We start from the raw sequence: 55961 nt of genomic DNA on the forward strand, positions 1-55961 counted from the left end.
AGAAAAACGGAGAGAAAGGAGCTGCAGGACGACAATTGAACTTATAGTTATCCACAGCCAGCGGACATCAAAGCTGGCTCAAGCCCCTGGTCAAAATTCAATCGGCACAGGTGGTCAATATTAGATCAGCGGCAACATGCAAGCCGCCCGCGTCCTGAAATTGCCGGTTTCTTCAGATTTCAGAACCAATTTTCAAAGCTACAGCAAGCACTATGGTGTGGGTTGGCTGCAAAAACCCATCGTGGCCTATTTGCGAAAATTTCACAACAGAACCCAATGCACGATGGTTCCAACCCATGCCATGCGTGAACAACTCGAACAACTTGGCTTTCATCATTTGCACACCGTGGGCCGGGGGGTGAACACCCGTTTGTTCAACCCAGACAAGCGCTGTGCCCATTTGCGTCAAACTTGGCAAGCCGATGATGAGACCGTGGTCTTGTTGTCCGTCGGCAGGCTGGCCGCCGAAAAGAATTTGGACCTCACGGTCAAGACCTACAAAGCTCTTTTGCAAAACAATCGAAAAGTCAAATTGGTTTTTTGCGGTGATGGACCCTACCGATCCAAAATTCAAACCGAATGCCCAGATGCTGTTTTCATGGGCATGTGCACGCAGCCTGAGCTCGCTGTTGCGTATGCCAGCGCCGATCTCTTTTTGTTCACCAGTCTGTCTGAAACCTTTGGCAACGTCACACTGGAATCTTTGGCCAGTGGCACGCCCGTTTTGGCATTTGACTGCGCTGCCGCCCAAGAGGCCATCGAGGATGGGCGAAATGGTTGGTTGGTCCAGGGCGAAGACGCTCAGCTGTTTGTATTGAGAGCCTTGGCCATCAGCCAACGCATTGAGCTCTTGAAAGACGCACGGTCTCACGCCCACACCAGCACCCTCAAGTGGGAATGGTCTTCGATTGCCACCCAAGTAGAACAACTCCTGCGCCAAGTTCTGCACCAGCATTCACGCACTTGATGCGGCGCGACGACAAGAGATCAACCATGGCACGGCAACGCGCCCCAAGGGATGGCTCAACCATCACCATGATGACCAACCATTGGCGGGTCCCCTAGCCCGTCCGATGGAATGAAACCATGAAGGCACTTCCGATCACGCCCAGTGCAAACAGTCCCTGCAAGTAGGCACTTGGCTACAGGATCAAACCAGCATGGGTTTGCTGTGTAACAAAATCACCATTGCCATGATCTTGAACCAACCCATCACCGACATGACATACCACTGGGATAACGCATCGGCCAAGGGCCTCACTGCACTGGACAGCAAGACATGAGGCACAGTCAAAGCGAATTTCAGCAGGCGCGCCTACCAGCTTGGCTATTTTTCTCTTTCAAAAAAAGCCGCCCTATTTCCAAGAAGCGTTGTCAGCAAATCCACCCAATATTGAGCAAGGGTTAGCCCAATAAAGCTTTCAGGCATCCACAGCGTGGTCTGTCGGATGCATGTCCTTGCTGTCAGCAAAATCAAGCCATTGCGCCAAGTCGTTGCGGCGACCAATACCTTGGTACGCAATACCCAGTTCGCTCAATGCCTCAGGGTTGTACAGATTTCGGCCATCCAAAATATACGGTTTTCGCATCAAGGATTTCATCGCCTCGAAATCAGGGTTGTGGAAATTTTTCCATTCGGTCAACACCATCAATGCGTCCGCACCTTCGAGCGCCAGCATGTCTGTGGATGCCAATGAAAAATTCTTCAGCAGCGAAACATCTGGACTCATATCCTGGGTCAGAGCCAACATGGCATGCTCACCAGCCACTGGATCAAAAGCACAAACTTGGGCACCAAGCTCCAAAAGTTGACGAATCACCAAGCGGCTGGGTGCCTCTCGCATGTCATCTGTGTTGGGCTTGAATGCCAATCCCCAAATTGCGATTTTTCGACCCGTCAAATTCGAGCCGACCCGCTGAACCAAACGTTCAACCAACACCGTCTTTTGTCGCTCGTTGACCCACTCGGTTGCAGAAACCACGGCCATTTTGTGACCATGGGCCTTCGCAGCACTCACCAAAGCCTGCGCGTCCTTTGGGAAACAACTGCCCCCATAACCGCAACCGGCATACAAAAAACTGTAGCCAATTCGACTGTCGGCACCGATGCCACGGCGAACATGGTCCACATCGGCGTCCAGCACATCGGCCAAATTGGCGATTTCGTTCATGAATGAAATCCTCGCAGCCAACATCGCATTGGCCGCGTACTTGGTCAACTCCGCACTGCGCACATCCATCCATACGGTGCGGGCGTGATGCCGATTGAAGCTGGCGTACAAATCACCCATCATGCGTTGGCTTCGCGCTTTGTGGGGGCCGTCGTCCAAACCCACCACGATACGATCTGGCCGCATGAAGTCGTCGATGGCTGCACCCTCTTTGAGAAACTCGGGATTGGAGATGACATCGAACAGGTCCATAGACATACCGCGGTGAGTCAATTCATGAGAAATGGCTGCACGAACCTTGTCGGCCGTTCCCACCGGCACGGTGGACTTGTTGACCACCAACTTGAAACCCTTGAGGTAACGGCCGATGGTGCTGGCCACAGACAACACATGGCCAAGGTCGGCAGAGCCATCCTCAGACGGTGGCGTTCCAACCGCAATGAACACAATGTCGCCATGCTCGATGGCCTCACAAGCATCGTGGGTGAAGCGAATACGACCATCTGCCCGGTTGCGGTTAAGAAGCTCTTTCAGACCTGGTTCGTAGATCGGCACTTCTCCGTCTTGCAAGGACTTGATCTTGTCTTCGTCTTTGTCCATGCACACGACTTTGAAGCCCAAATCGGCCAAACAAGCGCCTGTGACCAAGCCCACATAACCTGATCCTATGACTGTGATTTTCATTGCAACACTCCATGTAGTTATAGAGATTGAATCGCCCCGGGTTTCGTGGAGGCCAGTTGGTTTAAGTTGAGACTTCGGTCTCGTTCTTCCCGGCTAGCTGCCGATAGTAGTTCACCTCAGCTTCAGCCGGTGGAATATACCCAATCGAGCTCAGCAGTCGGTGGTGGTTGAACCAAGCGACCCATTCCAGGGTTGCCAGTTCCAGTGCCTCCTTGGTTTTCCAGGGTGCACGGCGGTGGATCAATTCGGCCTTGTACAGCCCATTGATCGTCTCTGCCAAGGCGTTGTCGTAGCTGTCGCCACGGCTGCCCACCGAGGGTTCTATCCCAGCTTGAGCTAGGCGTTCGGTGTAGAGAATGGTAACGTATTGGGACCCCCTGTCGGAATGATGAATCAAAGCATCCGAGCGCTCAGGCTGCCGGTCAAACAAGGCTTGCTCCAGTGCATCGAGCACAAAGTCCGTGCGCATGGAGCTGCTCACCCGCCAGCCCACGATGCGCCGGGCAAATACATCGATCACGAAGGCCACGTATTGCCAGCCCTGCCAAGTGCTGACATAGGTGAAGTCCGACACCCACAGCTGGTTGGGCCGATCGGCCTTGAATTGACGGTTGACCCGGTCCAGCGGGCACGGCGCTGCTTTATCTGACACCGTGGTGCGGACGACCTTGCCTCTGCGAACGCCGTGCAATCCCATACGTTTCATCAGCAGCTCGACCGTACAGCGCGCCACCTTGGTGCCTTCACGATTCATCTGGTGCCAGACCTTGTCAGCGCCGTAGACCTGCATGTTGGCCTGCCAGACGGCTTTGATCTGAGGCATCAGCGTTTCATCACGTTTGGCCCGGGCGCAAAGCAGTTCTGGCTGGCGTTTGCGGGCAGCATGGCACCTGTAGCCAGACGGGGCGATTTGCAGCACTTTGCAAATCGGCTCGACCCCATAGGCCCCGCGGTTTTGGTCAACAAAGTCCCTCAGGACTTGAGTCGGCGGTCGAGCTCCGCCTGGGCAAAAAAAGCACTCGCCAGCTTGAGGATTTCGTTGGCTTTGCGCAGTTCCTTGACTTCGCGTTCTAGGTCTTTGATGCGAGCTCGCTCGTCAGAGCTGACGCCATCGCGCATGCCAGCATCAACTTCGTGCTGTCGAACCCAGTCGTTGAGGGTTTGCGGCACGCAGCCAATCTTGGGTGCAATGGACTCAATGGTGGCCCATAGGGAGGGGTACTCGCCTCGGTGTTCGAGCACCATGCGAACAGCGCGTTCGCGCACCTCGGGTGAAAAACGGTTTGATTTCTTGCTCATGGCTCCATCTTCTCAAAGTGTGGAGCCTCCACGAAACCCGGGGCGATTCAAGGACGCTTTCAGGAACGAGTTGCGCCGGGTGCTCAACCGGGGCGAGGCGGTCAACGCCCTCAAACGCGCCATCTATACCGGCCGGATCAGCCCGGCACAGGCCAAGCGCGTGGACGAAATGCAGGCAGTGGCCGATGCGTTGAGCCTGATGGCCAACATCGTGATGGCGTGGAATACCTCACAAATGCAGGCAGTTCTGGATCGTTGGTCGAACCGCCGTCAGGTGATTCCGCCGGAACTGATCGGGAAGATTGCGCCCACCAGGCTGGAGAGCATCAACTTGCGGGGTGTGTTTCGCTTCCCGGTTGACCGGTACGCCGACCAAATCCTGCCTTCGCGGCCAAATGCACCGATAACTGGCACCAATGGATGAAACCGACCTCGGTTTGACGCCACGAATCGCAGATTTGAAAGTGAACAGGAAAGTTAATGAAATCAACGATCTACCCAGACCACCCCCGCGCCAGTGCTAGCTTTGCGTACCGCCAGTTATTGCACTGAAAACGAGGGGACCCCTTCTCGCGCAGCATCGGCTCGATGCTGCTGGTCGCGAGCGGTATCGCTCAAGGCTTTCATGACTGGGTGATCACGCTCTCGCGCTGCTGGACTCGACACATCCTAGGGCGCTCCAGGCCCAGAAACCCCGCTCACTCCAAGCCCCATCCTTCTCAGTCATACAAGCGGGCGGCTTAAGTTCGGTGGATTGCCCCAGGTGCGGCAGAGCAAGCGCAACGCAACTCTTGTGACACGGCAAGATCAGCGAGGAGTTGGAAAAGTTCGGTCGGCGCGGGCAGCGCGGGCGCCGTCAGGTTCTGCCGCGCATGAGGCGCATGCCCAGGTCAATGGCGGCCCTGCGCACCCGCGACGTGTCGAGATAGCGCAGCCGGAGTTCCCTTTCCTGTTCGAGCAGGCCTGCGCTGTTGACGAAGAATCCCGTGACGGTGTAGCGGGGCGCCTGGGCCCAGATGGTCACCGGGCTCACGCGGTGCGGCGTCCCGCCACGGATCAAGACCAGCCGGTTTGGGCGGGGGAAGATGTACTGGCCGTGGTCCAGCGCATCTAGCCGCTGTGTGGGCGACAAGCCAGAAATGTTTTCGAGCGGCGGCCGAACGCACAACTCACCGCCCCAGTCCGCGTCCCAATGCTTGGAAGCATAAAAGACGTAGGCGCCGCTGTAGACCTTCTCGTCGTTGTGCCAGCCCATGCTGGCGCCTGCCGTCGAACGGAAGAAGCCACGCGTGTAGCCCAGCCAGGCATCGTCCGCAGGGCCGACCGTCGACTGAAGCAACTCCCTGACATCGTCGAAACGGCGTGTTACCGCGTCAGCCGCATCGCCTGCGGGAAGTGCGGTCAGGACGCGGCGCCGCGCGGCTTCGCGGGCTACGGCGCCGACCAGGGCGCGCCCCTTGTCGGTGAGGTGTATCGCACTGTTCATCGCGTAGCGGATCTCGCTGCTCCGCAGGAACTTCAGCCGCGTCGGATAGCGGCGCGAGGCGACAAGGTCGGACAAGGCCTCGAACTCCCCGGGCGGCAGATAGTCGTCGATGACGGCCAGATGGCCGAGGGACAGCGTCACGTTCATGGGACCTCCTCTCAGGTTTTCGGGTGTGCCGCAGCCGCTCAGGCGGCGGTGTCGGCAAGGCTTGCGCTCTAGGTGAACGGCAAGGCCTGCACCTGGCGACGGACGTCCACGATCCGGCCTGCATCGAGGTGAACGAGCAGGTCGGCGCGGTGGAACTGGCGGTCGTCGTGAGTGATGACGATGACCGTGCGGCCCTCCTCGCGAAGCCGGGGTAGGAAGGTTTCGTAGAAGTAGCGGCGGAATTCGGGGTCCTGGTCGGCGGTCCACTCGTCGAACAGGCACAAGGGCCGGCGGTCGGTCATCGCGAAAGCCGAGGCCATGCGCTTTTTCTGGCCCTGCGACAGCGCACGCACGTCCAGCCGCCCCTCGGCATCGAGGCGCAAGGGCAGCGACAACTCGCCGAGGATGCGCCGCAGCAAGTCATCGTCGAAGCCGGGATCGCTCTGCGGCGCCCGTCGGAACAGGTGCACGTCGCTGAAGACCGAGCAGAACTGGCTGCGGTAGGCCAGCACGCTGGCGTCGTCCAGGGGCACGTCGTCGAGCAAGACTCTGCCGATGTGCGGGCGGTACAGCCCCAGCAGGATCTTCGCCAGTGTGGTCTTGCCGCTGCCATTGCCGCCCACGATGAAGACCGTGGCGCCGCGCGGGATCTCGAGGTCGACCTCGCGCAGGCTGAAGCCGTTGGCGCCGGGTTCGGCCGCGTAGGAAAAGCTGACTGCCTCCAGGCGCAGCGTCCGCCAATCGGTGGCGGGCGACGCCTCTGCCGCTGTGGCACCGAGGTCTTCGCTGCTCGACTCCAGCGATTGCAGCATCGACTCGATGCGGGCCTGTGCCAGCCCCGCATCGGCCAATGTCGGCAGGCGCTGCACCACGCCCTGGATGTGCGCCTGCAGGAACATCAGCACCAGCACCACGCTGCCGACCACGGCCGGGTCCACCTTCAGCAGGCGCGCGAAGCCGAAGGCGGCCAGGCCCGCAAGCCCGTAAAACGCCACCACGCCCACCAAACCCACGTCATGCTGCGCGGACTTGAACTCGACCGAGGCGGCCGAGGCGCGGCGCAGCGTCGCCTGCAGGTCTTGATGCCAGAAGTGCCGAGCGTAGGCGGGATCGAGCTTGAGCTCCTTGACGCCGAGCAGCACGTCGTCGGCGAAACCCATCCCGGCATTGGCGAGTTCGTAGGCCTCGCGCATGCGTGGGAAGGTGCGACGGATGAGCAACTGGTAGGCGAGCACGGCGATGACGATGACGACCCCCACGACCGCGGCCGAGCGCGGCGACAGCCAGACCAGGTAGCCCAGCGTGCACAGGACGGTGGCGATGGAGGTCAGCATGGCGACCCAGACCGGAATCGCACTGCTCAACTGCACCGCATCGCGGGTCAGCGCCAGCCGCGCGACGTGGGCCGGCGTGACTTCGACCTGGAGCAGCGTCGCATGAAGGATGGCGTGCAGGATGCGCTGCCGCAGCTTCTCGCAGGCGTGCTCGCTGGCGCTGATCATGCGTCGTGCGGCACCGCGCTGCAGCCAGAGGTAGGCCAGCAAGGCGGCCGCGAAGCCCGCCATCGGCAGCGGGCCGGGGGCTTCCTGCAGGCCTCGCTTGACGGTCTCGGCCAGCAGGGTCACCAGCGCCGTGCCCAGTGCGCCGCCACTCAAGGCGTAGACGACCATGGCCAGGATCTGCCGGCTGCGCAGGCCGGTGAGTTCCAGGTACTTGCGGTAGTGCCTGCTCATTGCCAGGCTTCCTGGGTCATGGTGCTGCGGCCGGCGCCCGCCCGGGGCGGTGGCATCAGCAGGTTCTCGAGGGTCTCGAAGCAAGCCTGTGCGCCCCTGCCGCTGCGAATACGCTGCCGCAGCGATTCCAGGGGCCGGCTCGGCAAGGCACCGCAGCGTTCCATCGCCTCGGCAAGCGCCTCGGCGTCGGGAACCGGGCCCTCGATCATGGTGCCGGCGCCGAGCCTGCGCACGCGGTCGCCGTTGTCCGCCTGGTCGTAGTAGAAGGGCAGGATGATCTGCGGCGTCGCGGCCCGCAGGGCCTGGGTGGCCGTGCCGATGCCCCCATGGTGGATCAGCAGGCTGGCACGCCTGAGCACGCAGGCGAGGTTCGCGAAGTCGACGCGCAGGATGTGGGCCCCGAACTCGCGGGGGATGTTCTCGTCGAAGGGCGTCACGAACAAGCCGCGGCGCCCCGTCCGCGCCAGTGCCCTCGCCACCTGTGCATAGCGCGGGGCGGCGTGGGCGATGCCGGTGCCCAGCGTGCACACCACCGGCGGCGGTCCGGCATCGAGGAAGCCTTCAAGCCGATCATCCAGGACCTCCGATTCGTCAACATGCCGCAGAACGAAATCGCCCTGGCGGATACCGGCACCGGCGAGTGGCGCCAGATCGTCGAACCAGGCCGGGTAGAGGGCTAGCCCCGGTGTGCCGAAAAACAGCCAATCGCGGAGGTTCTCGATGGGTGGCAGGCCCAGCGGCTCGCGCAACTGGTTGAGCGTCGGGCGCAGACGTTCGATGCCGAAGCAGTCGCCCAGGCGCAGGCCCGCGCGCCAGTACCAGCGCGGCAGCGCACGCATGATCGGGCCGTTCACCGGGTAGGGCATGCGCTGCGGCGTGATGAGCTGCTGCGGGCTGTAGATCAGCGACACGCAGGTCAGACCATGCATTTCCGCCGCGAAGCGGGCACCGAAGGCGTTTCGGGTGCAGACCAGGACCGGACGCCGTTCGCGCATCGAGCTGATCACGGCCTGGACGCGCGGAATCGCCAGACGGAGGTAGCCCCCTTCCGCGAGTGCCAGGCGCGAGCCATGCCGCGACCAGAAGACCGGGTTGCACAGGGTTGCCAGGAATTCCTCGCGCGAGCCGATGGCGTGGAAGCCCAGGCCCAGCGCGCGGACCTCCGGTTCGAACTGCGCGTAGGTGGCCACCTCGACCTCGTTCCCGGCGTCGCGCGCCGCCTTGGCCAGGCCAAGCGCCGGCCAGACGTCGCCGCCGGTGCCGAGCAATACGAACAGCAAGTGGCGCGCAGGGCCTGCGGAAGAGCTCATCGAAGGGTTCTTTCGAGGGACAGCCCCAGGCAGCCGCGGGCATAGCTCGCCAGGTACACCAGTTCGAGCCCGTAGTACAGGGCGCGAAAGCGCCAGCGAAACCAGGCATCCGGTTCGCGACTGAACGCGGCGTGGTCGAAGGATTCCCCGGGCATGGTTGACAGCGGCACGAGCCGGTAGCGAGACCAGCACGGAAAGATGCGCACGTGGCCAACCGCCACCCGCGCCTGTTTGACGGCGAGTTCGCGCAGCGACTTGCGCGGCGCGTGTCGCACCCGACAGTCCGGCGCGTAGGAAAAGGGCAGGCCGGCGGCGGCGCTGGCGTCGCAGAAGGCCTTGTCGCCGCCGGAGCGCAGGCGCTCGTCGAAGCCGGGCACCTTGTCGAGCACTCGGCGGTCGACGAAGAGGTTGGCGGTGGCGCCGAAGCGCTGGCGCCGGGCGAAGAACGCCTGCTGGATGCCGAAGGCCTGGTCGTAGCGCTGGACTGCCGAGCGCCGGTCCACCGGCTCGATGGCCACGGCACCGGCCACCAGGCCCGAGCCCTGGGCCTGCAGCGCGCGCACGCCGCTCGACACCCAGTCGGCATCCGGCCGGCAATCGGCGTCGGTGAAGGCGAGCACCTCGCCGCGCGCCCGCGACAGCGCCGCATTGCGCGCCGCATAGGAGCCGCCATTCACCGGCTGGCGAACGATTTCCATCGTGCCCCGGTGCGGTTCAAGCAGGGCCAGCGTGCGGTCGGTCGACGCGTCGTCGGCGATCAGCACCTGGAGCCGGTCGCGGCGATAGTCCTGCGCGGCCAGGGACTCCAGCAATGCCGGCAAGGTGGCTTGGCCGTTGAACACCGGAACGATCACCGTCACCAGAGGCAAAGGCCCGCCGCCGCCGGCCGGATGCGGCCCCGTCGGCGCGTCTGTGTCCTTGCTCATGCTGCCACCTGCGGGGGCGGTACCGCAGGTGCGTGCAGTTCGGAGAACGGCAGCACCTGGGCGCCGATGCCGTGGGCGAACTCGGCGTCGTGGGTGGATATCAGCACCAGCGTGCGCTCGCGCATGTAGCGCAACCGGGTCATCAGCACCTCGCGGGTGGCGAGGTCCAGGCCGTTGCTCGGCTCGTCCATCAGCATGACCGTCGGGCGGCCTATCCAGGCTGCGGCGAGCAGGGTCTTCTTCTGCGTGCCCAGCGACATCTGGCCGTACCGGGAATCCAGATGGGGCTCGAGTGCGAAGCTGTCCACCAGGGCCTCGATGTCGGGATCGATCGACGCGCCCTTGGCTCGGGCCACGAACTCCAGCAATTCCCGCCCCGTCATGAAGGGATAGATCGGGCACTCGTCCGGAACGTAGGACAGCGCTGCCTTGGCCGCCAGCGGCGTCCTGCGCAGGTTATGGCCGGCGATCTCGATCTCGCCGGCGTCGGGCTCCTGGATACCGGCCAGGATGGACAGCAGCGTCGACTTGCCGACGCCGTTGGGTCCATGCAGCGCGTACAGGCCGTGGCCGAAGGCGTGGCTCATCCGGTCGAGTACCTTGCGGTAACCGAAGGTCTTGGAAACATCTTGGAAGCGGAGCAGCATCGTGATCAAGGGAGAAGGATCGTTGCGGCCGTGAAGGTCCACAGGCCGACCACCAGGGCGGTGCTCAAGACGGCGTTGCGGCTGGAACTGAGCTGGGGCCGGCGCAGCACCACCACCAGCAAGGCAAAGCTGGACACGAAGCCGGCAGCCAGTTCGGCGGACAGCGCGGCGTGCCACCACAACAGGCCGACCATGGCCAGCACGAAGGGCAAGCCGAAGCTTAGCACGGCCAGCGTGTCTCCCGGCACCGTCCAGCCGCGCCGCATGGGCAGTGCCGCAGTGAACGGCCGTGCTTCGTCGTGCGCCATCTGCAGGTGGCGGTAGAGGCCGCTGATGCTCATCGCGACGAGGCCGGCGGCGATCAGCGCCATCGGCAGGCTGCGACCGTCGTAGGCCCAGATCGACATCAGGCCTTCGGCCACGAAGACCACCAGCAGGCAGCTGAACAGCTTGCCGAACATCGAAGATCGATGCTGCCGATACAGGATCGCCAGCGCCAGGCGGATCAAGGGCGGCAGCCTCGCGATGAGACGCCGCGACAGTGACATCCAGAGCCGGTGCACACGGCTGAACAGCGCGGCTGCGCCCAGCGGCAGCGCCGGCACCTCGCCCCACAGGCTCCACAGCGCGCCAGTGGCGGCCGGCGCCAGCAAGGCAGCGGCCATCGGTCCGTGCATGCTCAGCGCGCCGGCAACCCACACATCGGCTACCACCAGGGCGCCCAAGCCCCGGATGCGCCCCTGCATGGCCGACAGCTGGCAGACGAACTGCGAGGCTAGCAGGAAGACGATCAACAGGCCGCCCCTGAGCGCCTCCCAGGACAGGCCTTGCCGCGCGCCTAGGACGAAGGCGGCGGCGAAGAACGGCAGGAGCAGGGGGGTGTTCGACACCAGCAGCACTAGCAGGTCGGTCGCGCGCCAGTGCCGCGGCGTCAGCGGCAGCGACTGCGCGAAGTCGCGGAACCGGCCGCCGCGGATTTGGTCGATCTGCATCAGCGCCCACAGGCACCAGCAGCCCTGCCAGAGGCCGATCGCGCCCAGGCGCCAGGCCAGGCCATGGCGCTCGTCCAGAAGCGCCAGCACCAGGTGCGACGACTCCACCAGCAGCGAGCCGCCGAACACGCCCAGGACGAGCACGATCGCCTGCCACCGGCGCAGCAGCAGCAACGCGGTGGCCTCGCTGTACCAGCGCAGTCGCAAAGTCAGGAGGCGGTAGATCACCCGGCACCTTCAGTCCGTTCCGACCCGTTCGGCGGAACCGTCGGACCGAGGGCGGGTTGGATGCGCGGCCGCGGGCCTGCTGGCGCGGACGCTGTGCAGAACCCCGGCAACGGCCTGCGGTGGAGGTTCGTCAATGCAGCAGGCCATCGTCGTCGAAGTTCTATGGGCGTGCATTGTAGGGCGCGGGTCCTGCCGGTCGGGCCATGGGTCGATCGAGGCGGCGAATGGACTGTCACGAAGCTGCCTCGAGATCGCGCGCGTGGCGGGGTCGCGCAGGATCGATTGGTGATCCGCATCTTCCAGGACGGTGCGCGACGCCGAAGGCATCAGGCCCTCCCAGGCCGCCCGGTTGGCCGCGCCGGCGTTTTCCGATGAATGCAGCACCAGGCCGGGCACCTGGAGGCGCTCCATCCTGTGGGTATCCAGGGCCTCCAGGTGGAGCCTGCACGAGCGAACCAGGCCGGGCGAGGCCTGCGCCTGCTCCGGGTAGGCCTTCATTAAGACGTCGATCATGTCGTTCGTCGCAGCCGCAGCGACGCATCGCCCCGCCTCGTCCACGGGCGAGGGGTCGATCAGCAGCAGGCTCAAGCGGCGCTGCGGCTCGCGCGCCAGTAGCTCACGGGCGGTTTCCATGGCGATCAGCGCCCCGAAGGACCAGCCCCCAAGCACGATGGCCTGCGTGGCGGGGAACGCGGCGCCGATCAGGCCGGCGTGTCCGGCGGCGATCCCGGCGATACTGGCTTCGCTCAGCAGGCTGCCATCGGGCCGCTCGATGGCGAAGACTTGGTGCTGCGCGGACAGTTCCTCCGCCAGCGTCAGGTAGGGAAGCGCATTGCCGCTCAGCGCATGAAACAGCACCACCGGGGTGCCCGCGGCGCCGGTGTCGCGCCCGATCCGCGTCAACAGCCCGTCATCGGTGCGCCCGCCCAAACCCTGCACATGCGCCGTGAACGCTGCCAGCGTCGAATGCCTGAACAACGCTGCCACCGACACCGGCACGCCTTGCTCCCGCGAAAAGGCCTGGATGAGCGCGACGGCCAGCAGCGAGTGCCCGCCCCGTTCGAAGAAATCGTCGTCGCGGCCGACGTGGTCCACCGCCAGCACCCGCGACCACAGCGCGGCCATGCCGACTTCTTGGGCCGTGAGTGGCGCAGCGTGGCCTGGGGTCCGCACAGCCGTGGCGTCCGGAGCCGGCAGGCGCTGGCGGTCCACCTTACCGTTGGGGCTCAGCGGCAAGACCTGCATCGCCACCAAGCGCGAGGGCACCATGTGGCTGGGCAGCCATCGGGACAGCGCCTGCTCGAGCGCGCCCGCCTGCAGGGTTTGACCGCCAGTGCCGACATAACCCACCAGTTGCTGCTGGGCGCCCTCGCCTCGGGCCACCACGACCGCTTCGCGCACGCCCTCGCAAGACAGCAGCGCCGATTCGATCTCCCCCAGTTCGATGCGGAAGCCGCGTACCTTGACCTGCTGGTCCAGTCGGCCGAGGTACTCGATCTGGCCATCGGGTCGGTACCTCGCCAGGTCGCCCGTGCGGTACAGGCGGCCTCCAGGCTCGTCGCCGAACGGGTCCGGCAAGAAAGCTTCCGCCGTCAGCGCGGGGCGGTTCAGGTAGCCCCGCGCCAGACCCGCCCCGCCGATGTACAGCTCGCCCGCAACGCCCACCGGCACCGGCTGCATCCAAGTGTCCATGATGTACAGGCGCGTGTGGTCGATGGGTCGGCCAATGGGCGGCATCTCGTCGCCCCTGGCCCTGCCGAGCGGTGCCGACATGGCCGCGCAGACGGTGGCCTCCGTCGGTCCGTAGGCGTTGATCAGGCGCGTGCCCTCGCACCAGGCCTGCACGACTTCGGGCCTCAAGGCCTCGCCGGCCGACACCACGGTCTTCAAGGACGGCAGATCCGCCGGCCGGATCTGGGCCAGCAGCGCAGGCGGCAGTGTCGCCACCTCGGGGTGCTCCTCGCCCAGTCCGGCCAACAGGCCGTCGGCCGAGGAAGCCGGCAGGATCAGGCAGGCTCCCACCGTGAGCGCCGAGAACACTTCAGAGACGGAGGCATCGAAGCTGATCGAAGCGAACTGCAGCACGCGCGTGCCCGGCCCGATGCCGAATGCGCGCTGCTGTGCACCGAGCATGCCCATGATTCCGCGATGCGTGACGGCGACACCCTTGGGCGTCCCGGTGGAGCCGGACGTGTAGATGACATAAGCGAGGTGGTCTGCGCCCACGGCCGAGAGCGGCGGCGCGCTTGCGGGTTGCCGCGACCACGGGCGTTCATTTTCTGCGGCGTCCAGGTCCACACGCGGGATGCCGGACATCCAGGGCTGCGCCTCCGCCACGTCCCGCTGGGTCAGCAGCAGCGCTGCCGCGCTGTCCTGCAGCATGAACGCCAGGCGCTGCGCCGGGTACTGCGGATCCAGCGGCACGTAAGCGCCTCCGGCCTTGAGCACACCCAGCAGCGCCACGATCAGCTCGGGCGTGCGCGGCAGGCACACCGCGACCCGGCTCTCCGGCCCCACGCCACGTGACTTCAGCCAGTGCGCCAGCTTGTTCGCCTCGCTCTCCAGCCGGCCGTAAGTCCAGCGCTGCGACTGCCACAGCAGGGCCACGTCGTCGGCATGCAGACGCGCCTGCTCGGCCACCCGCTCGTGCACCAGCGCGGCCGGGGCACGGGTGCCGGTGGCGTTCCACTCGACCAGCATGCGCCGGCGCTCGGTTTCATCCAGCAGCGGCAGCATCGCCACACCCACCTGCGGCTCGCGCAGCATGGCCTCGATCAGCACCAGATAGTGCCCGGCCATCTGCTCGATGCGCGGGGCATCGAACAAGTCCGCGCTGTACTCGAAGCCCAGTTGCATCCCCTGTCCGTCAGCGGTGGCCGTCACGGTCAGGTCGAACTTGGCGGCCGGTGCGGCAGCGCTCTCGTCGATCAGGCCCAGGCTCAATCCGTCGACCGAGGTCAGGTCGCGGGGCGCGTTCTGCAGCGCGAACATGACCTGGAACAAGGGGCTGTGGCTCATGCGTCTGGATGGGCCCAGCACCTCCACCAGCTTGTCGAAAGGCAACTCCTGGTGCGCATACGCCTGCAGCGTCGTGTCGCGCACCTGCGCCAAAAAGTCCTCTACCGAAGGATTGCCCTGCAGCCGCCCGCGCAGGACCAGCGTGTTGACGAAAAAGCCCACCACATCGTCGAGCTCGGCATGCTGTCGGCTGGTGACGGGAACCCCCACGGCAAGGTCGGTCTGGCCGCTGTACCGGAACAGCAGGATCTGCAGGGCGCCAAGCAGACCCATGAACACGGTCAGGCCCCGCTGCTGGCAGAAACGCTCGAGGGCTGCCGCCATCGCCGTCGGCAGCCGCGTTTGGAACAGCCCGCCCCGGCCGCTGGTGCGGGCCCCGCGCGCGCGGTCGGTGGGCAGTTCCAGCATTGGTGGCAGCCCCTGCAACTGGCTCTGCCAGTACGACAGCAGCCCCTCCAGCACGTCGGCCCGCAGCAGGCGTCCACGCTCCCAGGCTGCGTAGTCCGCGTGCTGCACGCTCAGGCGGGGCAGTGCGGCCGGCACGCCCTGGGTGGCCTGGGCGTACAGCCGTGCCAGGTCACGGATCATCACGCCGACCGACCAAGCGTCGACGATGATGTGGTGAAACACCATCCTCAGCCGCAGGTTCGGGCCCGAGCGGAGTGCCGCCACCCGCCACAACGGCGCTTGCGAAAGGTCGAAGGGCTGCACGGCAAGGCCTTGCAGCAAGGGTTCCACGTCGGGATCGGAGACGTTCAGCCATTGCAGCGGAACGGGGATCTCCGGTCGCACGTTCTGCACCAGTTCTCCTTCCTGCATGCGCAGGCCGGTGCGCAGGCTTTCGTGGCGCTGCATCAGGCCCTGCAGCGCCTGGTGCAGGGCCGCTTCGTCCACCTGGCCTTGCAGTTCGAGGGTCACGGGGATATGATACCGCACGGGCGTCATCTGCTCGATGAACCACAGGCGTTGCTGCGCATGCGAGGCCGGCAGCCGGCACGGCCGTGCCAGCGGCGCGATGCCACCCTCCCGGGCGCCTTCGGAAGGCCGGGCCTGCCCGGCCTGCGCCACGCGCGAGCCCAGTCCGGCTACCGTGGGCGCCTCGAACAGGTTTCTCAGCGGCAGGTCAGTGCCGAGGTTCTGGCGCAGGCGCGCCATGACCTGGGTGGCCAGGAGCGAGTGCCCACCCAGCGCGAAGAAGTCGTCGTGGATGCCGACCTGGTCGACCTTGAGCAACTCGGCCCAGATCCGCGCCAGCGTCATCTCGGTCTCGGTCCGCGGCGCTACGTAGGCCTGGGTCAGCGCTCTCTCGCCGCTCGGCGCCGGCAGCGCCTTGCGGTCCACCTTGCCGTTGGGCGTGAGGGGCAGGCGTTCCATCGGCACATAGACCGCCGGCACCATGTAGCCGGGCAGTTTGGCCCCGAGGTGCGACCGCAGATCCTCGGGCGGCACCGGCCGCTGCGCCTTGCCGACCACGTAGGCCACCAGCCGCTTGTCTCCGGGCTCGTCTTCGCAGACCGCAACCACGGCCTGCGCCACGCCCTCGTGCTGCAGCAGGGCGCTCTCGATCTCGCCGAGTTCGATACGGAAGCCTCGTAGCTTGACCTGGTTGTCGATCCGGCCGAGGTACTCGATCTTGCCGTCCGGCAGGTAGCGGGCCAGGTCCCCTGTCTTGTAGAGCCTGGCGCCAGCCTGCGGGTTGAAGGGGTTGCGGATGAACTTCTCGGCCGTGAGCTCCGGCTGATTCAGGTAGCCCCGTGCCAGACCCGCGCCACCGATGTGCAACTCGCCGGCGACCCCGATCGGCACCGGCGCCAGGTGCCCGTCCAGGATGTAGATCTGGGTGTTCGCGATCGGGCGGCCTATCGTCACCTGCTCGCCCCTGCCCTGCCTGCACCAGGTCGAATAGGTCGTGTCTTCGCTGGGGCCGTACAGGTTGCGCACCCTGAGCTGTGGCTCTCTTTCGAGCACGCGCGCCACCAACTCCGCGCCAAGGGCCTCCCCCGCCACGTTCAAGCCCCGCAGCCTTGCGGGAAACTCCCCGCGCTCGAGCAGCGCGTCGACCGCCGAGGGCACGGTGTTGACCAGCGTCAGGCCGAGGCTGCCCAGGTCCTGCTGCGTGATCCGATCGATCACGTGCACGACCCCGCCCATCGCCAGCGTGGTGAACAACTCGAACACGGAAAGGTCGAAGCAGATGGAGGTCGACGCCAGCACTCGACGCATCTCCTCGGCACTGAACTCCTGCTGGCACCAGGCGATGAAGGTGGTGGCGTTGCCGTGGCACAGCTCCACCCCCTTGGGCCGCCCGGTCGAGCCCGAAGTGTAGATGACGTAGGCCAGGTCGTCCGGCCCGGCGAGGTCGATCGGCTTGTCCTGCGCGCATTGCCCGATGCGCCCCCAGTCGCGGTCTAGGCACAGCACCTGACCGGCGTACTGCGGCAGCTCCGGCAGCAGCGCCTCTTGCGTGAGCAGCACCTTCGGATCGGCGTCGTGCAGCATGAAGGCCAGCCGCTCGCCGGGATAGCCCGGATCGAGCGGCACGTAGGCCCCACCGGCCTTCAGGATGCCCAGCAGGCCCACCACCATGTCCAGACCGCGCCGCACGCAGATGCCCACCCGGACCTCGGGGCCTACGCCCAGGCCCCTGAGATGGTGGGCCAGCTGGTTGGCCCGGGCATTGAGCTCGCCGTAGCTGAAATGCCGGTCTTCGTGCACCGCTGCCGTGGCCTCGGGGCGCTTGCCGGCCTGGGCTTCGAACATCTGGTGGATCGTACGCTGCGCGGGGCAAGGCGCGGCGGTGTCGTTCCAGTCGACGAGGACCAGGTGGGCTTCTTCCTCCGTCAGCAGCGGCAGGTCGCGCACCTTCGCCGTCGGGTCGTCGCAGATGCCCCGCAGCAGCACGCCATAGCGCGCAGCCATGCGCCTGATGGTCGGCGCCTCGAACAGGTCGGTGTTGTATTCGAGGCTGCCCGCCAGCCGGCCCGAAACTTCGGAGAGGCAGCAGGTGAGGTCGAACTTGGCCGTGCTACCCGGGCTGGGCAGCCATTCGAAGCCGAGATCATCCAACTGCACGCGCTCGCGGGGCGCGTTCTGCAGCACGAACATCACCTGGAACAGCGGCGAGTAGCTCAGGCTCCTTTGCGGCTGGAGTTCCTCGACCAACTGCTCGAACGGCAGTTCCTGGTGTGCATAGGCCTGCAGCGCCGTCTCCTTGATCCGCACCAGCAGTTGCTCGAAACTGATCTGGGCGTCGATGTGGTCCCGCAGCACCAGGGTGTTGACGAAGAAGCCGATCAAGCCTTCGAGCTCGGCCCGGTTGCGTCCCGCGATGGGCGTGCCCACGCAGATGTCGTCCTGCCGGCAAGTGCGGCTGAGCAGCACCTTGAACGCCGCCTGCAGCACCATGAACAGGGTCGCGCCTTGCGCATTCGCCAGCGCGGTCAGCCGGCCCGTCAGCGCTTCGTCGAGCTCGAAGTCGAGCGAAGCGCCGCGATGGGTCTGGACCGCGGGTCGGGGCCTGTCGGTGGGCAGCTCCAGCAAGGCCGGAGCGCCGGACAGCTGCTGCTTCCAGTAGCGCAGCAGCGTCTGCAGGTGCTCGCCGCTCAGCCGCTCGCGCTGCCACGCCGCGTAGTCCGCATACTGGATCGGCAACGCGGGCAGGGCCGGCTTCTGCCGCTGGAGACATGCCTGGTAAAGCTGGGCCAGCTCGGTGAACAGCACGCCCATGGACCAGCCGTCGCCGACGATGTGGTGCAGGGTCAGCAGTAGCACGTGCTCCTGCGCCTCGAGGCGGATCAGGCTTGCCCGGATCAACGGACCCCGGCTGAGCTCGAATGGCCTGGAGGCCTCGTCACGGACGATAAGCTGCAGGCGCTGCTGTAGGCCGTCCTGGCCACCGAGGTCTTGCTGGCCGAGTTCCAGCTCGAGTTCGGGCAGGATGATCTGGTGGGGCTGCCCCGCTTCGACCCGGAACACGGTTCTGAGCGTCTCGTGGCGGCGCACCAGCTCGTTGAACGCCTGCCGCATGATGTCGGCCTGCAGCGGACCGTGGAGCGCGAGCGCCAGGGGGATGTTGTAGAAGGGGTTGTCGGGGCTGTACTGGTCCAGGAACCACAGCCGCTGCTGAGCAAAGGACAGTGCCAGCTTCTGCCCGGACGCGCGCACCACAGGAGTGATGCTCGGCAACTTCTGGGCACCTTGCTCCCGCAGGGCCTGCTCCACCCGTTTGGCCAGCGCCGCTACCGTGGGCGCCTCGAACAGCACGCGCAGCGCCAACTGCACCTCGCAGCTGGCGCGCACCTGCGACATCACCCGCGTGGCCAGCAGGGAGTGCCCGCCCAGGGCGAAGAAGTCGTCCTCGATGCCCACCTCCGCCACGCCCAGCACCTGCGCCCAGATCGCAGCCAGCCGGGTCTCCAGCGGTGTTCGGGGCGCCACCCGCGCGTCGGCTTCCAACTGCTGCGGCACCGGCAAAGCACCCCGGTCCACCTTGCCGTTGGGTGTGAGCGGCAGGGCCTGCAGCAGCAGGCAGCGCGAGGGCACCATGTAATCCGGCAGCCGCTCGCGCAGGGCCGTGCGCAGCGCGTCCTCGTCGGTCTGGGCGCCCTCGTGCAGCGCCGCATAGCCCACCAGCTGGCGCCCGCCTGGAAGGTCGTCGCGCACCACCACCACCGCTTCGCGCACGTCGGGCAGCGCGCCCAGCACGGCCTCGACTTCGCCAAGTTCGATGCGGTAACCGCGCAGCTTGATCTGGTGGTCGGTGCGGCCCAGGAACTCGAGCTGCCCGTCCGCACGCCAGCGCACAAGGTCGCCGGTGCGGTACATGCGCTGGCCCGCTGCGCCGTTGACCTCGGGCAGGAATCGTTCGGCCGTCAGGTCCGGCCGGTTCAGGTAGCCGCGCGCCAGGCCATCGCCGGCGATGTACAGCTCCCCCCACACACCCACCGGCTGCTCCACCAGCCGCTCGTCCAGCACGTGCAGCCTCGTGTTCCACAGCGGCGCGCCGATCGGTGGCGTCGCGGGCCAGTGGGCGAGCGTCGCCACATCGAGACAGTGCTCGCTGACCACGTGGGTCTCGGTCGGTCCGTACTGGTTGAAGACCCTGCGCGTCCCGAGGCGGCGGATCAGCTGCCGCAGCCCCTCGCCGACGTGCAGCGCCTCCCCGGCGGTGATGATGTCGCAGCCCGTCGCACCTGCCGCCCCCGGCGTTGCTTCGTTCGATACCAGGTGGGCAAAGTGCTGCAGCACCGCGTTGGGCAGGAAGACCCGTTGCAGGTCGGCCGCGAGGATGAATTCGTGCAGCTGGTCCAGGTCTTCCCGCAGCGCGTCCTCGACGAGCACCAGAGTGCCACCGGCCGCCAGCGTGGAGAAGATCTCCTGGAACGAGACGTCGAAGTTCAGCGACGCGAACTGTAGGGTGTTCCTCCCGGGTCCGGCAGATCCAGGGCCATGCGCCTCAATCTGCCACTGCAGCAGGTTCACGAGGGACCGGGTGGCAAGGCTGACGCCCTTGGGCCGACCGGTCGAGCCGGAGGTGTAGAGCACATAGACCTCCGGGTCGCTCGAAGCCCCGGAGACTGCGGGCAGCGGTGAAGTGCACCACGCGGGATCGTCATGCCCCAGGTCGTCCAGATGCAGCCAGGGCGCGGCCAAGCCGGCCGGCGCATGGTCACGGCGACCGAGCACGAACGCCACCCGCGCGTCCTCGAGGATCGTGGCCAGTCGGGCGCGCGGCAGCGCCGCGTCCAGGGGAACGTAGGCGCCGCCGCACTCGAGCACGGCCAGCAGTGCGGCGACGAGCTCGCCGCTGCGCGGCAGGCAGATACCCACCCGCGTCCCCGGCCCGCAGCCCCGCGCCCGCAACTCATGGGCCAGGCGGTTGGCGCGCCGTTCCAGCTCGTCGTAGGTCCAGGCCTGCTGCGCAAACCTCAGGGCCACCGCCTGCGGGGTGCGCCGGACCTGCGCCTGCACCAGCGCGTGCACGGTCGGCGTGGACTGCGGCGGTCGGCCCGTGTCGTTCCAGCGCGCAATCTGCGCGCGCTCTGCAACGCCCAGCAATTCGAGGTCGCCGACGACGTGCTCGCCGTCGCGCGCGACCTGCTCCAGCAGGCGCTCGAAGTGCGCCGCCAACCGTTCGATCGTCGCGCGGTCGAACAGTGCCGAGGCGTATTCGAAATCCGCCCGCAGCGTGCCGTTGGCCGCCTCGTGCAGAGTCAGCGTCAGGTCGAACTTCGCGGTGCGCGCCGTCGGCGCACGGGCCACCAGCTCGAGTCCCGGCAGGGCCAGCGCTGCCATCGGCACGTTCTGCAGCACCAGCATCACCTGGAACAGCGGGGTGTGGCTGCGGTGGCGTTCGGGATGCAAGGCCTCCACGAGCTGCTCGAACGGCAGATCCTGGTGGGCATAGGCCTGCAGCAAGGTCTCGCGCGTCCGGGCCAACAGTTCGGCGAAGCGCTCGTGCCCATGCACCCGGGTGCGCAGCACCAGCGTGTTCACGAAGAAGCCCACCAGGCTTTCCGTCTCCAGCCGGTGGCGGTTGGCGATCGGCGTGCCCACGCACACGTCCTGCTGCCCGGCCCAGCGGGCCAGCAACGCACTGAAGCTCGCCGCCAGCACCATGAACAGGGTCGCCTGCCCCTCCTGCGCACGGCGCTCGAGCGCTGCGCGCAGCGCTGCGGGCAGCACCCGGTCGACCGCCGCCCCGGCTTCGTCGCGCACCGCGGGCCGCGGCCGGTCGCCGGGCAGCGTGGTCAGGGTGGGGGCTTCGCGGAGTTGCACGCGCCAGTGCTCGAGCTGCCGCTCCAGCGTCGGGCCCAGGACCTGGCGCTGCCAATGCGCGTAGTCCGCGTACTGCACCGACAGGGGCGCCAGTTCCGCCGCCGGGCCTCCGCACTCCTCGGTGTAGAGCAACCCCAGCTCGCGCACCAGCACGCCCATCGACCAGCCGTCGGCCAGGATGTGATGCAGGGTCAGCAACAGCACGTGGCGCTGCGGCGCCAGCCTCAGCAGCACGGTGCGCAAGAGCGGCCCGGACGCCAGATCGAAAGGTCGCATCGCCTCCCGCCGCGCCCAGTCGTCGGCTGCCGCATCGCCGTCGACCTCGTGCACGGCCAGCGCCACCGCGCCAGGCGCCTGCACCACCTGCACCGGCTCGCCGTCGACGGTCTCGAAGCGCGTGCGCAGCACTTCGTGGCGCGCCACCACCCGCTCCAGGGTGTACTGAAAGGCCCGCAGGTCCAGCCTGCCGCGCAGTTCCAGCACCACCGGCATGTTGTAGGCCGGGCTCTCGGGCTCCAACTGCGCCAGGAACCACAGCCGCTGCTGGGCATGCGACAGCGCCAGGGCGCGTCCGGGCTCGCGGCGCACGGGCTCGATGGGGGGCAGCGTCACGCTCTGCTCCCGCAGGGCCTGCTCCACCCGTTTGGCCAGCGCCGCTACCGTGGGCGCCTCGAACAGCACGCGCAGCGCCAACTGCACCTCGCAGCTGGCGCGCACCTGCGACATCACCCGCGTGGCCAGCAGGGAGTGCCCGCCCAGGGCGAAGAAGTCGTCCTCGATGCCCACCTCCGCCACGCCCAGCACCTGCGCCCAGATCGCAGCCAGCCGGGTCTCCAGCGGTGTTCGGGGCGCCACCCGCGCGTCGGCTTCCAACTGCTGCGGCACCGGCAAAGCACCCCGGTCCACCTTGCCGTTGGGTGTGAGCGGCAGGGCCTGCAGCAGCAGGCAGCGCGAGGGCACCATGTAATCCGGCAGCCGCTCGCGCAGGGCCGTGCGCAGCGCGTCCTCGTCGGTCTGGGCGCCCTCGTGCAGCGCCGCATAGCCCACCAGCTGGCGCCCGCCTGGAAGGTCGTCGCGCACCACCACCACCGCTTCGCGCACGTCGGGCAGCGCGCCCAGCACGGCCTCGACTTCGCCAAGTTCGATGCGGTAACCGCGCAGCTTGATCTGGTGGTCGGTGCGGCCCAGGAACTCGAGCTGCCCGTCCGCACGCCAGCGCACAAGGTCGCCGGTGCGGTACATGCGCTGGCCCGCTGCGCCGTTGACCTCGGGCAGGAATCGTTCGGCCGTCAGGTCCGGCCGGTTCAGGTAGCCGCGCGCCAGGCCATCGCCGGCGATGTACAGCTCCCCCCACACACCCACCGGCTGCTCCACCAGCCGCTCGTCCAGCACGTGCAGCCTCGTGTTCCACAGCGGCGCGCCGATCGGCACGTTGGCGTCGGCGTCGTCGGGGTCGACCGCGCTGATCGCCGACCAGATCGTCGTCTCGGTCGGTCCGTACACGTTCCACAGGCGTGCCCCGTCGGCCACAAGGCGCGCGGCGGTCTCTCGCGGCAGGGCCTCGCCGCCACACAGGCAGCGCGCGGCGCGCGGCGGCGTCCAGCCGGAATCGAGCAGCATGCGCCAGTTCGCAGGCGTGGCCTGCAGCAGGCGTACGTCGCCGGCACAGACGCGCTCGGCGATTCGCAGCGGATCGGTGACGTCCTCGCTGCTGATCATCACGATGCGTCCGCCGCGCGACAGCGGCAGGAACAGCTCCAGCGCCGAGATGTCGAAGGAGACCGAGGTCAGCGCCAGCACGCCCTCGCCCGGTGCGCAGCCCGGAACCTCGCCCATCGCGGCGAGCAGGTTGGCCAGCGCGCCGTGCGAGATGGCCACGCCCTTGGGACGGCCGGTCGACCCGGAGGTATAGAGCACATAGGCCAGGTGGCCGGCGCGAATGGTCGCTAGTGGCAGCGGCTGTTCAGCGTGCGGGGGTGAGTCCTGCCAGGGATCGATCAGCGTCCCATGGCCCGACAGCGGCAGCCTTGACCGGGTGGATGCCGTGGCCAGGGTGACCAGGGGAGCGGCGTCCTGCAGCACCCAGGCCAGACGCTGCGGCGGATAGGCGGGGTCCAGCGGCACGTAGGCGCCTCCGGCGCGCAGCACCGCGACGAGGGCCACCACCAGGTCGCTCGAACGCTCCAGACAGACGCCGACGCGCACGTCGGGTTCGACGCCGGCCGCACGCAGACGGTGGGCCAGCACGGACGTGCGTGCGGCCAGTTCGGCGTAGCTCAACCGGCCCTTCGCGGTGCCGTCGTCGACGGCGATGTCCTTGGGCGCGTCGGCAAAGCGCTGCTCCAGCCAGCCGAGCAGCGTGGCACCGGACGGCAGGGGACGGGCGCTGTCGTTCCAGGTGCGGACCACCCGGGTGCGCTCTTCGGGCGGTATCCAGTCCACGTCGACCAGCGGCCGATCGGGCGCCGCGACGAGTTCGCCCAGCAGGCGGCCAAGCCGCGCCGCCATGCGGGCGACGGTGTCGCGGTGGAAGAGGTCCGCCGAGTATTCGAGGTAGCCCTCCAGTCGTTCGTCGCGCTCGGTCAGCGACAGAGTGAGGTCGAACTTGGAGGTACCGATGTCGAGCTCGACAGGTTGGCAGGCGACGCCCGGCAGCTCGAACGCGTCCATCGGCATGTTCTGCAGCATGAACATCGCCTGGAAAAGGGGCGAATGGCTGAGGTCACGCTCCGGATGCACTGCTTCGACGATCTGTTCGAAGGGCAGATCCTGGTGGGCAAAGGCACCCAGGGCCGTGTCCTTGACCTGGGCCAGCAGCTGGACGAAAGAGCGCGCGGGATCGATGCGCGCGCGCATCACGACTGTGTTTATGAAGCAGCCGATCAGGCCCTCGAGTTCCACCCGCGTGCGGTTGGCGACCGGCACCCCGACGCACAGGTCGCGCTGGCCCGAGTGGCGCCACAGGAAGACCTGGTAGGCGGCCAGTGTCACCATGAACAGCGAGCTTCCCGTGCGCGCCGCCAGCGTGCGCAGCGCCTGGGTCAGGCCAGCATCGAATGCGAGAGGCAGCAGGTCGCCCCGGAACGACTGGCGCTGGGAGCGGGGATGGTCGGTCGGCAGCGCCAGGCTCGCCGGGGCATCCTGAAGCACCTCGCGCCAGTACGCAAGCTGCAGGTCGCGCGCCGCACCGGACATCCATTCGCGCTGCCAATGGCTGTAATCGGGGTATTGCAGCGGCAGCTCCGGCAACTGCAGCGGCAGGCCGGCGCGGCCGGCGCAGTAGAGCGCGCCCAGTTCGCGCACGAACACACCCAGGGACCAGCCGTCCGAGACGATGTGGTGCATCGACACGCACAGCATCCAGTGGCCGTCGTCCAGCGCCAGCAGGCAGCTCCGCAGCAACGGACCGTGCTCCAGGTCGAACGGGCGCCGGCCCTCGCGGACGGCCTCCTGTAGCGCGATGCGCTCGAGCTCGGCGCCGTCCAGGCCGTCGCGCGCCAGCTGGCGCTGCGTCCACGCCAGCCGCCCTTCGGCCTGCACCAGCTGAAGCACGCCGTCGGGGCCCTGGCAGAAGGTCGTGCGCAGGGCCTCGTGGCGTTGCAGGACGGTCTCCAGGCAGGCGCGCAGCAGGGCGACGTCCAGATCGCCGCGCAGCCGGATCACGATCGGCAGGTGGTAGAACGGCGAGCCGGCGGCGAGTTGGTCGAGGAACCAGAGGCGCTGCTGGGCAAACGACGCCTCGAACTCGTAGACCAGCGGCTGCTCGGAGTCCAGGTCCGTTCTGTCGGCGATGGGGGCGTTCGTGGGGTGCTTCATGAGGCTCACTGACCGGCCGGAGCCGAGGTCGTCTTCGATGTCGGGGCCGAGCGCACGCGCGACTGCCGGTCCAGCCTCGTCAGGCGTGGCGCGGCGCTGTCGGCCTTGGCCAGCAGGCGCGCCGCCTCGACCGCCCGCGCGACACCTTCGAGCGTCGGGTTGGCAAAGCACACCTGCAGCGGAAGGTCGACGTCGAATCGGTCCCGCACCCGTGCGATCGCCTGGCTGGCCAGCAGCGAGTGCCCGCCGAGCTCGAAGAAGTTGTCGAATCTGCCGATGCGTTCGATGCGCAGGAGCTTGGACCAGATGTCGGCGAGGGCGAGTTCGACGGGGGATTGGGGTGCGACGTAGGTGTGGGAGGCGGATTCCTGGGGAGGAGGCAGGCGGCGGGAGTCGAGCTTGCCGTTGGGGGTGGTGGGCAGGCGCTCGAGCAGGACCAGCGAGGTGGGGTGGGCGTACTCGGGCAGGCGTGCGTGCAGGTGGGCGCGCAGGGAGGCCAGCAGGTTCTCGGTGGCCTTGCCTGCCAGGGGCTCGTTGGCCCAGGGGGCCGCTGCGGGCGATGCCGGGCTCAGGCGGGGTGCGATGCGGGCCTGGGGTGCGTCCAAGCGCTCGACGAGCAGGTCGAAGTAGCCCTCGTCCTGGCCGGGCCCGCTGTAGCGAGGCCGTGCGCGCCAGCCTGCGGCCAGGGCGGCGTCCACGAGAGTCTGGGGGGCCGCGGCGGGGCCGGTCGCTATGGTGCCGGCGAGCAGGGCCTGCTCGCGCACGGGCGGCAGGGGAGTGGATGGCGCGGCCTCGTGCAAGGCCTGCAGCAAGGCGATGTCGGACGCCGTGCGGGCGTTGGGGATGCGTGCCAGGCCCAGGCGCAGCACCTGGGGGGGCTGGCGGGCCAGCAGCGCGGCCAGGGTCTGGGGGTCCAGGCTGCTCTGGGAGCAGTCCAGCCAGTCCAGGTGCTGGGCGGGGGCGGCGGCTGTACTGGCCTTGTCGCCCACGTGCACCACGACGTCGTAGCGGTAGCTGGTGAGCTCGTTGAGGGCGTGGCCGTGCTTGTGCAGCACCTCCACGTGGCTCACCCGGGGGTGGCGCTGCGCCAGGTCGAGGAAGTATTCGGGCGAGAGCGCCAACTCCTTCTCGAGCGCGACCTGCCGGGCCACGCGCTCCAGGAGTTGGCCCGCGGGCATGGTGGCGCTGGCCTGCCAGGTCTGCACGGAGGCGTGAAAGGTGTGCAGCAGGGGCAGGCTGCGCACGTCGCCGACGAACACGCAGCCCCCGTCCTGGACGGCGTTCACGGCGCCCTCCAGGACGCGGTCCAGGTAGCCGCGGTCGGGAAAGTACTGCACGATCGAGTTGAGGATCACCAGGTCCCAGGCCTGCACGGGCACGCCGTCGAAATCGGTGGCCAGGCGAGGCTGCAGTTGCACCTGGTGCAGGCCGTGGCGAGCCACGCGCTGGCCCAGGTAGTCCAGGGCGCCCTGGGCGAAGTCGGTTCCCAGGTAGGTCTGGGCGCGCGCGGCCAGGCGCAGCAGCAGCAGCCCGGTGCCGCAGCCGATCTCCCACACGCGGCGGGTGGGCAACTGGGCGATGCGCTCGACGGTGGCCTGCACCCACTCGCGCATCTGGTCGGTCTCGATGGGCTGGCCGGTGTAGCTGCTGCCCCAGCCGGTGAGCTCGAAGGCGTCGTCCAGTTCGGGGGTGCTGTGCTGCGCGAGGTGTTGGCCGGCCTGTGCGCCGCCGGCGTAGACGGAGCGCTCGTAGAGCTCCTGCCACTCGGCCACCTGGCGTTCCTGGAGCGTGTGGTCGCGGGCCGCGTCGTGCAGGGCCTGTTCGATCTGGGGCACCACGTAACCGACCAGGCGCTTGTCGCCGGGGGCGTCCTCGCGCAGCACCACCGCCGCGTCCTTGACGCCGGGGTGCTCGCGCAGCGCGCCCTCGACCTCGGCCAGCTCCACGCGGTGGCCGCGCACCTTGACCTGGTGATCGAGGCGGCCCATGAACTCCAGCCTTGCGTCCGTGCGCCAGCGCGCCCGGTCGCCGCTGCGGTACAGCCGGGCCCCGGGGCGCGCGCCGAACTCGTCGGGCACGAAGCGCTCAGCCGTCAGCGCGGGCTGGCCCAGGTAGCCCCAGGCCAGGCCCTCGCCGCCGATGTACAGCTCGCCGGCGATGCCCACGTCCACGGGCTCGGCGCGCGGGTCGAGCACGTACACCTGGGTCTGGGCGATGGGCCCGCCGATGGGCACGCCCCAGGCCTGCTCGGGCAGGCCGGTCGTGTCGTGCATGCAGGCGAAGGTGGTCGTCTCGGTGGGGCCGTAGCCGTTGACGATGCGGCACCCCGGCAGCAGCGCCTGGGCCTTGCGCACCACCGGCGCGGACAGCACGTCGCCGCCGGCGATGAGTTGCCGCACGCCTTGCAGGTAGGCCGCGCCCTCTTCGATCATCAGGTGAAACAGCGGCGCGGTCAGCCACAGGGTGCTGACCTGCGCGGCGCGCACCTGCTCGCCCAGTTCCGCCAGCGACTGCCGTCCCGGCGCAGCCAGCACCAGGCGCGCGCCATGGCACAGCGCGCCCCAGATCTCGAAGGTCGACGCGTCGAAGCTCACGGGCGCGGCCGCCAGCACGGCTTCGTGCTCGTCGAGCTTCACGTGGGCCAGCCCGCGCACGAGCCTGAGCACTCCCGCGTGCGTCACCGCCACGCCCTTGGGCCGGCCGGTCGAGCCGGAGGTGTACATCACGTAGGCCAGGGCCTGTGCGGGCGGCCTGATGTCGGGTGGCCTGATACCGGGTGGCAGTCCCTCGGGCTGCTGCAGGCCGGCGCCCAGCCAGTCCTCCAGCAGCACGGTGCGGCAGTTGCCGCCCGCGCTGGCCTGGGCCATCGCCTGCGCCCAGGACTGCTGGGTCAGCAGCACGCGCGCGCCGGCATCGGTGAGCATGTAGCGCAGCCGCTCCTGGGGGTACGAGCCGTCCAGCGGCACGTACGCCGCCCCGACCATCACGATGCCCAGCAGCGCCTGAACCTGCCAGGCCGAGCGCTCCAGGCACACCGCCACGCGGTCGCCCGGGCGCACGCCCAGCGCGTGCAGCCGACCGGCCAGCCAGCTCGACCGGGCCATCATCTGCGCGTAGCTCACCGGCTCCTGGCCGGGCTGCTGCAGCGCCACCGCGTGCGGCCGGCGCAGCGCCTGGCGGGCCACCAGATCCACCAGCCCGGCGGCGTCCCGGGGCGCTGCCTGCGCCGCGTCCTGCGCGCCGCTCCAGTGGCCCAGCAGCCGCTGGTGCTGCGGCTCGCTCAGCCGCCCCAGCGCCGACAGCCGCGCCTGCGGCTGGCTGGCCACCTGCGCCAGCAGCGCCTGCAGTTGCGCGGCCAGGCGCTGCATCGTGGACTCGTCGAACAGGTCGCTGCTGTACTCGATCTCCGCGCTCAGCGTCTGGTCCTGCTCCCACATGAACAGCGTCAGGTCGAACTTGGCGCTGCCGGTGCGCACCTCCAGCCGCCGCAGGCTCAGTCCGGGCAGCACCAACTCGCCCAGCGGCGCGTTCTGCAGCGCGAACATCACCCGGAACAGCGGCGTGTAGTTGGCTTCGCGCTGGGGTTGCAATTCCTCGACCAGCCGCTCGAACGGCAGGTCCTGGTGCGCGTAGGCCTGCAGCGCGGTCTCCCGCACCCGTCCCAGCAGGTCCTCGAACGTGGGGTCGCCGCCGAGGTTGCTGCGCAGCAGCAGCGTGTTGACGAAGAACCCGATCAGCCCCTCGATCTCGCTGCGGTTGCGATTGGCGATGGGCGAGCCCACCACCACGTCGGTCTGTCCGCTCCAGCGCCACAGCAGCACCTTGAACGCTGCGAGCAGCACCATGAACAGCGTGCCGCCGTGGGCCCGGGCGAGTTCGTGCAGGGCCTGGCGCGTGGGCGCGTCGATCTCGAAGCGCAGGGTCGCTCCGCGCAGGCTGTGCACCGCCGGGCGCGGCCGGTCCAGCGGCAGCTCCAGCGCCGTCAGATCCTGCAGGGTGTGCTTCCAGTACCCGAGCTGGCGCGCCAGCACTTCGCCGCTGAGCCAGGCGTGCTGCCAGCAGGCAAAGTCCCGGTACTGCAGCGCCGGCAGCGGCGGCAGTGCCGGCTCCTGGTCCCCGGCTTGTACGCCCTGCGCGGCGTGGGCGGCATGTGCGGCGTGCGCGTACAGCGCCGTGAGCTCGCGCACGAACACCCCCATCGACCACAGGTCCGAGACGATGTGGTGCATGGTCAGCACCAGCACGTGCTCCTCGTCGTCCACCTTCAGCAACCGCGCCCTCAGCAGCGGGCCCCGGCCCAGCTCGAACGGCCGCACCGCCTCGCGCGCCATGCATTCCTGCGCCGCCTGCCAGCGCTGCGCACGCTGCACACCCGCCATCGCCTCGCGCTCCAGCACCGGCTCGCGGCGTGGCCCCACCACCTGCACCAGCGCCCCGCCGCGCACCTCGAAGTGCGTGCGCAGCGCCTCGTGGCGCTCCACCACCCTCTCCAGCGCCTGCCCCAGCGCCTGCTCCTGCAGCCGCCCCTGCAGCGCCACCGCCGCCACAATGTTGTACAGCGGGTCCCCAGGCTCCATCTGGTCCAGCAACCACAGCCGCTGCTGCGCAAACGACGCCGCCGCCACCTCCCCTGCCGCCCACTCCCGCGCTCGCAGCGCCGGCTCCGCCGCCGCTTCGGCAATCGGCTCGGTGCGCTCGGCCGCCACGAGACTTTCGATCCAGGAGGCAAAGGCGCGCAGCGTCGAGTGGTCGAACAAGGCCTTGGCCGGCACGTCGATTCCGAATTGGCGCCGCACCTGGGAGACCACCTGCGTCACCAGCAGCGAGTGGCCGCCGAGCGCGAAGAAGTCGTCGTCCGGCGCCAGCTCGCGCGGGGTGTTCAGCACCTCGCGCCAGATGGACATCAGCTGCCTGCCCACCGGGCCCGGCGTCCAGCCGGCGCGCGCGCCCGAGGCTGCGCTGTCGGCGTCCACCGCGACCACCGCCACGGCCTGGCCGAAGGCGTCGTACAACAACGGGAGCGCTTCGGCAGCGGGCGGCGCGCCGTTGGCGATGCACTCGACACGCGGCGCCCGCGGCGGCTCGCCGGGGCGTGCGACGGCGACGGCCGGGTGGCTCGGCGTGAAGCCGGCGATGAGATGGCTCTCACCCGACGCCACCGCTGCCGCAAACAGCGCCAGGGCCTGGCGCGGACGCAACAGCACCAGGCTGCGACGCGCCAGCATCTGGCTGCTGACGGTGCCCCGACTCATCCCGGTGTCGTCCCAGGACGACCAGGAGACGACAAGGTCGCGCCAGCCTTCGGGCAGCGGTCCGGCAGCACCGTCCCCGAGGCCTTCAAGCGCGCCGCAGGCGGCGGCGTAGGCGCCCGTGTCGATGCCACCCAACCATCCGTTGACCGACCCGAACGAGGCGAAGATCGGCGTCGTTGCCAGGCTCCCGCGCCAGCCCGCGACCAGCCGGCGCAGGTTCACCGCGCCGTGCAGGCGGGTGCGGAAGGCCGCCTCGAGACGGTCGTCGTCCAGCGCGGCCACGGGGCCGTCCGCCACGGTGCCTGCCAGGTGCAGCACGCCGGCCAGCGTTCCGCCCATCTGCGCCTGCGCCGAGGCCACGGCCGCCCCGAGGGCGGCGACGTCGGCGATGTCGACGGCCCGATAGCACAGCAGCACGCCGCGGGCGCTCAACTCCGCGATCTGCGGCTCGACTTCGGCGGGCAGGCGCCGTCCCAGCACGATGAGACGCGCACCGTGGCGCGCCGACAGCCATCGGCACATCTCGACGCCGATGCCGCCGAGGCCGCCGCTGACGATCCAGGTGGCATCGCCGGGCCAGGCCGGCACGTCCTTTGGCGCGGGCCAGGGCATAGCGGCCAGCCGCGGCACATGGCGGCGCGAGGCACGCAGCGCGACCAGATCCTCGCCATCGTCTCCGAGCAGTTCGCTGTTCATCAGGTCGCCATCGGCCTGCGTGGCGTCCGCAGGCAGGTCGATGCGCCGCACGGTCAGCCAGGGCAGTTCCAGCGCGGCGGTCCGCAGCAGGCCCGTGAGGCCGCCCAGATCGGTGCGCACCCGCTCGTCGGGCGCCAGGGCGAAGCCGCCGCGGGTGACGAGGTCCAGGTGCAGCGGCAGGCCCGCGAAGCGCGCCTGCACGGCCCGCAGCAGGCCGGCCAGGCCGGCCGTCGCGACGCGAGCGGCCTCGGCCCACTCCGGTGCGGCCCCTTCGGCGGCGGGCGCCTGCGGGTACCACCACACGACTCGATCCGCCCGTGCGCCCCGAGCGTCCAAGGCATCGAGAGCGCCATCCCATGCGGCGCGCGCCTGTGCAAGGCTATTCGCAGGGGCAAGGTTTGCTTCCACAACGGCTCGCCCGGCTTCACGCAGCCGTGCGGCACAGGCGGCTGCGGTCTCGTCGCCGTCGTGGACGAACCAGGCCGCGCCGAACCGCCCCGCTGGTAGGCGCGCGGGCGTCGGGCGTCGCGTCCAACGCCGGACGTGCAGCCAGGGGCCGACGCGCTCGCCGCGATCGCCGTCGATGCCGCGCATCAGCGCCGCGAACTCGCCGCGCGCATGGCGTTCGCGCAACTGGGTGCGCTGGATCTTGCCACTCGAGGTCTTGGGGAAAACGTCAGCCCCCAGTTCCAGCACTTCGGCCGGATGCACGCCCACGCCGGCCGTCACCTCGCGCCGGATGGCGCGGGCGACGGCGTGGGCGTCCGCGCCGGCGGCGCTGAAGTCGGTGGCAAACAGGATCACCAGGCGCTCCTCGCCGTCGTGCGGGCCGGGAACCGCCAGCGCCGCCGCGAAGGTGGGGGCCACGCCAGGCACCCGCTCGACGATCTCCTCGACATCGACGCATGGCACGCTGACGCCACGGATGCGCAGCGCTTCCTTGGCGCGGCCGGTCAGGCACAGGCTGCCGTCTGCGACGAAGGCCAGGTCGCCGGTGTCGAACCAGCTCGGCACCGGGAAGGCTTCGCGGTTGGCCGCCTCATCGAAGAGATAGCCTCGCGTGACGCTCGGTCCGCTCACCTGCAGGTGACCCACCTCGCCCTGGCGCAGCGGCCGGCCCTGTGCGTCGACGATGCGCACCCGTGTGCCGCGCGTGGGCGCGCCGAGCCGCGCGAACGCGAACGCGGCCCCGTGAGGCCTCAGCCAGGCCCGCGCCGGGTCGAAGTCGACCTCGAAGGCCACGCCGGTGCACAGCTCGGCCATGCCGAAGGCCGGCCGCATGACGTGCGCGGACAGGCCCTGGCGGGCAGCCAGCCGCACAAACTCGATGACGGTGTCGAACGAGGCCTGCTCGCCGGCATTGATGAAGCTGCGCACGTGATCGAGGCGCCAGCGCCCGGCCGGTGCGTCGCGCAGCACGCCATTGAGCAGCTTCAACCCGAAATTCGGCGACCAGATCTGCGTCACGCCATGGCGCTCGATGAGGTCCAGCCAGGCCTGCGGCGCCGACACGATGCGCGAGGTGGCCGCGAAGATCTGCTCGGCGCCGCACTCCAGGTCCCTGAAGTGATGCATCACCGGCGCGACGTGGTCCAGCGGGATCCAGTTCAGGCCGACCTCGTCCGCCCGGAAGCCGTTGCGGTCGATCGAGGCGCGCACCTGCGCCATCACGTTCGCATGACTGAGCGGCACGCACTTCGGCCGCCCCGTCGAACCGGAGGTGAGCTGCAGGCACAGCAGATCCTCGCCGCCGCGGGTCGACAGATCGTCCGGCCCGAGAGCGTTGTCGAGGCCTTCCAGGACGAGCACCTCGGCGCCGGTGCCGCAGAGCCGGGCATGGGCTTCGGCACGGGCCACCGGGTCGGCAACGTGCACCACCACCACGGCCTGCGGAAGGATCTCGCGCACCTGCGCCATGCGGCGTGCCGCGGGGTCACCTTCGCGGCCACCCGCTGCGGGCAGCACCAGGGGCACCGCGCCGGCGAGGATGGCCGCCCACATCGCCTGCAGGATGGCGTAGTCGCCATCGGCCTGCAGCAGCGCGAAACGACCATCGGCGACGCCCCTGCGACGCAGTTCGGCGGCCAGGCTCCGGGCGCGGTCGAACAGAGCCTCCAGCGTCGTGCGCTCATCGCGCGCCGCGTCGGCGGCCATGAAGTGCAGGCTCACGTGCCCATGCGCCAGGACCTGGGCCGCGAACCGCTGCGCCATGCCGGCGGGGCCGGTGGGCGCGAGCGCAGGACCGCCATCGAGCAGGGCCTCGCGGGTGTCGGCAGGGTCGACGTCGAGGCCGACCCGTGCCTTCTGGCCGGCAGCGTTGGCCTGGATGGGCTGCGCAAGCGGTCCGATCCAGTCGTCCACGGCCTGGGTGGAGTCGGCCGGGCCGGCCAGGTCGGCCGGCTCCAGCCGAACGCGAAGCCGGGGCTCTGCCCCTCCGGCAGTGGCCAGTCGGGCTTCCCAGGCGCGCAACTGCCGCGCGTCCGGCACCGGCAGTCGACACAGCGCCTCGAGGTCGAGGTCGCCCGTGGCCTGCCTCGGCAGGTGTGCGACCGGCACCCAAAGCAGCGGCTCGCCGGCCGGCCCTTCGACTGCGGCATCGGCCGTCGGGGAGGTGGAGGCTTCGGGCACAGCCCAGGCCACGAGCCGCCGCCGGCCGTCGCACCCCAGGCGGCTCGCCAGCGCCAGATCGGACGGCCGATGGCGGGCCCGAAGCGCCTGGGCCAGCGCCGCCAGCACCACCGGACGGCCCGCCAGCCACTGGACAGTGCCGACGCCGGCGGTGCGCACGAGCCGGCCGTCGGGCTCATGGCGCACGCTCAGGCCCAGATCGACCGGCGCGGGACAGCCGGCCGCCGCCAGACCCACGCTCAGCCGGCCGGTCGCACCGACCGGCGCCGCCACGCCACCCGGTAGGCTCAGGTCGATCCGCGCCCAGGGGGCCGCTGCGCCATGCCGTGCCGGCATGGCGCTCGGCTCGTCGGCCTGTTGGGTGCGGTCCACCCAGGCGGGCAGGCCGCTAAGCGGGCAGGGGCGAAGGACCACCATGTGGCGCGCAAGGACAAGGGGATCGGCCTGCCCGAGCCCTTCCCACGGCGCCGCCCAGGCCCAGACGCGCGCCACCGGGTGTGCCGGCTCGAGGGCCACGGGCTCGACGAGGTCCGTCCACACCCAGTGCGCGCCGGCCTCCAGCACGCGGAGCCGCAGATCCGCGAGCGTGGGCTCGCCGTCCAGGCCGATCCGCCGCACGTCGGCCCCGCAGGCCAGGGCGTGGCCGAGCATCAGCAGGTTGAGCAGCGTGGGCGCATGGCAGGCCAGCAGGGCGGTCTCGCCGAGCCGCGGCGCCCACTCCTCGGTGGCGGCGGCCCATTGGTCGACCAGCGGCGCCAGGTCCAGCGCGAGCCAGCGCCCGTCGACCGAGTCGCGCAGATGCAGGCGCACGGAGGGGGCGTGGCCAGGCTGCAGGGCGTCCCGTTGCGGCTCGTCGTCGCCGGGGCCCGACTGCGCGGGCCAGTTCAGGCCAAGGCGTGAGGCGGCGGTGTCCGGGCCGATGTGCACCTGGCAGTCGAAAGGCGCGCCGTCCTGCGCCGTGCCGAGCAGGACCAGCTCGGTCTGCAAGGATGCGGCCGCGACGACCGCGACCAGGAGATCCTCAGGCGACAACGGGGACAGGCTGACGCGGCCACCGGCCGTCACGCCCAGACGGCGCAGCCCTGCCTCCAGTCGCCCGGCGCGCCGGGTGATCTCGTGCGCAGTGCGCCCCGCTGTCGGGATGGGGCGCACCAGCCGGGTCCAGGCGTCCCCTGGTGACGCAACGGGCGCCGGCTGCGCCGCATCCTGCGTCGGTGCCGACCCAAGACTGCGCCAGGCGTCGCCCAGGCGGACAGCGCGGCCGCTGGCCAGGGCCCGCACGAGGCCGGACAGCTGATCGATGCGGGTCCTGGCCTCGGCGGACGACAGGGCCCGGCCATCGTAGGGCAGGCGCATCTCGAGCCGCTCGCCCGGGACGACGATCAGGCCATAGGGGTAGTTCGCCCGCTGGTGCAGTTCCACGCCGTCCAGCGTCCAGCCCGGTGGCATCGCCGCCAGCGCCTCGGCCATTGGATAGTTCTCGAACGCTACCACGTGGTCGAAGGGCTGGCGGCGCACCGGGGCAGGCAGGCTCTCGGCGATCTCGCCAAGCGGCAGATGCTGGTGCTCCTGGATGCGGCCGATACGCTCGGAGATGCCGCGCAGCCAGGGCCCGACCTCGTCCGCCAGGGCCACCCGCAGCCGCAGCGGCAGGGTCACTACGCACATCCCGACCACCGACTCGACGCCGGTCAGGCCGGCCGGGCGGCCCGAGGCCACCATCCCGAAGAGCACGTCGTCGCAGCCGGCGGCCGCTGCAAGGAGCAACGCCCAGGCGCCGAGCACGACCGCGCCTGGGGTAACGTGCTGTTCGCGTGCAAAGCCCAGCACCCGCTCGGAGTCGTCCCGGTCGAGCCAGCTTCTTGCCTCAGCGTCGCTGCACCAGGACGTCGAAGCGGCGCGGGCCTCGCTGCCCAGCAGCGTGACGGGCTGATCGAAGCCGCTTAGCTCGGCCGCCCAGAAGGCCCTCGCCGCCCCGCGCGGCTGGGCGTCCAGCCATTTCAGGTAGTCACGATACTGCGGCCCCGCCGGCATCGCGTCCGTGATGCCGGCCCGTGCGCCCGCCTCGTCGAGCACTTCGCGCAGTACGGTCGCGATCGACCAGCCGTCGAGCAGTAGGTGGTGGTGCGTCCACACCAGGAGGTGCCGGTCGCCGACGTGCAGCAGGCTCATGCGCATGAGCGGCGCGCGCGACAGCACGAACGGCGCCGCGCGTTCGGCGGCCAGCCAATCGGCCGCAGCGGCCTCGTCGATCTCGTGCTCGGACACGCGCATCTGAATCTCGCGTGACACCACCTGCATCGGACGGGCCACCTTGCGCCAGACGAAGGCGGTGCGCAGCGCGGCGTGGCGCCGAATCACGGTGCCCCAGGCCGACTCGAGCCGGTCGGCACGGACGTCGCCGCGCAGACGCAGCACGAGCTGCACGACATACATCGGTTGCGCTTCGTCCGCCACGGCGTGGAACAGGATGCCCTCCTGGATCGGCGCCGCAGGGAAGATCGCTTCGATCGGGTTATTGGCGCTGCGGTCAGGCTTCGGTGGGGTGGTCATGTCGGGGTCCAGGTTGGGTGCGTGCCGGCGCCGAGTTCGTCGAGCAGACAGCGCAGCTCGTCGTCGTCCAGTCCGGCGGCATCGAGCCCGGTCGGTCGAACCGCTGGCGGGTCGGCGGCCAGAACGCTGGCATCGTTCAGCCAGTCCAGCAGGGACTGCGCCATGCGCTCGATCTGGGCTGCCTCGATCAGCCTGTTGTCGTGAGTCCAGCGGATCTCGAGGCCTTCCGGCATCACCAGCGCATCGATCTCCAGCAATTGAGCGCGCCGCGAGCCAGGCGCACACGAGAGGCCGGACACCTGCCCCGAAGGAAGGAAGTGACGCAGTGCCGCCAGTGCGTGGTCGAAGCGGCCAAGGTAGTTGATGCCGACCGCGGCTTCCGGCGCCGGTGCTAGCGGGCGGGCGCCATGGCGCAGCATGCCGTGGCTCATGCCGCCGGAGGGCACGCTCTCGAGCGCGCGCGTCGTGCGGCGAAGCAACTCGCCGGCGGATCCGTTCAGGCCCGTGGCCAGGCGCAGCGGGAAGCGCGCGGTGAACCAGCCCACGCTGTCGGCGACGTCCATGCCGATGCCGTCAAGCGCCCGGCCATGGCGCTCGAGACTGACAATCACCTCGTCCTGGCCATTCCAGCGTGCGATGGCGCGCAGGATGCCCGCCACCAGCAGGGCCTGCATGCCGCCCCCGGCGCCCAGCCGCGGGTCGGCCAGCAGTTCGCGCGTGCGGCGCAGGTCTAGGCGGCTCACCCGCGTGCGAGCGTCGCCCCAGACCGTGCGCGCGCCCGGGGCGATGCCCAGCAGCCCCGGCTCGGTCACCGCGCCGGGCCCCTGCACGCGACGCCAGAAGGCAAAGTCGCGTTCGATCGCGCGCGAATCGCTGGCTTCCCGCAAGGCGCGGCACCAGGCGCCATAGCTGGCCGGTGGCGGCAACGCCCCGAGCGCGACGGGGTCGTCCAAGGCGCGCTCCAGATCGGCCAGCAGCGTGCGCCACGACACGCCGTCCACCACCAGGTGATGGGCGACGATCACGCACCAGGCCTGGGCCGGCTGGTCACGGACGATCTGGGCGAATCGCACGACCGGACCTTCGATCGGATCGATCGCCTCGTGCAGCCTTCGCTCGATGGCGTCGAGCGCGCGGCCCAGCGATTCCTCGTCGACCGACGGCGGCAACACGTGCCGCTCGACGTGGGCCGGGGCAAGGGGGCCGACGCGCTGCTGGCCGCCGCGCGCGGCTTCGAAGCGCATGCGCAAGGCGGCATGGCGGGCGATCAGGGCGTCGCAAGCCGCCTGCAGCCTGTCCATCGGCAACTCCGCCACGAGGGGCTGGCGCACCCATTGGTTCCAGTGCGGTTCGAGCCGCTCCTGGTGCTCCAGGAACCACGACTGGACCGGGGCAAGTGGAAACGGCCCCGGGTCGCGGTCGGCTGCGTCGCCCGCCGCCAGGCTGTCCAGTGCGGTCGCTCGGAGGGCGGCATCGGCGATGGTCTGCGCTTCGAACAAGTCACGCGGCTTCAGATCGTAACCTGCGGCGCGCAGGCGCGCGATGACCTGGATCGCGATGATCGAGTCGCCGCCGAGCTCGAAGAAGTTGTCGAATCTGCCGATGCGTTCGATGCGCAGGAGCTTGGACCAGATGTCGGCGAGGGCGAGTTCGACGGGGGATTGGGGTGCGACGTAGGTGTGGGAGGCGGATTCCTGGGGAGGAGGCAGGCGGCGGGAGTCGAGCTTGCCGTTGGGGGTGGTGGGCAGGCGCTCGAGCAGGACCAGCGAGGTGGGGTGGGCGTACTCGGGCAGGCGTGCGTGCAGGTGGGCGCGCAGGGAGGCCAGCAGGTTCTCGGTGGCCTTGCCTGCCAGGGGCTCGTTGGCCCAGGGGGCCGCTGCGGGCGATGCCGGGCTCAGGCGGGGTGCGATGCGGGCCTGGGGTGCGTCCAAGCGCTCGACGAGCAGGTCGAAGTAGCCCTCGTCCTGGCCGGGCCCGCTGTAGCGAGGCCGTGCGCGCCAGCCTGCGGCCAGGGCGGCGTCCACGAGAGTCTGGGGGGCCGCGGCGGGGCCGGTCGCTATGGTGCCGGCGAGCAGGGCCTGCTCGCGCACGAGCGCCAGGGGAGTGGATGGCGCGGCCTCGTGCAAGGCCTGCAGCAAGGCGATGTCGGACGCCGTGCGGGCGTTGGGGATGCGTGCCAGGCCCAGGCGCAGCACCTGGGGGGGCTGGCGGGCCAGCAGCGCGGCCAGGGTCTGGGGGTCCAGGCTGCTCTGGGAGCAGTCCAGCCAGTCCAGGTGCTGGGCGGGGGCGGCGGCTGTACTGGCCTTGTCGCCCACGTGCACCACGACGTCGTAGCGGTAGCTGGTGAGCTCGTTGAGGGCGTGGCCGTGCTTGTGCAGCACCTCCACGTGGCTCACCCGGGGGTGGCGCTGCGCCAGGTCGAGGAAGTATTCGGGCGAGAGCGCCAACTCCTTCTCGAGCGCGACCTGCCGGGCCACGCGCTCCAGGAGTTGGCCCGCGGGCATGGTGGCGCTGGCCTGCCAGGTCTGCACGGAGGCGTGAAAGGTGTGCAGCAGGGGCAGGCTGCGCACGTCGCCGACGAACACGCAGCCCCCGTCCTGGACGGCGTTCACGGCGCCCTCCAGGACGCGGTCCAGGTAGCCGCGGTCGGGAAAGTACTGCACGATCGAGTTGAGGATCACCAGGTCCCAGGCCTGCACGGGCACGCCGTCGAAATCGGTGGCCAGGCGAGGCTGCAGTTGCACCTGGTGCAGGCCGTGGCGAGCCACGCGCTGGCCCAGGTAGTCCAGGGCGCCCTGGGCGAAGTCGGTTCCCAGGTAGGTCTGGGCGCGCGCGGCCAGGCGCAGCAGCAGCAGCCCGGTGCCGCAGCCGATCTCCCACACGCGGCGGGTGGGCAACTGGGCGATGCGCTCGACGGTGGCCTGCACCCACTCGCGCATCTGGTCGGTCTCGATGGGCTGGCCGGTGTAGCTGCTGCCCCAGCCGGTGAGCTCGAAGGCGTCGTCCAGTTCGGGGGTGCTGTGCTGCGCGAGGTGTTGGCCGGCCTGTGCGCCGCCGGCGTAGACGGAGCGCTCGTAGAGCTCCTGCCACTCGGCCACCTGGCGTTCCTGGAGCGTGTGGTCGCGGGCCGCGTCGTGCAGGGCCTGTTCGATCTGGGGCACCACGTAACCGACCAGGCGCTTGTCGCCGGGGGCGTCCTCGCGCAGCACCACCGCCGCGTCCTTGACGCCGGGGTGCTCGCGCAGCGCGCCCTCGACCTCGGCCAGCTCCACGCGGTGGCCGCGCACCTTGACCTGGTGATCGAGGCGGCCCATGAACTCCAGCCTTGCGTCCGTGCGCCAGCGCGCCCGGTCGCCGCTGCGGTACAGCCGGGCCCCGGGGCGCGCGCCGAACTCGTCGGGCACGAAGCGCTCAGCCGTCAGCGCGGGCTGGCCCAGGTAGCCCCAGGCCAGGCCCTCGCCGCCGATGTACAGCTCGCCGGCGATGCCCACGTCCACGGGCTCGGCGCGCGGGTCGAGCACGTACACCTGGGTCTGGGCGATGGGCCCGCCGATGGGCACGCCCCAGGCCTGCTCGGGCAGGCCGGTCGTGTCGTGCATGCAGGCGAAGGTGGTCGTCTCGGTGGGGCCGTAGCCGTTGACGATGCGGCACCCCGGCAGCAGCGCCTGGGCCTTGCGCACCACCGGCGCGGACAGCACGTCGCCGCCGGCGATGAGTTGCCGCACGCCTTGCAGGTAGGCCGCGCCCTCTTCGATCATCAGGTGAAACAGCGGCGCGGTCAGCCACAGGGTGCTGACCTGCGCGGCGCGCACCTGCTCGCCCAGTTCCGCCAGCGACTGCCGTCCCGGCGCAGCCAGCACCAGGCGCGCGCCATGGCACAGCGCGCCCCAGATCTCGAAGGTCGACGCGTCGAAGCTCACGGGCGCGGCCGCCAGCACGGCTTCGTGCTCGTCGAGCTTCACGTGGGCCAGCCCGCGCACGAGCCTGAGCACTCCCGCGTGCGTCACCGCCACGCCCTTGGGCCGGCCGGTCGAGCCGGAGGTGTACATCACGTAGGCCAGGGCCTGTGCGGGCGGCCTGATGTCGGGTGGCCTGATACCGGGTGGCAGTCCCTCGGGCTGCTGCAGGCCGGCGCCCAGCCAGTCCTCCAGCAGCACGGTGCGGCAGTTGCCGCCCGCGCTGGCCTGGGCCATCGCCTGCGCCCAGGACTGCTGGGTCAGCAGCACGCGCGCGCCGGCATCGGTGAGCATGTAGCGCAGCCGCTCCTGGGGGTACGAGCCGTCCAGCGGCACGTACGCCGCCCCGACCATCACGATGCCCAGCAGCGCCTGAACCTGCCAGGCCGAGCGCTCCAGGCACACCGCCACGCGGTCGCCCGGGCGCACGCCCAGCGCGTGCAGCCGACCGGCCAGCCAGCTCGACCGGGCCATCATCTGCGCGTAGCTCACCGGCTCCTGGCCGGGCTGCTGCAGCGCCACCGCGTGCGGCCGGCGCAGCGCCTGGCGGGCCACCAGATCCACCAGCCCGGCGGCGTCCCGGGGCGCTGCCTGCGCCGCGTCCTGCGCGCCGCTCCAGTGGCCCAGCAGCCGCTGGTGCTGCGGCTCGCTCAGCCGCCCCAGCGCCGACAGCCGCGCCTGCGGCTGGCTGGCCACCTGCGCCAGCAGCGCCTGCAGTTGCGCGGCCAGGCGCTGCATCGTGGACTCGTCGAACAGGTCGCTGCTGTACTCGATCTCCGCGCTCAGCGTCTGGTCCTGCTCCCACATGAACAGCGTCAGGTCGAACTTGGCGCTGCCGGTGCGCACCTCCAGCCGCCGCAGGCTCAGTCCGGGCAGCACCAACTCGCCCAGCGGCGCGTTCTGCAGCGCGAACATCACCCGGAACAGCGGCGTGTAGTTGGCTTCGCGCTGGGGTTGCAATTCCTCGACCAGCCGCTCGAACGGCAGGTCCTGGTGCGCGTAGGCCTGCAGCGCGGTCTCCCGCACCCGTCCCAGCAGGTCCTCGAACGTGGGGTCGCCGCCGAGGTTGCTGCGCAGCAGCAGCGTGTTGACGAAGAACCCGATCAGCCCCTCGATCTCGCTGCGGTTGCGATTGGCGATGGGCGAGCCCACCACCACGTCGGTCTGTCCGCTCCAGCGCCACAGCAGCACCTTGAACGCTGCGAGCAGCACCATGAACAGCGTGCCGCCGTGGGCCCGGGCGAGTTCGTGCAGGGCCTGGCGCGTGGGCGCGTCGATCTCGAAGCGCAGGGTCGCTCCGCGCAGGCTGTGCACCGCCGGGCGCGGCCGGTCCAGCGGCAGCTCCAGCGCCGTCAGATCCTGCAGGGTGTGCTTCCAGTACCCGAGCTGGCGCGCCAGCACTTCGCCGCTGAGCCAGGCGTGCTGCCAGCAGGCAAAGTCCCGGTACTGCAGCGCCGGCAGCGGCGGCAGTGCCGGCTCCTGGTCCCCGGCTTGTACGCCCTGCGCGGCGTGGGCGGCATGTGCGGCGTGCGCGTACAGCGCCGTGAGCTCGCGCACGAACACCCCCATCGACCACAGGTCCGAGACGATGTGGTGCATGGTCAGCACCAGCACGTGCTCCTCGTCGTCCACCTTCAGCAACCGCGCCCTCAGCAGCGGGCCCCGGCCCAGCTCGAACGGCCGCACCGCCTCGCGCGCCATGCATTCCTGCGCCGCCTGCCAGCGCTGCGCACGCTGCACACCCGCCATCGCCTCGCGCTCCAGCACCGGCTCGCGGCGTGGCCCCACCACCTGCACCAGCGCCCCGCCGCGCACCTCGAAGTGCGTGCGCAGCGCCTCGTGGCGCTCCACCACCCTCTCCAGCGCCTGCCCCAGCGCCTGCTCCTGCAGCCGCCCCTGCAGCGCCACCGCCGCCACAATGTTGTACAGCGGGTCCCCAGGCTCCATCTGGTCCAGCAACCACAGCCGCTGCTGCGCAAACGACGCCGCCGCCACCTCCCCTGCCGCCCACTCCCGCGCTCGCAGCGCCGGCTCCGCCGCCGCTTCGGCAATCGGCTCGGTGGCGCAGGACAGCGCGCTGGCCACTGCGGCGGAGAGCTGGCGCAGGGTCGGGGCATCGTAGAGCGCGCGCACCGGCAGGTCGACGCCTAGCCGTTCCCGCAGGAGCGACATCACCTGGGTCGCCGCCAGCGAATGCGCACCGGGCAAGGTGAAGAAGTTGGCGTCGGGGGCGATGCACGACAGCCCCAGGCATTCCTGGCAGATCGCCGTGACGGCGGCCAACTGGGCGTCATCGGCGGACGCGTCCTCGCCCATGGATGCGGGTGCAGAGGACGCCGCGCGCCAGGACCACAGGGCGTCGATCTGCCCGTTCCGCAGCAGCTCTCGACAGCGCCGCCGCTGGATCTTGCCGCTCGAGGTGCGAGGCAGGCGGCCCGGCCGCACCAGCCACAGCTCGGCCAGATCCATGACGCCGAAGCGATCGGCCAGCGCGGCCCGCACGCGCTCGGGCAGCCCCTCGACGCGGGGCTCGCTGCGCAGATGTACCTCCTGCACGATTGCCAGCCGCTCGCCCCCCTCGCCGTCGATCGGCAGCGCCGCCGTACCGTGACGCACGAAGGCCGAGTCCAGGGCTTCCACGACCTGTTCGAGATCCTGGGGATGCAGGTTGCGGCCCTGTAAGATGAGGACATCCTTGAGACGCCCGACGACGAAAAGTTCGCCCTCGCGCATCACGCCCAGGTCGCCAGTGCGCAGGCACGGACGAGGGTCCGCAGCCAAAGTGGCGCGAAAGATGGCATCGCTGTCCTGTGGGCGTTGCCAGTAGCCCTGCGCGACCGAAGGCCCCTGCACCCAGATCTCACCCACCTGGCCGTCCTCGCAGGGTCGGCCGGTCGACGCATCGACGATGCGCACCCGGTGCTCTGCGTCCAGTGACTGACCCACCGACACCAGGTCGATGACGGGGCTGTCTTGGTCTGCGGTCTCCAGCATGCCCTGCTGAAGCGCCTGCGGCTGCGCCCGCAGGATGTGGGCCGGCTCGCCCAAAGGGCGCGCGGCATTGCCGCTGACCTGCAGCGTGGCCTCGGCCAGCCCGTAGACGGGGTGAAAGACGTCGGACCGTAGGCCGCAGCCAGCGAAGGCCGAGACAAACCGGCGCAGGGTTGCGGCCCGGACCATTTCAGCACCGTTGAACATGACGCGCACGCTGCTTAGGTCGAGACCTTCCCGATGCCGATCCTGGATGCGCGACAGGCACAGCTCGTAGGCGAAATTCGGGGCCCCGGTAAACCGCGCCCGGTAGGTGCTCAGAGCCCGCAGCCAGCGGTGTGGACGCATCAGGAACGCCGCAGGCGGCATGTGTACGCAGTGGAAGCCGGCGTGCACGGTGTAGAGCACCCCGCCGACGAGGCCCATGTCGTGGTGCGGCGGCAACCAGGAGACCGCCGTATCATCCGGCGCCATGCCGACGGACGCGGCGATGCCGAGCAGGTTCGCGACGATGTTGCCGTGACTGACCATCACCCCCTTGGGGTCCCCTGTCGAGCCCGAGGTGTACTGCAGAAAGGCCAGTTCGTGCGCTTCGAGGGTGACCGGTGCTGCGCTGGCAGCGCCGCGCCCCAGATCCTGAAGAGCAACGCGTGCGCAGGCCTGGCTGTTCAGGCCGGCCTCGTCGAGCACGCGGTCCAGCGTCGCCAGCGCCGGGGCGGCACACAACGCCACCCGCGGTCGCGCGTCGACGAGGATGCCGCGAAGACGTGCCACCGATTCGGCGCCAGCGGGAGGCAATGCCGGTACGGCCACCATGCCGGCGTAAAGGCAGCCCAGGAATGCAGTGATGTAGTCCAGGCCAGGCGGGCAGGCCAGCACCACGCGGTCGCCGCGGCTTGCCAGCGCCTGCAGGTGGGCGCAGATCTGTCGTGCCCTCTCGTCAAGGACGCGATAGTCGAGCTGCCCGGACGGCGTCTGGCCATCTTCGAGAAAGGTAAAGGCCGCAGCCCCGGGGCGCGTCTGGGCGTGTTCGCTTACCACCTCGGGCAACAGTCGCTGTCGCGCGACGCTCTCCACTGCGCTTGCGGTCAACATCTTCCACTCCCGTTTTCATTCATGGTCCACTCCCGTTTTCATTCATGGGTCTGCCGCACGGCACCGACCTGCTGCGCCGCGACTTCCTCACACACGTCGGCCGCTCGCCGCGAACCGTCACCGGCGCGCAGGTCATCGCCCAATTGCCTGAGCCGCGCGCGGTCGGTGTGTGCGATCGCATCCGCCACTGCGGCCTCCAGGCCGGCCGCGTCGAACCGGCGCCCCGATAGCAGGCGGGCTAGCCGCAGCGCCTGCAGGCGCCGGCCGTTGTCCGGCTGGTCGTAGCCGATGGGCACGATCACCTGCGGAATTTGCGCGCGCACCGCTTGGGCCGCCGTGCCGATGCCCCCGTGGTGAACCAGCACCGCGCAGCGAGGCAGCAAGGCCGCGAAATCGGCCTCGGCAACGACGTGGATGCGCGGGTGCGAATGCGCCTCCGGGGGCAGATTGGCCTCGAACCGGCTGACGAAGATGGCCCGCCATGCGGTACGGCGGACCAACTCCAGCGCCGCCGCGAAGCGCGCGACGACATGACCCACGCCGGTTCCGAAGGTAAGCACCATCGGCGGCGGTCCGGCGTCCAGGAAGCCTTGCAGGGCCGCTGGCAGCGGCCCGTCATCGGCGTCGTGGGCAAACACGAAGCCGGCCTGCCGGATACCGAGCGGCGCCAATTCCTGCACGTCGTCGTACCAGGCCGGGTACAAGGCCATGCCGGGATGGCGGAAGAAACTCCAGTCCCGGAAGCGCCTGACGGCCGGCAGGGCATGGCGCTGCCGCATGGCGTTGAGGTCCGGCAGCAGCATGGCGTCGGCGGAGCGGTCGCCCCAGGCCAGCAGTCCGGCTTGAAGCCAGCGCGGGGAGCGCCGCAGCACAGCATGGCGATAGGGCAGTCGTCCGAGCTTGAAGAACTGCGTCGACGAATAGCCCAGGCACAGGCAGGCCAGGCCGCGGCATTCGGCGGCAAAGCGCGCACCGTAGGCGTTGCGGGTGCACACCACGGTTGGCGACCGCGCGGCTCGCGAGGCGATGAAGTCGAACGTCGCCTCGACGGGCCGCCGAAGATAGCCTCCAGGGGCCAGGCCGAGCCGCGTTCCGTCCGGTCCCCAGTAGGCCGGACTCTCTACATCGGCTAACCAGGCCGCGCGCGTGTCGACCGATTCGAAGTTCAACCCATCGGCCCGCGCCCGCGCGGCGAACGGCTCGGGGGCCAGCACCGAGACGCCATGGCCGCGCCGATGCAGTTCGCGGGCGATGCGCAATGCTGGCCAGACGTCACCACCCGTGCCGAGGGCTGCGAATATGAAGTCACTCATGGCGTTCCAGTGGGCGGGCCCAAGATCCCGGGGCGCGCGGCTGCGCGGGGCAGGTGAGGCTCGTGAGCTGCCGGCGGATGCAGTCGACGACAGCGGCGCGCGCCGAATCGACGAAGAAGTGCCCGCCGTCGAACCAATGAACCTCGCAGCCCGCGCCGGCCTCTTCGGCCCAGGGCGGGACGAGTTCGGCCGGCACTGCGGGGTCGTCACGGCCAGCCAGCACGGTCAGCGGCAGCGGCACCCTTGCCGCGGTTCGGTAGCGGTAGTCGTGCACCAGGGCGAAGTCGTCGCGCACCACGGGCAGCAGCAGTTGCATCAGTTCGCGGTCGGCGAGCACCTCGGCAGGTGTGCCGTGGTAACGGGCCAGTTCCTGGCACAGCGCAGCGTCGTCGAGCTCGTGCAGGGGACGGCCCTGCGGCTGCTGTCGTGGTGCGCTGCAGCCGGACACGATCAGGTGACGGGGCGTGCACGGACCCGAGGCGCAGGCCCGTGCGACCTCGAAGGCCAGCAGTGCGCCCAGGCTGTGCCCGAACAATGCAAAGGGCAGATCGGCATGCCGCTGGATCATCTGCACCAGCTCATGGCACAAGCTTCCGAAATGCCGACGCGAGCGCTCATGAAATCGCATCGCGCGCCCTGGAAGCTGCACGGCCCGAACTTCCACCCGGGGACCGAGAAGTTCCTGCCAGGCCAGGTACGCCGCAGGATGACCGCCGGCGTGCGAGAAGCAGAACAGCCGCAGGGATGCCGAAGGCTGGCGCTGACCGACGAGCCACGGGTCGGCCCGGTAGGGACTCAGCATGCGGATCTCCTTTCGTTCGGGCGCACGGCAAACGCAGCACTGCGCCTCATGGTTTCGCCTCGGCAGTCACGTCCTTGATCGAGACAAACTTCAGCCTGACCAGTGCGGCGACCCGGCCGATGCGCCGGTCGAGAATGTCGGCATCGGCCGCCGCCACCGCCATGTGCGCCTTCTCCACGTCCTCGGTGTAGGCGCGCCCGGCGCCGAGCCTGGCCTGCGCGACCTGCAGCCGCAGGGCCTCGACCTGGCGACGCTGCTGGGCGTACTCGAACTGGGCTTCCGCCTTGGCCAGGGCACCCGCCAGGCCTTGTTGCGCGAGCGACAGCCTGCTCTGGACGCCGGTAGCCTCCTCGAGCATGCGTTCGGCGTTCATCCTGGCCTCCAAGATGCGCGACTGGGTCGCGAACCCCGAGAACAGATTGTGCGTGACGGTCACCCACACTGAGGAAGTGCCCCTGCGCATGTCGGTGAACGCCGATCCGATCGACGAGTCGCTGCGGCCTGCGCCGACGTACTGCGCCAGCAGCCGAACCTGGGGCAGGTTGGCCGATTTCTCGACATTCACCAGCTCGCGCGCCGCCTGGCTCATGGCGTGGGCACGGAGCAGTTCGGGCTCGTTGCCCGGGCCGGCAGCGTCGGCGTTGTCGGGTGCGATGCCACGGGCCTCGAGCGCATCGAGCTCGTGCGTGAAGTTCGTCAGAAGGGGGCCCAGTTCCTCGGGGCGAGCAGGCGAGACATCGGAGCGGCGGCCCAGTGCGCGAAGGAACTCGGCACGGCGCGCGGCGACCTCCTGCGACTGCGTCTGGACGTCCAGGTCGCGCTGCGCTCGGGCGAGGGCGTCGGTTTCAGCCTCGAGCTGGCTGGCCCGGCCCGCCACCAGGCGTCCCGCAGTGGCCTTCTCCAGACTGCGCGCGACCTCGGCCCATCGGGTGGCGATACGCCAGCGGTGCCACGCCTGGCCCAGGTGCAGATAGGCCAGCGTGACGTCGCGCATGACCTCCCGGGTCTGCGCCTCGGCACCCAGCATGTCGGCCTGGTGAGCGGCCTGGGCATTGCGCAGCAAGGCACTGTCGCGACCGCCCGTGTAGATGTCGTTGCCGAGCTGCAGCGCGGGGCTGACGGTGTAGCGCGGCGACAATCGCGCCACCGCCACCGTCACGGTCTGGCCCTGGACCGTGCCCGTGGCAGTCACACCCGAGAAGGTGTCGTAGACCGTGTTGCTTTGCGCCGTCAGCAGCAGGTCGACAGTGGGGTAGAAACGCGCCGCGGCCTGACGGATCCGTTCCCGCGCGATGTCGCTGCGCAGCGCGGCGGTCCGCATCTCGGGCCGGTCGTTAAGGGCCGTCGCCAGCGCCGTAGACAGCGCATCCGGCAGCGCCGAGGGCGCCGAGGCAGGCGCCACGACCGACGCCGGCTGTGCGAGAGCGGACTGCATCGGCACTGCCACGCCCAGCGCGACGAGTGAGAGGCAGAGGATGCGTGCTCTATTCATAGCGCAGCGCCTGGACGGGATGCAGCCGCGAGGCGCGATAGGCGGGCACGATGCCGGAGGCCAGGCCCACGAGAACGGACACGACGAAGGCCGCGATGATCGACGGCACGGAGATCACCAGCGGAAACTTCGCGAGTACGGCCAGCCCGACGCTGGCGGCCGCACCCAGGACCAGCCCGACCACGCCGCCGACCGCGCTGATGAGTCCGGCCTCGATCAGGAACTGCAGCAGGATTGCCGCCTGTGAACCGCCGATTGCCTTGCGGATGCCGATCTCACGGGTGCGTTCGAGCACCGACGTGCTCATGATGTTCATGATGCCAAGGCCTGCCACCAGCAGCGAAACGGCCGCTGCGACGAGTCCGATGAGTGACACTCCGGCGAGGATGCGGTCGGCGGTCTGCACATAGTTCGCCATCGATTCGCTGCGGTACTCGAACTCGCCGCGGTGACGCCGCCGCAGCGTCGCAGCGACCTGGGCGCCGACCTCCCTGGCATCGGTGCCTTCGGCCGATTCGCCCTGCAGGAGGTCGAAGTCCGTGCGGCCAAGCATCTGCTGGGCAACGGTCCAGGGCAGCATCACCCGGGCGTTCACATTTTGTCCGCCGCCGGAGCCGATGCTCGACAGAAACGACCGGTCCTTGGCCTGCAGGACGCCGATCACCTCGAAACTTTGACCGCCGATCGACACCTGCCGGCCGACGATGCGCAAACCGTCTCCGAACAGATCAGTGGCGACCTGCGCGCCGATGATGGCCACCGGCAGCCGGCGTGCGATGTCCTGCTCCTTGAAGCCGCGACCGGAAGCAAGCTGATCGTTGTTGATCGCTAGGTAGGACAGGCCGACCCCTTCGAGCTTGGGCAGGCTGTAGCGGTCGGCATGGCTGGCCATTAGCTTGGCGCCGCTGCTGTCGCGCGTGCCATAGACCACCGGCGTGACCCGCGCCAGCCCGTTGCAGCACATGTTGGCGGCCAAGGCATCCACGTCCTCGATGTCGATGCCGGAGCCACCGCGCCGGGCTCGCATCGGGTCGACGATGCTCTGGTCGGGGAGCACCCAGATCGACCGTAGGCCGAAGGTCTGCAGCTCGTCGAAGATGAACTGCCGACCGCCCGTGCTGATGGTGCCGATGAGGATCACGGCCGCGATGCCGATGGCGATTCCCATGATGCTCAGCAGCGAACGCAGCTTGTAGTCGCTCATGCTGAGCGTCGCTTCCTCCAGCGCATCGAGAAAAAGGACGAGTGAGGGCAGCCGCATGTCAGGGGGTCTCAGGCGGCGTTCTGGATGCGGCCGTCGGCGATGTGCAGGATGCGCTGCGCGAACGCGGCGACCTCGGGCTCGTGGGTGACCATAAGGATGGTCTTGCCCTCGCGGTGCAGCGACTGGAACAGACGCATGATGTCGCCTCCGGACGCCGAGTCGAGGCTGCCCGTGGGCTCGTCCGCGATCAGCACCGAGGGCTGGTTCACCAACGCGCGGGCAATCGCCACGCGCTGCTGCTGGCCGCCGGAGAGCTGGGTGGGTGCATGCTCGAGCCGCTCAGCCAGCCCCACGTCGGCGAGCGCCTTGGCGGCGCGCTGGCGCCGCTGTTCGCGCGTGACGCCGGCGTAGAGCATCGGCAGTTCGACGTTTCTCTGCGCGGTCAGGCGCGGGATCAGGTTGAACAGCTGGAAGACGAAGCCGAACTCCCGGTTGCGGATGCTCGCCAGTTCATCGACCGTACGATGGCGGATCTCGCGGCCGTCAAGCTCATAGCTGCCCTCATCGAGTTCGTCGAGAAGGCCCAGCACGTTGAGCAGCGTGGACTTGCCCGATCCCGACTGGCCCATGATGGCCACGAACTCGCCCCGGGCGACGTCGAGCGAGACGTCGCGCAGCACCTGCAGGGTGTTGTCGCCGAGCTGGTAGCGGCGGCAGGCCTCGCGCAGGCGGATCATGGCTGGACGCTACCCGTGAACCGCACCGGCGTGCCCTCGGCCAGGACCTGCCGCGCATTGGGCAGCACCACCTGCTGCCCCTGGGTCAGTCCATCGAGTATCTCGATCTGCTTGCCGTCCTGGATGCCGGTGCGCACACTCTGCAGGCGCAGTCGGCCCTCAGTGACCACCCGGACGACATCGGCACCGTCCTTCTCGGTCACGGCATCCAGCGGCACAAGCAGGGACTGCGGCTTCGAAACCGTCAGGATGCGGGCGGTAAGCTGCTGGTTCAGCCGGGCAGCGAAGCCGCTGGCCGGCATTGCCGCGATCACGATCAGTTGGTTGCGGGAGCCGTCCGGCTGGAGCTTCGGCTCGATGCGCACGATGCGGGTGCTGCCGACGCGGTCCGGTGCGCCCTCGGTGGCCAATTCCACGGTCTGCCCGGGCTCGATCTGGTCGGCAGATCCATGGTCGACCTTGATGCGCACTTCCAGCGAGCCGTGCGACGCCAGGCTCAGCAGGGGTGCGCCGGCCTGTAAGAACTCTCCAGGATGCGCGGAGACTGCGGTGACCACCCCGTCGGCGGGTGCGGTGACGGCGAGGGCCGCCAGTTTCAGGCCTGCGGCACGCACGTCAGAGCGGGCAGCCTCGCGCAGGGCGCGCGCAGCCGCCAGGCGTGACTCGGCCTGGTCGACGGCGTTGCGCGCCTGGCCGCCAGCGCGCCAGACGGCCACCTCGGCCTCCACCTCGAGTTCTGCCTGCCGGACCTGGGCCTCCTGTGCGCCGAGGCGGGCCTCGGTGTTGCGCAGTTGCTCGGCAGACAGTCCGCTGTCGAGCACGGCCAGCGTTTCGCCGCGCTGCACCGTCTGGCCCACCTCGTGATGCAGCTTCAGCAGGTGCGCCGCGTGGGGTGCAGAGATGGTGAAGTTCTGCTGTGCATCGACGAATCCGGTCGCCCTCACGAACGCCGAGATCGGCCCTCGCGAGACCGCGATGCCCTTCACCTCGACCGGCTGGTCGCTGCGAGCGAGCATCCAAGAAGCGAGCGCCAGGCCGCCGGCCACCGCGACAAGCAGGAGGGCCACCGACCATTGCATCGCCCGGCTCATTCAGCAGGTCCCTGTCGGCCGTCCGGGCGCGCCGCTCTGGTGGTCATTGACACAGCCTTTCGGCGTGCATCTCGCGCAACTGCGAGTTCATGGAGGCCTCGAGTTCGGCCGTTACGCGGGCGATGTCCTGGCGTCCGAGGCCCTCGGTCAAGACCGGCGGCAGCACGCGCAGGCGCACGACCTTCGGTTCCCCATGCCCCGATGGACGCTCGAAGGTCAGTTCGCTGTCTGCCATTACCACCGGGACGATGACTGCCCCGGCCCGCATCGCGAGTCCCACGCATGACGAGCCGAAGCCGCGGACCTGGCCGTCGCTCGAGAAGGTGCCCTCGGGAAATACCGACAGCGTCTCACCCTGGGCCAGGTATTTCTCGGCGCGACGGAACTCAGCCAAGGTCAGGCGCTTGTCCGACTTGTCGTGAACGAAGTACAGGTCAAACACGCGACCCACCTTCGAGACAAGACCGAAGTGCTCGGTCGTGATGTGCGCGGTGTTGGACCAAAACGCCTTGAAGGGCATGTCCATCAGCGCCATAAGGATGTAGCCGTCGAATCGACTGTTGTGGTTCACCATGAGCAGACGCGGCCGCCCACTGGTGGCGGCCAGGTGCTCCGCGCCGTCGAGCCGTGACCGGATGCCGTTGAGCCGAAGGAACGCCGCGCTCAGCGCGCGCGGAATGGCGTGGCGCGTGCGTCGGGCGTGGCCGCTGCCCAGGCGCGGGGCGATCCAGCTCTGGTAGGCCATACCCAGGATCGCCGGCAGCGCCATCAGTGCGACACGCAGTCGGAACAAGCGCGCGCGGTGCGTGTACGAAGGCCCCGGTGCGGCCTGGGCGGGTGAGTCTGCAGAGGAAGTCATGCTTGCACCCCGGCGCTGACCGCCACCTGGGGCACCCGGCTGGCGCGCTGGATCACGTTGACCAGTCGCGCCTGCAGCCGCTTACCCACCTGGCGCCCGAGTGGCAAAGCCAGGTGATCCCGCGCCAGCGCTACGGTACAGGGCAGTACGGCACCGTCGGCCTGCATACGCTCGACCAACATGTGCGAGCCTGGGTAGATTTCCTCCACCGGCAGGCCATCGGCACGGCAGGCGGCCAGAATCGCGGCCTTGTGTGGTGAAACCAGGATGCAGTTGCGGTGGGCCGGGGACACGCCCTCCGGCGAAATCAACAGCCGTGCCCCCGGCACACCCTGCAGCAGGTGCTGATAGACGGACACCTGGTCCCTGCGCAGGGACACGTTGCGTGTCAGGGCGCTAAGATTCGCTGCGAGAAAAGGCACCGCCAGCGGCGAAAGCCGGCTAGGGACACAGGGCTGCGGCGTGACGAGCGCGAGGGCCCAGTCCACGACGGCGTCGTGTCGCAGTGCCTGGGCGACATCGGCGCGGTCGGTCACCACCATGCCGCCGTCGCATGGTGCACCCACCAGCTTGGTCGCATGGAAGCTGAAGCAGCCGACGTCACCCCAGGTGCCGGCGGCACGTCCTTCCAAGCTTGCGCCGATGCCTTGACAGGCATCCTCGACGACGCGCAGCCCATGGTCTCGTGCAATGCGCAGGATCTCGCGCATCGGCGCCATGCTGCCGTACATGTGCACGGGCAGGATTACAGCGGTTCGGGGGGTGATTGCCTGCTGGAGCCCGCTGGCGTCCATGAGGCCTGTGGCGGGGTCGATGTCCACGAAGCAGCACTTCGCGCCCAACTCATGGATCACCGTCAGGGTCGTGACCCAGGTGTTCGCGACCGTCACCACCTCGGTACCCGGACCGACCCCCGCCTGGCGCAGCGCCAAGTGCAAGGCAGAGGTGCCGGAGGCCTGTCCGATGGCGTGGGCAACGCCCAGGTGCCGTGCGAAGCTTTGCTCGAAGTCGGTGACGTAGGTCTGGAGCTGGTTGAGGCTGCGCAGCCCCAGCACGTGACGAAATCCGGCGCCGATGGCAGCAGACGCGCCCTCATGCCGTTGTGGAAAGTCGTGGAAGGCTGGAGGGCGACCGAACATCAACTGGGTCAAGGCTCTCATGAGAGCCACCGCAGCCAGCTCGGCACCCGTGAGGGTAGCTTGAGTTGAGAGGTGCATCGGGTGCAGGCCAGCGCGTTCTCCCGTTCGGCCCGGTGCACGGCCGCGTAGGCCTCGGAGCGTGGCAGGTCGTCGAGAGACTGCCAGGTCAGGTCGAGCACCGGCGCGTACTCTTTGCAGGTGAACAGACGCAAGCGCGCATCGAGGAAGGCGCCCGCCTGGGGCAGCCGGCAGCGGCCGCTGCGTTTCCAGTCAGGCTCCAACGAGTCGCGCAGTTCGGACATTTCCGTCCGACGTCGCGTGGACACTGTCGACGGCTCCGACAGGATCGTGTCGAGCTGGCGTCGGATGACGTCTATCTGAGCTGGCGCAAAGCGGAAGGACTCGCTGTGCGCATCGAAGGACAATTGGCTCGTGTAGTTCGGATTGACCTCGATCATCTTCGCGGTGAAATCCAGGCCGCGTGACGTAATTAGCCGGTAGGCCGACAGCAGCTCCGTGTGGTTGACAGGCGTCACCGTGAACTTCACTTCCACGGTCAACTTCGGGAAATTTAGGCACAACGCCTCGATGTTGTCAAGGCTCTTGCGAAGGGCCCCAGGACGACCTCGCTGCACGTCATGAGACTCGACGCCATCGATGCTGGTGATCAGCTTGACGCGGCTCCAGTCCTGAGTGTGCGCAAAGGCTCCCATCATGGGCTTGAGCAGGTTTGCGTTGCTCGAGAAGCTGTAGAACAGGTCCGGCCGCACCTGCACCAGACGCTCATACAGTGCGCCAGCACCCGCGTGAGCGAACGGCTCGCCGCCGGTAAAGCCGATACTGCGCAGGCGGGCGAAGTAACGATGGCTGATGAAGCGCAAGAAGTCGTCGGCGGTCCAAGGAAACTGCTCGCGCAGGCCCATGGAAACAGCGAAGTCGCACATCCAACAATCCAGGTTGCACAACTCCGTCAGCATCACTGTCAATGAAGCGAATGCGGGGACCGGTTTTGCTACCGGCTGCGAACCCAGAGCCGGCAGAGCCTTGGCGCCCTGAGCGATGGGAATGACCTTCATGGGGAATCAGCCCAGGAACCGAACCCGTCAGCCCCGCGCAGACTGCGAGGGCGCATGTCGACCCAAAGCTCGTTGATACGTTCGAAGCAGGCAGCCTTGTCCCCCTCGAAGCCAATTGCACGCCAACCAACGGGCGGAGCCTTCTTAAAGGTCGGCCAGATGGAGTACTGCTCTTCGTCGTTGATCACGACCAGGTAGTTGAAGCCTTGTTCCATACCCTCTCCCCTCTCCGATGAATTAGTCGCCAGATCGCACGCGCACAGCGTAAGCGGAATAGTAACACTTTCTTCTACAAAAGTATACCAGACGATCTGTGCACTCCGTGCTAACTCGACTTGGATTGCGGTGTCATCAACGGGTCATCAAGCTGCTGATGGCAACAAGCCTGCTCGAAGGATTCAAGCCCCGTCTGCAGCCCAACCGCCGGGCTCGGCCTGCCAGCCTGCCGTGGGCATCGCAGCTGCTGGCCGCAGATTCGAGCCAGATACGTCGTTCACCAGGCAGTGGATCCGGATGTCAGGATGGAAGTCCGTGGCCAGTGCCGCGTGCACCCCGCGATCCCTCGGCAGCATGAACAGCTGCCATGTGCGCGGATCACTGAGTAGACGCGTACTCCCTGCTGTCTCGCCGCGGCAGACCACGCTGAACGACGACAGCGAGTTGGCCAAGCCTCCGCCTTGCGCCTTGATGACAGCCTCCTTCAATGTCCAGACTTGAAGAAAGCGCTGGTTCAAAGCTTGTGCTGTGTCGCCGCTCAGCACGTAGTCCACTTCGTCCGGGCTGAAGCAGCTGCGGGCCAGCGAGGAAACGTCTAGATCCTGCCCGGAGACCTCGATGTCCACGCCCATTTCGCCGCCACGAGTGATGCCCACTAGGAGTTCGCTGCCGCCGTGCGACATATTGAAGGCCATTGCCCCGGCACAATTACAGGCCGTCAAGCGCGGTTTTCCGTGCGCACCGTGCATAAGGTGAATGTCCGCAGCGGGCACACGCACATAGGCAGCAAGCAGCAGACGAAGAACTGTATGCGCCTTCACGTAGCGTGCGGCATCGTGGGGCCGCAGGAATCGGCTCGCACGTTGCATTTCGATGTCGTCCAAGGCGACGACAGCGGTGAGGTCGGCCAGTGGCAGGGCGTCGAGGCTGGCGAACCACAGGTCGAGTCGCGAGCCTGTCATGCCGGCTCTCGCCGATGTCCCAACAGAGACTCCGCTCATCAGGGCCCGCCAAGGCACTTCGTTGACTGCAGCTTGGAAGTTGTTCATCTGTTTGGTCACGGTTCACGTTCGGCGGCGTGCCGCAGTGAAGCCGACGCGGGGCGTGGCGCCAAACGCACGGTAGGTGTGCGTAGCAGGCCTCAGTGGGCGACTATGCGCATCAGCGCATCATTGCTGAGCTCGATCAGCAGAGCCTCCGATCAGCAGCACCTCACCGCCGCCTTCGATGATCTGATTATAAAAGCTTAGTTTAGCACTCGACGAGTGCGTCGATCTTCTCTTCGAAAGTCCCCCGTCAGACGAATTTGTGGACCAGCACGTTGTGTCTTTGGCCGATCCGGTAGGCCCGGTCGGTGGCCTGGCTCTCGACGGCAGGATTCCACCAAGGGGTCCCCTCGTTTTCAGTGCAATAACTGGCGGTACGCAAAGCTAGCACTGGCGCGGGGGTGGTCTGAGTAGATCGTTGATTTCATTGGGTTTCCTGTTCACTTTGCAAACGTGTTGCCGCCGACCGAAAACTGACCATCTAAACCTAGTAGTGCCGACTCAAAATTGACCAGGGTGTTCAACTGGCCTGCTGAAATATTCAGCAGGAGAGATAGAAGGTGATCACCATGGAAATGATA

At 68.7% G+C, this 55961-nt stretch carries 24 protein-coding genes, 2 pseudogenes and 1 other annotated feature; of the genes and pseudogenes, 3 read left to right on the forward strand and 23 right to left on the reverse strand.

All coding sequences use genetic code 11. From position 1 onward, the window contains the following. Positions 1–136: 136 nt before the first annotated feature. Positions 137–967 (forward strand): glycosyltransferase, encoded by an 831-nt coding sequence (locus B9Z45_RS13200; RefSeq protein ID WP_233252200.1) that lies wholly within the window; start codon positions 137–139, stop codon positions 965–967. A 193-nt stretch (positions 968–1160) separates the two neighbouring features. Beyond that, positions 1161–1283: a hypothetical protein gene (locus B9Z45_RS17540; RefSeq protein ID WP_255562016.1), complete on the forward strand. Its 123-nt coding sequence runs from the start codon at positions 1161–1163 to the stop codon at positions 1281–1283. A 138-nt stretch (positions 1284–1421) separates the two neighbouring features. Here the strand turns inward: B9Z45_RS17540 and B9Z45_RS13205 are convergent, their stop codons facing one another. Both B9Z45_RS13205 and B9Z45_RS13210 read right to left on the reverse strand, forming a co-directional pair. After that, complete coding sequence (locus B9Z45_RS13205; RefSeq protein ID WP_108407691.1) at positions 1422–2855, reverse strand: UDP-glucose/GDP-mannose dehydrogenase family protein; 1434 nt, start codon at positions 2853–2855, stop codon at positions 1422–1424. A 61-nt stretch (positions 2856–2916) separates the two neighbouring features. Then, a protein-coding gene (locus B9Z45_RS13210) for an IS3 family transposase (protein WP_108407692.1) occupies positions 2917–4154 on the reverse strand; the annotation gives its coding sequence in 2 pieces (ribosomal slippage) (positions 2917–3863 and positions 3863–4154; 1239 coding nt in all). Beyond that, positions 3757–3873: a sequence feature (AL1L pseudoknot), on the reverse strand. Its footprint overlaps the gene before it by 117 nt. 49 nt (positions 4155–4203) lie before the next feature. Here B9Z45_RS13210 and B9Z45_RS13215 point away from each other — a divergent pair. Beyond that, positions 4204–4578, forward strand: a pseudogene (locus B9Z45_RS13215) (Tn3 family transposase); the annotation flags it as partial. A gap of 432 nt (positions 4579–5010) precedes the next feature. On the opposite strand, the gene B9Z45_RS13220 reads toward B9Z45_RS13215, so the two are convergent. From B9Z45_RS13220 to B9Z45_RS17620, 21 genes and pseudogenes are all read right to left on the reverse strand, one after another. Next, complete coding sequence (locus tag B9Z45_RS13220) at positions 5011–5787, reverse strand: 2OG-Fe(II) oxygenase (protein WP_108407693.1); 777 nt, start codon at positions 5785–5787, stop codon at positions 5011–5013. Between the two features lie 68 nt (positions 5788–5855). Beyond that, the gene (locus B9Z45_RS13225; protein WP_108407694.1) at positions 5856–7520 is read right to left on the reverse strand and encodes a cyclic peptide export ABC transporter; all 1665 of its coding nucleotides are present in this window, start codon (positions 7518–7520) and stop codon (positions 5856–5858) included. Beyond that, positions 7517–8830 (reverse strand): glycosyltransferase, encoded by a 1314-nt coding sequence (locus B9Z45_RS13230; RefSeq protein WP_108407695.1) that lies wholly within the window; start codon positions 8828–8830, stop codon positions 7517–7519. Before B9Z45_RS13230 ends, B9Z45_RS13225 begins: the two co-directional genes overlap by 4 nt. After that, positions 8827–9756, reverse strand: a complete 930-nt coding sequence (locus B9Z45_RS13235) for a glycosyltransferase family 2 protein (RefSeq protein ID WP_108407696.1) — start codon at positions 9754–9756, stop codon at positions 8827–8829. The genes B9Z45_RS13230 and B9Z45_RS13235 overlap by 4 nt, the downstream gene beginning before the upstream one ends. Then, entirely contained in the window at positions 9753–10403 is a 651-nt protein-coding gene (locus B9Z45_RS13240; protein WP_108407697.1) for an ABC transporter ATP-binding protein, read from the reverse strand. Before B9Z45_RS13240 ends, B9Z45_RS13235 begins: the two co-directional genes overlap by 4 nt. Positions 10404–10408: 5 nt before the next feature. After that, positions 10409–11623 carry a hypothetical protein gene (locus B9Z45_RS13245; protein WP_108407698.1) on the reverse strand — a complete coding sequence of 405 codons (1215 nt, stop codon included), beginning with the start codon at positions 11621–11623 and terminating at the stop codon, positions 10409–10411. Between the two features lie 9 nt (positions 11624–11632). Then, positions 11633–25234: a non-ribosomal peptide synthetase gene (locus B9Z45_RS13250; protein WP_146180916.1), complete on the reverse strand. Its 13602-nt coding sequence runs from the start codon at positions 25232–25234 to the stop codon at positions 11633–11635. Between the two features lie 5 nt (positions 25235–25239). Next, on the reverse strand, positions 25240–36363 hold the full coding sequence (locus B9Z45_RS13255; RefSeq protein ID WP_108407700.1) for a non-ribosomal peptide synthetase: 11124 nt from the start codon (positions 36361–36363) through the stop codon (positions 25240–25242). Then, complete coding sequence (locus tag B9Z45_RS13260; RefSeq protein ID WP_108407701.1) at positions 36360–44405, reverse strand: non-ribosomal peptide synthetase; 8046 nt, start codon at positions 44403–44405, stop codon at positions 36360–36362. The genes B9Z45_RS13255 and B9Z45_RS13260 overlap by 4 nt, the downstream gene beginning before the upstream one ends. A gap of 38 nt (positions 44406–44443) precedes the next feature. Continuing rightward, a complete protein-coding gene (locus B9Z45_RS13265; protein ID WP_108407702.1) occupies positions 44444–45718 on the reverse strand; it encodes a glycosyltransferase in 1275 nt (424 codons plus the stop codon). Then, positions 45711–46520 (reverse strand): thioesterase II family protein, encoded by an 810-nt coding sequence (locus B9Z45_RS13270; protein ID WP_108407703.1) that lies wholly within the window; start codon positions 46518–46520, stop codon positions 45711–45713. Before B9Z45_RS13270 ends, B9Z45_RS13265 begins: the two co-directional genes overlap by 8 nt. A gap of 46 nt (positions 46521–46566) precedes the next feature. After that, positions 46567–48012 (reverse strand): TolC family protein, encoded by a 1446-nt coding sequence (locus B9Z45_RS13275; RefSeq protein ID WP_108407704.1) that lies wholly within the window; start codon positions 48010–48012, stop codon positions 46567–46569. Further along, on the reverse strand, positions 48005–49273 hold the full coding sequence (locus B9Z45_RS13280) for an ABC transporter permease (protein WP_108407705.1): 1269 nt from the start codon (positions 49271–49273) through the stop codon (positions 48005–48007). Before B9Z45_RS13280 ends, B9Z45_RS13275 begins: the two co-directional genes overlap by 8 nt. 11 nt (positions 49274–49284) lie before the next feature. Beyond that, the gene (locus tag B9Z45_RS13285) at positions 49285–49953 is read right to left on the reverse strand and encodes an ABC transporter ATP-binding protein (RefSeq protein ID WP_108407706.1); all 669 of its coding nucleotides are present in this window, start codon (positions 49951–49953) and stop codon (positions 49285–49287) included. Continuing rightward, a complete protein-coding gene (locus B9Z45_RS13290; protein ID WP_108407707.1) occupies positions 49950–51044 on the reverse strand; it encodes an efflux RND transporter periplasmic adaptor subunit in 1095 nt (364 codons plus the stop codon). The genes B9Z45_RS13285 and B9Z45_RS13290 overlap by 4 nt, the downstream gene beginning before the upstream one ends. Before the next feature lie 43 nt (positions 51045–51087). Then, positions 51088–51903 (reverse strand): 1-acyl-sn-glycerol-3-phosphate acyltransferase, encoded by an 816-nt coding sequence (locus B9Z45_RS13295; protein WP_108407708.1) that lies wholly within the window; start codon positions 51901–51903, stop codon positions 51088–51090. Further along, the gene (locus B9Z45_RS13300; RefSeq protein WP_233252202.1) at positions 51900–53063 is read right to left on the reverse strand and encodes a DegT/DnrJ/EryC1/StrS aminotransferase family protein; all 1164 of its coding nucleotides are present in this window, start codon (positions 53061–53063) and stop codon (positions 51900–51902) included. Before B9Z45_RS13300 ends, B9Z45_RS13295 begins: the two co-directional genes overlap by 4 nt. Further along, positions 53060–54118, reverse strand: a complete 1059-nt coding sequence (locus B9Z45_RS13305) for a radical SAM protein (RefSeq protein ID WP_108407710.1) — start codon at positions 54116–54118, stop codon at positions 53060–53062. The genes B9Z45_RS13300 and B9Z45_RS13305 overlap by 4 nt, the downstream gene beginning before the upstream one ends. Then, positions 54115–54333: an MbtH family NRPS accessory protein gene (locus B9Z45_RS13310; RefSeq protein ID WP_108407711.1), complete on the reverse strand. Its 219-nt coding sequence runs from the start codon at positions 54331–54333 to the stop codon at positions 54115–54117. The genes B9Z45_RS13305 and B9Z45_RS13310 overlap by 4 nt, the downstream gene beginning before the upstream one ends. Before the next feature lie 183 nt (positions 54334–54516). Beyond that, entirely contained in the window at positions 54517–55395 is an 879-nt protein-coding gene (locus tag B9Z45_RS13315) for a 4'-phosphopantetheinyl transferase superfamily protein (protein WP_108407712.1), read from the reverse strand. Between the two features lie 108 nt (positions 55396–55503). Next, positions 55504–55720 (reverse strand): annotated as a pseudogene (locus B9Z45_RS17620) (hypothetical protein); the annotation flags it as partial. Positions 55721–55961: the final 241 nt, after the last annotated feature.

It is taken from the genome of Limnohabitans sp. 2KL-17 (assembly GCF_003063415.1).
Lineage (GTDB): Bacteria > Pseudomonadota > Gammaproteobacteria > Burkholderiales > Burkholderiaceae_C > Limnohabitans_A.

What these genes read in the sequence shown, in the direction of transcription:
- B9Z45_RS13200 (WP_233252200.1), top strand. Translation starts at nt 137, where the DNA reads ATGCAAGCCGCCCGCGTCCTGAAATTGCCGGTTTCTTCAGATTTCAGA.
- B9Z45_RS17540 (WP_255562016.1), top strand. Translation starts at nt 1,161, where the DNA reads ATGGGTTTGCTGTGTAACAAAATCACCATTGCCATGATCTTGAACCAA.
- B9Z45_RS13205 (WP_108407691.1), bottom strand. Translation starts at nt 2,855, where the DNA reads ATGAAAATCACAGTCATAGGATCAGGTTATGTGGGCTTGGTCACAGGC.
- B9Z45_RS13220 (WP_108407693.1), bottom strand. Translation starts at nt 5,787, where the DNA reads ATGAACGTGACGCTGTCCCTCGGCCATCTGGCCGTCATCGACGACTAT.
- B9Z45_RS13225 (WP_108407694.1), bottom strand. Translation starts at nt 7,520, where the DNA reads ATGAGCAGGCACTACCGCAAGTACCTGGAACTCACCGGCCTGCGCAGC.
- B9Z45_RS13230 (WP_108407695.1), bottom strand. Translation starts at nt 8,830, where the DNA reads ATGAGCTCTTCCGCAGGCCCTGCGCGCCACTTGCTGTTCGTATTGCTC.
- B9Z45_RS13235 (WP_108407696.1), bottom strand. Translation starts at nt 9,756, where the DNA reads ATGAGCAAGGACACAGACGCGCCGACGGGGCCGCATCCGGCCGGCGGC.
- B9Z45_RS13240 (WP_108407697.1), bottom strand. Translation starts at nt 10,403, where the DNA reads ATGCTGCTCCGCTTCCAAGATGTTTCCAAGACCTTCGGTTACCGCAAG.
- B9Z45_RS13250 (WP_146180916.1), bottom strand. Translation starts at nt 25,234, where the DNA reads ATGAAGCACCCCACGAACGCCCCCATCGCCGACAGAACGGACCTGGAC.
- B9Z45_RS13255 (WP_108407700.1), bottom strand. Translation starts at nt 36,363, where the DNA reads ATGACCACCCCACCGAAGCCTGACCGCAGCGCCAATAACCCGATCGAA.
- B9Z45_RS13260 (WP_108407701.1), bottom strand. Translation starts at nt 44,405, where the DNA reads ATGTTGACCGCAAGCGCAGTGGAGAGCGTCGCGCGACAGCGACTGTTG.
- B9Z45_RS13265 (WP_108407702.1), bottom strand. Translation starts at nt 45,718, where the DNA reads ATGAGTGACTTCATATTCGCAGCCCTCGGCACGGGTGGTGACGTCTGG.
- B9Z45_RS13270 (WP_108407703.1), bottom strand. Translation starts at nt 46,520, where the DNA reads ATGCTGAGTCCCTACCGGGCCGACCCGTGGCTCGTCGGTCAGCGCCAG.
- B9Z45_RS13275 (WP_108407704.1), bottom strand. Translation starts at nt 48,012, where the DNA reads ATGAATAGAGCACGCATCCTCTGCCTCTCACTCGTCGCGCTGGGCGTG.
- B9Z45_RS13280 (WP_108407705.1), bottom strand. Translation starts at nt 49,273, where the DNA reads ATGCGGCTGCCCTCACTCGTCCTTTTTCTCGATGCGCTGGAGGAAGCG.
- B9Z45_RS13285 (WP_108407706.1), bottom strand. Translation starts at nt 49,953, where the DNA reads ATGATCCGCCTGCGCGAGGCCTGCCGCCGCTACCAGCTCGGCGACAAC.
- B9Z45_RS13290 (WP_108407707.1), bottom strand. Translation starts at nt 51,044, where the DNA reads ATGAGCCGGGCGATGCAATGGTCGGTGGCCCTCCTGCTTGTCGCGGTG.
- B9Z45_RS13295 (WP_108407708.1), bottom strand. Translation starts at nt 51,903, where the DNA reads ATGACTTCCTCTGCAGACTCACCCGCCCAGGCCGCACCGGGGCCTTCG.
- B9Z45_RS13300 (WP_233252202.1), bottom strand. Translation starts at nt 53,063, where the DNA reads ATGAGAGCCTTGACCCAGTTGATGTTCGGTCGCCCTCCAGCCTTCCAC.
- B9Z45_RS13305 (WP_108407710.1), bottom strand. Translation starts at nt 54,118, where the DNA reads ATGAAGGTCATTCCCATCGCTCAGGGCGCCAAGGCTCTGCCGGCTCTG.
- B9Z45_RS13310 (WP_108407711.1), bottom strand. Translation starts at nt 54,333, where the DNA reads ATGGAACAAGGCTTCAACTACCTGGTCGTGATCAACGACGAAGAGCAG.